At 41.6% G+C, this 40,856-nt stretch carries 32 protein-coding genes; 5 read left to right on the forward strand and 27 right to left on the reverse strand.

Annotation, left to right across the window (positions count from 1 at the left end; translation table 11 throughout):
* Positions 1-75 precede the first annotated feature (75 nt).
* From OCV99_RS15840 to rho, 18 genes are all read right to left on the reverse strand, one after another.
* A complete protein-coding gene (locus tag OCV99_RS15840) occupies positions 76-4,431 on the reverse strand; it encodes an alpha-L-arabinofuranosidase C-terminal domain-containing protein (RefSeq protein ID WP_262575931.1) in 4,356 nt (1,451 codons plus the stop codon).
* A 185-nt stretch (positions 4,432-4,616) separates the two neighbouring features.
* Positions 4,617-5,474: a LysR family transcriptional regulator gene (locus OCV99_RS15845; protein ID WP_158371770.1), complete on the reverse strand. Its 858-nt coding sequence runs from the start codon at positions 5,472-5,474 to the stop codon at positions 4,617-4,619.
* 25 nt (positions 5,475-5,499) lie between these two features.
* Entirely contained in the window at positions 5,500-6,426 is a 927-nt protein-coding gene (gene cysK, locus OCV99_RS15850) for a cysteine synthase A (protein ID WP_158371771.1), read from the reverse strand.
* Between the two features lie 40 nt (positions 6,427-6,466).
* On the reverse strand, positions 6,467-7,930 hold the full coding sequence (xylB, locus tag OCV99_RS15855) for a xylulokinase (protein ID WP_158371772.1): 1,464 nt from the start codon (positions 7,928-7,930) through the stop codon (positions 6,467-6,469).
* A gap of 60 nt (positions 7,931-7,990) precedes the next feature.
* Complete coding sequence (locus OCV99_RS15860; protein WP_158371773.1) at positions 7,991-9,475, reverse strand: L-fucose/L-arabinose isomerase family protein; 1,485 nt, start codon at positions 9,473-9,475, stop codon at positions 7,991-7,993.
* 52 nt (positions 9,476-9,527) lie between these two features.
* Positions 9,528-10,319 (reverse strand): type I 3-dehydroquinate dehydratase, encoded by a 792-nt coding sequence (gene aroD / locus OCV99_RS15865; RefSeq protein WP_158371774.1) that lies wholly within the window; start codon positions 10,317-10,319, stop codon positions 9,528-9,530.
* 91 nt (positions 10,320-10,410) lie between these two features.
* Positions 10,411-10,923 carry a COG2426 family protein gene (locus tag OCV99_RS15870; protein WP_158371775.1) on the reverse strand — a complete coding sequence of 171 codons (513 nt, stop codon included), beginning with the start codon at positions 10,921-10,923 and terminating at the stop codon, positions 10,411-10,413.
* 10 nt (positions 10,924-10,933) lie between these two features.
* Positions 10,934-11,992, reverse strand: coding sequence for a histidinol-phosphate transaminase (gene hisC, locus OCV99_RS15875; RefSeq protein WP_158371776.1), 1,059 nt, complete (start codon positions 11,990-11,992; stop codon positions 10,934-10,936).
* A complete protein-coding gene (locus OCV99_RS15880; protein ID WP_158371777.1) occupies positions 11,992-13,185 on the reverse strand; it encodes a pyridoxal phosphate-dependent aminotransferase in 1,194 nt (397 codons plus the stop codon). Before OCV99_RS15880 ends, hisC begins: the two co-directional genes overlap by 1 nt.
* A 32-nt stretch (positions 13,186-13,217) precedes the next feature.
* The gene (locus tag OCV99_RS15885) at positions 13,218-14,120 is read right to left on the reverse strand and encodes a DUF2156 domain-containing protein (RefSeq protein ID WP_158371779.1); all 903 of its coding nucleotides are present in this window, start codon (positions 14,118-14,120) and stop codon (positions 13,218-13,220) included.
* Positions 14,117-16,108 (reverse strand): bifunctional metallophosphatase/5'-nucleotidase, encoded by a 1,992-nt coding sequence (locus OCV99_RS15890; protein WP_158371780.1) that lies wholly within the window; start codon positions 16,106-16,108, stop codon positions 14,117-14,119. Before OCV99_RS15890 ends, OCV99_RS15885 begins: the two co-directional genes overlap by 4 nt.
* Complete coding sequence (locus tag OCV99_RS15895) at positions 16,105-17,844, reverse strand: ABC transporter ATP-binding protein (protein WP_158371781.1); 1,740 nt, start codon at positions 17,842-17,844, stop codon at positions 16,105-16,107. Before OCV99_RS15895 ends, OCV99_RS15890 begins: the two co-directional genes overlap by 4 nt.
* A 351-nt stretch (positions 17,845-18,195) precedes the next feature.
* Positions 18,196-19,047, reverse strand: a complete 852-nt coding sequence (locus tag OCV99_RS15900) for an Rpn family recombination-promoting nuclease/putative transposase (protein ID WP_158371782.1) — start codon at positions 19,045-19,047, stop codon at positions 18,196-18,198.
* A gap of 431 nt (positions 19,048-19,478) precedes the next feature.
* Positions 19,479-20,549: a peptide chain release factor 1 gene (prfA, locus tag OCV99_RS15905; RefSeq protein WP_158371783.1), complete on the reverse strand. Its 1,071-nt coding sequence runs from the start codon at positions 20,547-20,549 to the stop codon at positions 19,479-19,481.
* 228 nt (positions 20,550-20,777) lie between these two features.
* Positions 20,778-21,644, reverse strand: coding sequence for a peptide chain release factor N(5)-glutamine methyltransferase (gene prmC, locus OCV99_RS15910; RefSeq protein WP_158371784.1), 867 nt, complete (start codon positions 21,642-21,644; stop codon positions 20,778-20,780).
* A complete protein-coding gene (locus OCV99_RS15915; RefSeq protein WP_158371786.1) occupies positions 21,625-22,554 on the reverse strand; it encodes a DUF1385 domain-containing protein in 930 nt (309 codons plus the stop codon). Before OCV99_RS15915 ends, prmC begins: the two co-directional genes overlap by 20 nt.
* A 69-nt stretch (positions 22,555-22,623) precedes the next feature.
* Positions 22,624-22,827 (reverse strand): 50S ribosomal protein L31, encoded by a 204-nt coding sequence (gene rpmE / locus OCV99_RS15920; RefSeq protein ID WP_158371788.1) that lies wholly within the window; start codon positions 22,825-22,827, stop codon positions 22,624-22,626.
* Between the two features lie 96 nt (positions 22,828-22,923).
* Positions 22,924-24,240 carry a transcription termination factor Rho gene (gene rho, locus OCV99_RS15925; RefSeq protein ID WP_158371790.1) on the reverse strand — a complete coding sequence of 439 codons (1,317 nt, stop codon included), beginning with the start codon at positions 24,238-24,240 and terminating at the stop codon, positions 22,924-22,926.
* Between the two features lie 217 nt (positions 24,241-24,457).
* On the opposite strand from rho, the gene OCV99_RS15930 reads away from it, so the two are divergent.
* The 5 genes from OCV99_RS15930 to glgD all read left to right on the forward strand — a co-directional run bounded on the left by OCV99_RS15930 (position 24,458) and on the right by glgD (position 29,442).
* The gene (locus OCV99_RS15930; RefSeq protein WP_158371792.1) at positions 24,458-25,606 is read left to right on the forward strand and encodes an NAD(P)-dependent malic enzyme; all 1,149 of its coding nucleotides are present in this window, start codon (positions 24,458-24,460) and stop codon (positions 25,604-25,606) included.
* The gene (gene mnmL / locus OCV99_RS15935) at positions 25,606-26,550 is read left to right on the forward strand and encodes a tRNA modification radical SAM protein MnmL/YtqA (RefSeq protein ID WP_158371794.1); all 945 of its coding nucleotides are present in this window, start codon (positions 25,606-25,608) and stop codon (positions 26,548-26,550) included. Before OCV99_RS15930 ends, mnmL begins: the two co-directional genes overlap by 1 nt.
* Positions 26,525-27,037 (forward strand): DUF4364 family protein, encoded by a 513-nt coding sequence (locus tag OCV99_RS15940; RefSeq protein ID WP_158371796.1) that lies wholly within the window; start codon positions 26,525-26,527, stop codon positions 27,035-27,037. Before mnmL ends, OCV99_RS15940 begins: the two co-directional genes overlap by 26 nt.
* A gap of 148 nt (positions 27,038-27,185) precedes the next feature.
* Complete coding sequence (locus tag OCV99_RS15945; protein WP_158371798.1) at positions 27,186-28,325, forward strand: glucose-1-phosphate adenylyltransferase; 1,140 nt, start codon at positions 27,186-27,188, stop codon at positions 28,323-28,325.
* A gap of 1 nt (position 28,326) precedes the next feature.
* A complete protein-coding gene (gene glgD / locus OCV99_RS15950; protein ID WP_158371800.1) occupies positions 28,327-29,442 on the forward strand; it encodes a glucose-1-phosphate adenylyltransferase subunit GlgD in 1,116 nt (371 codons plus the stop codon).
* Positions 29,443-29,516: 74 nt separating this feature from the next.
* Here the strand turns inward: glgD and OCV99_RS15955 are convergent, their stop codons facing one another.
* The 9 genes from OCV99_RS15955 to OCV99_RS15995 all read right to left on the reverse strand — a co-directional run bounded on the left by OCV99_RS15955 (position 29,517) and on the right by OCV99_RS15995 (position 40,740).
* Positions 29,517-30,560 carry an FAD:protein FMN transferase gene (locus OCV99_RS15955; RefSeq protein ID WP_262575934.1) on the reverse strand — a complete coding sequence of 348 codons (1,044 nt, stop codon included), beginning with the start codon at positions 30,558-30,560 and terminating at the stop codon, positions 29,517-29,519.
* A gap of 122 nt (positions 30,561-30,682) precedes the next feature.
* Positions 30,683-30,949, reverse strand: a complete 267-nt coding sequence (locus OCV99_RS15960) for a flavodoxin (protein ID WP_262575935.1) — start codon at positions 30,947-30,949, stop codon at positions 30,683-30,685.
* 54 nt (positions 30,950-31,003) lie between these two features.
* Positions 31,004-32,812, reverse strand: a complete 1,809-nt coding sequence (locus tag OCV99_RS15965; protein ID WP_262575936.1) for a DUF6262 family protein — start codon at positions 32,810-32,812, stop codon at positions 31,004-31,006.
* Between the two features lie 20 nt (positions 32,813-32,832).
* Positions 32,833-34,167: an RNA-binding domain-containing protein gene (locus tag OCV99_RS15970; RefSeq protein WP_158371802.1), complete on the reverse strand. Its 1,335-nt coding sequence runs from the start codon at positions 34,165-34,167 to the stop codon at positions 32,833-32,835.
* A 58-nt stretch (positions 34,168-34,225) separates the two neighbouring features.
* Positions 34,226-36,622 carry an AAA family ATPase gene (locus OCV99_RS15975; RefSeq protein WP_158371804.1) on the reverse strand — a complete coding sequence of 799 codons (2,397 nt, stop codon included), beginning with the start codon at positions 36,620-36,622 and terminating at the stop codon, positions 34,226-34,228.
* Complete coding sequence (locus OCV99_RS15980; RefSeq protein ID WP_158371806.1) at positions 36,623-37,345, reverse strand: ABC-three component system middle component 1; 723 nt, start codon at positions 37,343-37,345, stop codon at positions 36,623-36,625.
* The gene (locus tag OCV99_RS15985) at positions 37,342-38,811 is read right to left on the reverse strand and encodes a hypothetical protein (RefSeq protein ID WP_158371808.1); all 1,470 of its coding nucleotides are present in this window, start codon (positions 38,809-38,811) and stop codon (positions 37,342-37,344) included. The genes OCV99_RS15980 and OCV99_RS15985 overlap by 4 nt, the downstream gene beginning before the upstream one ends.
* Positions 38,812-39,112: 301 nt before the next feature.
* Positions 39,113-39,583 carry an NADPH-dependent FMN reductase family protein gene (locus OCV99_RS15990; RefSeq protein ID WP_158371810.1) on the reverse strand — a complete coding sequence of 157 codons (471 nt, stop codon included), beginning with the start codon at positions 39,581-39,583 and terminating at the stop codon, positions 39,113-39,115.
* Between the two features lie 11 nt (positions 39,584-39,594).
* Complete coding sequence (locus OCV99_RS15995) at positions 39,595-40,740, reverse strand: iron-containing alcohol dehydrogenase (RefSeq protein ID WP_158371812.1); 1,146 nt, start codon at positions 40,738-40,740, stop codon at positions 39,595-39,597.
* Between the last annotated feature and the right edge of the window lie 116 nt (positions 40,741-40,856).

The raw sequence follows: 40,856 nt of genomic DNA on the forward strand, positions 1-40,856 counted from the left end.
ACTGCCAATCACTAACATATCTGCAATTTTCAAGGTTCATCTGAGCCTATTTTTTTAACTCAGTTTTTTCATAGATTACTTGACACTACCGATTTCGTTTCCTACTGCCCATTTCATTGCCTCTTCCGCAAATTCCGTTACCTTTCCGGCATCTGTAAATTTACTGATATCTGCCGGTTCTTTGGATTCATATTTCATGTAGTTCGCGTAACGGTACATCATCGTTACAATCTGCTCCCGGGTAATCGGATCATTCGTCCCAAAGTAACCGGAATCTGTATAACCGGTAACAATCTTTGCCTCGGCCGCCCAGATGACTGCTTCTGAATAGAACTGTCCGGCCGGCACATCCGGGAACTTCGCCTGATATGTCACATCCGGCTTACCGTTCATTCTGTAAAGAATGGTTGCAAACTGCGCACGCGGCAGAACTTCATATGGCGAGAAATGCGTAGGATCTGTACCCGTCATGGTTCCTGCAAAGTAGTTGTAGTACGCTCCATCGTAGAACCAGTCACTTTCTGCCACGTCTACATATGGTAGTTCTTTTTCTTTCAGCGCTTTTACTGCTTTGTCAAGCGCTTCAGCCGCATCATCAATTTCTTCCTGTGCTGCATCTTCGTCTGCCAATACTTCTTTTGCCTGATTCAACGCTTTTTCGTAAACTGTCCAGCTTTCTTCCGTATACTTAGCTTTCTCTGTATCCGGTACTGCTGCCTTAATCGCTGCTTCCAGTGCTGTCTTATCCGTTTCATCCGGTTTCGCCGCTTCTTTTACAGTTACCTTGAAGGTTGCTGTCTTTCCTTCATACGTTACCGTTACCGTCTGTTCACCGGTCTTAGTCTTGTCATAGCCACTTACTTCGCAGTCTGCTGCCGCAATGTCCTTTGTTGTACCATCACTATAGTTAGCCGTTACCTTCATTCCTGCAAGGTCAAGCTCTTCTCCGGCTGTATATTCGGTCTTTGCCGGAGCCATAACGGAGATAGACTCCAGAGTTGTTTCTGCATCTTCTGCCGGTATAACAAGAACCGTAATAGAATTTCTCATAAACGTATAGTTAAAGTCATTACTTACATTGGTTACAGGAATCGTAACAGGCGCAACATTTGTCGGATTCTCGAAGGAATTCTCATCATATTTGCTCTGGGAAGTCAGAATAGTCGCTTCTCCTTTTGAAGCAGTTGTACCGATACCTTCAAGCTTAATGTTTGTATTGTAATCGCTGTCTGCGGTATTAACCACCTTCAAAATAACATCCCCCGTTGTATTGTCTCTTTGAGAAACATAATACAATGGGCAGTCAGAAGAGCCATGATTGGTATAATCAAACAAAACTTCTCCATCAACAGATACTTTCACATTGTTCTTATCCACAACTACCTGAATCTTATAATCACGGTTTGCCTCAAAAGCACCCGGAACATATGCAGTAACTGCACTCTTAGAACCTTTGCTTGTTCTCTCAATTGCGCTCTGGGTATTATTCCATCCGCCAAGATTAATGTAATAGAAATTATCGGAATCCTTTTCACCTACAATAAGAAGGAAACCTTCATTACCACTGTTCTTTCTTGCCGTTACTTCATAGGTGTAATTTTTCCAATCTTTTCCGTCGAGCCAGATCCTGCAGTCAGCGGCAATTGCTGTCTGATTGACTGCGCCGTTAGAAACAGACCAGGAACCTGTTCCCTTCGTCCATGCACTGTCGTCTGCCTCATTCCCGTCAAACAATACGCTTCCATCTTCATTCGATGTAACCTTAATGTCGCTGTATGTTGCGTTTGTATTCCATGTTCCAAGGCCAACTCCACCGGAAATATCCGTTGAGAACGCTCCATCACTTGCCGTAAATCCGGTAGGAAGCACCACATCGCCTAAGCGTTCTCCAAACACCAACTGTGCATAATAAGACGGAGAACCATAAATTCTAGAACTGTCAAAGAATGCAGCGGTTGCATTCCAGTTCTGATGATTAAGGTTTACAAATAACTCCGAATAAGAGGTCATTGTAACGACATCACTGTTACGCTCCATGCCCGTCATAAATGCCGCCTCACCCAGAGCTGCCTCCAGATTCTGAAGTCCATGATAGGCATTTACTGCATATTCTCCTGCGTAAACCTTGTATCCATCCCGGTCATAACCATCATACTTATAAGCATTATCCATGAAGAATTGCGGTCTGTCGTAGTAATGCTCATCAACCATATCAATAGTCTTACCTGCAACATCGTAGTCGGCAATAATATTCATATCCGGATATTTTTCTTTAATGGCATCGTAAAAGTCCTGATACCGAGGTTCGTAAAGAGCCGGCTGATAAAAAGCTTCATTACCAATTTCAACATACTTCATATTAAACGGTTCCGGATGACCCATTTCGGCACGAACCGCTCCCCATTTTGTTGTGACATCCCCATTTGCAAATTCAATCGCATCCAGAACATCCTGAATCCAATACTGCCAATCCTCACTGTCTCTGTGCGCAATGCCTACGCCGCACACATACATCGGCTCTATATCCAGATCATCGCAGAGCTCAAGAAATTCATAATATCCCAGGCCGTCGGTTACACGATAGTTCCACAGGCTGGCATGTCCGGCTCTGTTTTCCTTACCATAAAGAGTATTTTTCCACCGGAAAGCATCTGCCATCGTATCTCCCTCAACGTAACATCCGCCGGGGAAACGAAGAAATGTTGGATTCAATGCTTCAAGGTATTCCACCATATCTTTTCTGAGCCCATGTCCTTTGTATGTATCCTCAGGGAACAAGGATACTACATCAAAATGTACGGAACCCGTACCGCCTTCACAATAAATCACAAGCTGTCCCTGTGCCGCATATTCATCCGGCGTAAGTGTAAGCGTATACTGTTTCCACTCAGATGTAATGGAATCTACCTTAACAGCCTCCGATATAGTTTCTCCTGTTACACTGAGGAATTTTGCGGAAATAGAACCGTTAAAATCATCTGTGCGGGCAAAGAAAGTAAGCTCATACTCGCTTCCTTCTTCTAATTTCATTCCGTTGTAGCCTTCATTTCGTATCCCAACGTAACCATTATCCGGCAATGTTGTAATATCAAGCTTAAGATGCTGGAATTGTACGTCATTTAAATTATTTTCCTTATCAAGACTCATACTGCCTTCTGCGCCATCAGAGGTATAAAGGTTCCAATAAGGAATGGTATTTTCATCATCATGAAAACAAGTATTTCTAAGAAGCTCCGCATACAGACCGCCGTCGCCTGCCAGACTAAGGTCTTCAAAGAACAGTCCGTACATGGTTGGACTCATCTCATGAAGGGGATTTTGGGTATCAACGGTCATGGTATACTCTGTATCCGTTTCCTCTTTCGGAAGAATCGTTACCTGATAATCCATACTTTCTGAATAGTCTCCATAAGAGAATTTACCGGTCAGCGTAGCTGTCACAGCCTCGTCTCCTGCTTCCGGACGATTGACAACACCGATATTTTCACTCGCCTCAAGAGCTGCACTATCCGAAGACCATTCAACCTTTACTCTGTCATTCACGGTAGTCGGCAGATAAAGGTTCTCTTTAACGGCCGAAAGTTCACCAAGTGCAACACTTTCCATTGCATAATGAACCTGAATCTCATCCGCCCATTCGCCTTCAGCCATGACATTGTTGATTTCATTTATGGAAAGGGAACGGTTATAAACCCGGAAATCCCGGATAGCCATACTTGCGTAAGGATCGGCTGCCCAATTGGATTTTCCTATATAAAACTTATAGTCCTCTCCTGTCCGCGGATTTACCGTTTCATAATCATTTGTATCCCATCTGATGCCGTTTATCCAAAGGGTTGAGGTATTACCTTCCCGGGTAATGGTAACATGCTGCCATCTCGGAGTACTATAACTTTCCGGCCAGAGGAAGCTCAATGGACAGCCTTGCCTGAATTGAGGAAGCGTTCCGTTTCTCGGCGGCTCCAGTGACTTGTTGTCATCATTATCCATTTTAAAATAATAGCTGTTAGCCGTCCAGAGCATAACATTGGATGCAGATGTTCCATAATCCAGAATCCTGCCCCATGTGGGACAATCTTCTACCTTAATCCATGTGCTGATTGTGAAATCCCCCGTAACATTCTCCATTACAGAAACCGGAATATCCACATACTTTCCATTCGTTTTCGTGTTATCAAGTTCCAGTGCGACGCCTTCTTTATCAGCAGTTGTTATCCATTCTCCACCGCCCATGACATTCGCATCGCGATTGTTCCCGGAAGAATCTTTTGCAACAGTACCACTTGTTTCATCAAACTTGTACCATACCTGAAGACCTTCCATGGCATCGCTTTCGTCAGCCTGCACTATGATACTGCTCATCATGGAACAAATCATAGATATGGCAAGAAACAAAGATATTATTTTCTTTTTTCCTGTTTTTACTGACATCATAAATCTCCTTTCTTTTCATCATTTTTTATTCTTTTTTCTTCCTTTTATGCATTATTTTACTATAAGATTTTGGCAAATATCCAATGCTTTTATTACATGCCTGGAAATGCAAAAATTGCATCTTTTTTATAATTTCTACAAAAAAACCGGCTCTGGGTTTTCCAGAACCGGTTCATCTTTTCTTATTCTCTGCATTGTTTAATAAATTGAGCCGTCAGCCGTAGATAATTCTGTTCTTTTTTCCATATAAGAACAGTACCGTTCGTCACCGGAGGGGAAAGCGGTATGAAACGCATACCTTCAACAGATATATCAAAATCATAACATATCGCCGTCCCAAGACCTTCTTTCACCATGGGTACCGCATTAAGAAATGTATTTCCCAATGCGGCCACTTCCATACTCTGTGCGTATTCACCAAACCAACTTTCTAATTCGCTTTTCATTCCCATCCGCACCGGAAGAAGTAATGGTTCTCCAATCAAATCTCTTGGATGGATAACCTCCTTTTTTGCCAAAGAAGAGTCGTTTCTTGTAAAGATGCCCCACCGGTCTTCTCCCGGAACCCGCAAATATTCATAATTTCCCATTTCTGCAGGTTCTTTCACTAAACCAAAATGTAATGTACCTTTTTCCAATTTATCTTTGACATCATCTGCAGTTGCAGTGTAAATTCTAAATGTAACATTTGGATATCTTTTTTGGTATTCTTTCATCTGTCTTGACAGGAAAAGCATGGATCTTGTTTCCGCACAGCCAATAGCAATTTCTCCTGATAGTGTTCCCTTTTCCCCAAACATTTCCTGCATATCTTTACAAAGCGCTACGATCTTCTTTGCATGGCTTTCCAATAGCTTCCCTTCCTCCGTAAGGACAATACCACGTCCAGACCTGTCAAACAATTTGACTCCCAGCTCTTCTTCCAGACTAATTAATCGTCTGGATAAAGCCGACTGTGTTATATGTAGAATATTAGCTGCTTTGGTAATATTTTTCTCTCTTGCCAGTGTCAGAAACTCCACCAAAATCCTGATTTCCAATATGCTCTCCTCCGTATTCTCTCATCTATTCAAACAATGGCGTAGAAAAATATCTCTCTGCAGTGTCAGGAAGAAGTGTTACGACCGTTTTCCCCTTTCCAAGTTTCTTCGCCAGCCTCAACGCAGCGGCAACATTCGTGCCGCTGGAAATACCGCACATCAGCCCTTCTTTCCTGGTAAGATCCTTGGCCGTCTGTAATGCTTCTTCATCTGTAATAATTACAATATCCTCATAAATATTCTGATTTAGCACTTTAGGTATAATTCCATCCCCAATCCCCATCTGGATATGGGTACCTACCGCTCCTCCGGCAAGAACCGCTGCATTTTCAGGCTCAACTGCCCAAATTGTAATGTCCGGATTCGCTGCCTTTAAAGCTTCTCCGATGCCCGTTATTGTACCACCTGTGCCGATACCGGAGCAGAACCCATGTATCGGTCCCGCCACCTGCTCTAAAATCTCGATTCCGGTCTGCTGACGGTGTATCATCGGGTTTGCTTCATTTTCAAACTGCTGCGGTACAAATACCTTGGGATTCTCTGCAGCCATACGATTCGCAAGCTCCACGCATTCATCAATACAATCGCCTATATTTCCTGCATCATGAATCAGGATAACCCTGGCTCCGTAATGTTCAACAAGAAGCCTTCTCTCCATACTTACAGAATCCGGCATAATAATCACCGTCTCATACCCTTTCACTGCTCCGACCAGTGCAAGCCCGATTCCCTGATTCCCGCTGGTTGGTTCTACAATGACAGAATCTGAATGAAGGATCCCCTTTTCTTCTGCTTTGCAAATCATATTGTAAGCCGTGCGGGTCTTAATGGATCCACCCACATTTACTCCTTCAAATTTTACAAGGATATCTGCCGAATCTTCCCCGACCATCCGATTCAAGCGTATCATAGGTGTATTTCCGATTGCTTCTAACACATTATTATATATCATAACTTTCTTTTCCTTCTTTTTATCATGACCTGTTTTTGCTCTATCCTTGATACAGGTCTTTTACTGTCGGATAGATTCTCTTGAATTTCTGGTATCTTTCTTCATATTTTGCCACCAGTCCCGGTTCCGGCTCCACCGTATCAATCACTTTAACAATCTTAGCCGCAGCCGTCTCCACATCCGGATACTCTCCGCAGCCCACCGCCGCCAGCATAGCGCCGCCAAGCGCCGGTCCTTCCTCACTCTCGATTACATCTACTTTCAAATTCATAATATTTGCAACCATTTTTTTCCACAGAGGACTTTTCGCACCGCCGCCGCAGATTCTTGTACGTTCAATGTTAATACCAAGTCCTCTTGCAACCTCCAGGGAATCCCGCAAACCAAATGTAACGCCTTCCAACACCGCCTGCGTCATATCCGCTCTGGTAGTATCCATCGACATTCCCATAAACATTGCTCTTACCTTCGGATCATTATGCGGAGAGCGCTCTCCCATCAGATACGGGAGATAAAATACGTTATTCTCCCCAAGTTTTGTAATGCCTGCCTGTTCCGCAGCAAAATCCTTTGTCTTTAAGATTTCTTCGTTCCACCATTTATTGCAGGACGCCGCGCTTAACATGCATCCCATCAGATGATAATTACCATCTGCATGAGCAAAAGAGTGAAGCGCGTTATTTTCATCTACGCCAAAATCTTTACTGGAAATAAAAATGGTTCCCGATGTTCCCAAAGATATGTTGCACATTCCATCACCTACCGTACCGGTTCCCACAGCCGCTGCAGCATTATCTCCTGCCCCTGCAATAATTTTCACCGTTGCAGGCAATCCCAGTTCTTTTGCTATATCTTCTTTCAGCGTTCCTACCACTTCGTAGCTCTCATAAAGCTTCGGAAGCATATCCTCTGTAATACCACAGATATCCAGCATCTCTTTAGACCAGCATCGATTCTTCACATCCATCAGAAGCATACCCGATGCATCAGATACATCTGTGCAAAAAGACCCGGAAAGCCTGTATGCCAAATAGTCCTTCGGCAGCATAATCTTTACAATTTTAGCAAAGTTCTCAGGTTCATTTTTCTTCATCCATAAAATCTTCGGCGCCGTAAACCCGGCAAATGCAATATTAGCAGTATATTCAGACAACTTTTCTTTGCCGATTACCTGATTCAGATAATCCGTCTCTTCCCCGGTTCTTCCGTCATTCCATAGAATTGCCGGACGAATCACACGATCTGCGCCGTCAAGAACTACCAGGCCATGCATTTGCCCGCCAAAACTAATGCCTGCCACCTGTGATTTATCACATCCGGCAGTCAGCTCTTGGATTCCCTCCACAGACTGCGTAAACCAATCCTCCGGTTTCTGCTCAGACCAGCCCGGATGTGGAAAAAACAGCGGATATTCTCTGGACACGATCTTTTTGATATCACCGGTCTCATCCATCAAAAGCAATTTTACTGCCGATGTGCCTAAATCTACTCCTATATATAACATATCTTCCCTCCTAAAAACAGGGGACGCTATTCGCGTCCCCCTTTTTCTTTCTTCGCTAAATTAGCCCCACGGATTCTCTGTTGGATATCTTACGCCCGCCGGCTGGTTATAGCCAATTTCATCAACCGGAACTCCGATATATTTGAATACTTCATACAATGCTTTTCCATAATGGCCGAATGCAACCGCTCCATGATGCGGGAAGCCTCCTTCAATCAGCACATGACGGTAGAATCTTCCCATCTCCGGAATTGCGAATACACCGATTCCTCCGAAGGAACGTGTTGCAACAGGAAGGATCTCACCATGCGCAATATAAGCACGAAGGATATTATCTGCTGTACTCTGCAAACGGAAGAATGTGATATCGCCAGGAACAATATCTCCTTCCAATGTTCCCTGTGTAACTTCTTCCGGAAGTGTTCTCGCCATAATTTTCTGATACTTCATCTCACAGCTTGTCAGCTTACCGGAAGCTGTATTTCCACAATGGAATCCCATGAAGGTATCTTTCTGTGTATAGTTATATTTTCCTTTGATCTCTGACTCATACATATCCTTCGGTACAGAGTTGTTAATGTCAAGAAGTGTTACTGCATCCTGACTTACAACCGTTCCGATAAACTCGCTGAGTGCTCCATAAATATCTACTTCACAGGATACCGGAATTCCCTGTGCTGTCAGACGGCTGTTAACAAAGCATGGTACGAAACCAAACTGTGTCTGGAATGCCGGCCAGCATTTTCCAGCGATTGCAACATATTTTCTGTATCCTCTGTGTTCCTCTACCCAATCCTTCAATGTCAGTTCATACTGAGCCAGCTTGGAGAGAATCTCTGGTTTCTTATTACCTGCTCCCAGCTCTTTTGCCATATCTTCAACAACAGCCGGAATTCTTTCATCTCCTGCATGCTTGTTGAACGCTTCAAACAGGTCTAATTCAGAGTTCTCTTCAATCTCTACTCCGATATTATAAAGCTGCTTGATCGGTGCATTACAAGCAAGGAAGTTCAGCGGACGCGGTCCGAAGCTGATAAGCTTCAAGTTGTTCAGTCCTTCGATGGCTCTTGCGATTGGAAGGAAATCATGAATCATATCTGCACACTCTTCTGCATCTCCAACCGGGTATTCCGGAATATATGCGCGAATGTTACGAAGCTTTAAATTGTAGCTTGCGTTAAGCATACCACAGTAAGCGTCTCCACGGCCATCAAGCAGGTTGTCGCCTGACTCTTCCGCTGCTGCAATGAACATCTTTGGTCCCTCGAAATGCTTTGCAAGCAGAGTCTCTGAAATCTCTGGTCCGAAATTTCCAAGATATACTACCAATGCATTACATCCTGCCTTCTTAATATCTTCCAAAGCCTGTACCATATGGATCTCACTCTCTACGATACAGATCGGACATTCATAGATTCCTTCTGAGCCGTATTTCTCTGTGTAAGCCTTCATCAGATTCTCTCTTCTTGTTACAGAAAGACTCTCCGGGAAACAGTCACGGCTTACCGCTACAACTCCAACTTTTACTTCTGGCATGTTACTCATAATAGTTGTCCTCCTTCATTTGAACATATACTTATAATTTAAATAATTTATATTACGCTTTAGATGAAAGCGTAGTATTCTCACCGGTGCTTTTATGTAAAATCTGAAGTACCTGCCTCAAATCCTCAACCCCCATCTGTCCGGGAGCAGAAGCTTTTTTAGCAGCGCCAAACGTCATTGCCGATCCGAATATCTCTCCGCTGAGACGGCTGATTACGCCATTTCCTGACATGGACATTGTAATAATCGGTCTGTCAGCATACTCTTCCGCCATCTCCCTGGTAGCGCTAAGCAGCGTCAGTACATCTTTCTTATTGCCCGGCATCACCGCAATTTTGGGAATATCCGCTCCCAACTCCTGCATCCTGCGCAGCCTTCCCACAATAACATCTTTCTCAGGCGTCCCGTTAAAATCATGGTTAGACGCTATCACCTTCACCCCACAGCCATGGGCCTGCTCAATCATCTCTTTTACAATAGAATCTCCGGTAAAAACCTCTATATCTATAATATCAATAAAACCTGTTTTTGTCACTAATTTGTTTAGTTTTACGTACTCATTTCTTTCAATTTCTTTCTCTCCGCCCTCTCCGGAAGTGCGAAAGGTAAAAAGAAGCGGAATCTCTCCAAGTGTCTTGCGAAGCTCTCTCAGAATCTTTTCTACCTCGTTAAAATCAAACACATTTTCAAACCAGTCTGCACGCCACTCCGCCACATCAGCCGGAATATTGTGAAGAGCTTTTGCCTCTTCGATAATATTTTCTCTCGTCACTCCTACGATTGGGACGCAGATTTTAGGAATTCCTTCCCCGATTTTCACATTTCTTACTATTACTGGTTCCATACATCCTCCTGCTATCTAACGGTTTCTGCGGAATTCGCCGGACACAACTCCGTATTTACTCTTAAAAAATCCTTACAGGCATGTTCCTGACTTACCCGATCAATTGAACTCCGCCCAACAGCACGTAAGATACAAACCACATAATCACCGTAGCCATACAGATTCCAATAACAACCGCCGGAAATGCCTTCTTAAATTTAATACCAAGCAGCGCCGCAATCAACGAACCAGTCCACGCTCCCGTTCCTGGAAGCGGAATTCCTACAAAAAGAACCAGCCCCCAGAATTCATACTTTTCAATTTTATCACTCTTGCTCATGGCCTTTGTCTCCAGCTTCGTTACAAGCGGTCTAAAAACCTTCGTTCCCTTCATCCAATTGAAAATCGGCGTAATCAAAAGTAAGATAAACGGAACAGGAATGATATTTCCGATAATACAAAGCGGAATCGCCGTCGATACAGGTACACCAAGAATCGGTCCCGCTACCAACAGCGCCCCCCTGAGCTCCAGAATCGGAATCATGGAAATAATAAATACGATTGCTTCTTTGCCAAAGCTCCCGCTTAAAGCATCAATTACACTCTGCACTAATGTTTCAGTCATAAGCCTCTCCTTACTTATTATTGATATACTCTCTCAGGAAATCAAACAATATCTGCATCTCTTCCTTCGTTCCGACAGTAATGCGCAAGTATTGCTCAATCCGCTCACTTCCCCAGAAACGCACATAAATATCATGCTTTTTCAATGCTTCAAATAACTCTTTTGCATCATAGTTCGGATGAGTTGCGAAAATGAAATTGGCTCTGGAATCCGGGAATTCAAATCCCAGCTTCGCAAGCTCCCCCTTCGCCCATTCTCTCGTATCCACAATTTTCTGCACCGTCTCTTCAAAATACTCTCTGTCCTTTACAGCTTCCACCCCGTATAAAAGAGACGTCTGATTCATGGTGTATGAATTAAAGGAATACTTTGCATCATTCAAATATTTGATAAGCTTCGGATTACTGATAGCATAACCAATGCGCATTCCCGCCATGGAGCGTGCCTTGGAAAATGTCTGTACTACGATCAGATTCTCATATTTATCAATCAGTTCCAGTGCAGACCGTCCCGCAAAATCAATATATGCCTCATCTACAATAACAATGACATCCTGATTATGCATAAGTATATCTTCTACAAAGTCCAAATCCTCGTAAATAGCTGTCGGTGCATTGGGATTTGGGAAAATGACTCCGCCATTTTCCCTATAGTAATCTTCTTTTACAATCTTAAAATCCTCATCTAGCTTCTGACACTCATAAGGAATCCGATAAAGTTCCGCCCAAACTTTATAAAAAGAATACGTAATGTCCGGGAAAAAAATTGGTTTTTCCGAATTAAAAAATGTCAGGAAACACATGGAAAGAACATCATCAGACCCAACTCCCACAAACACCTGATCCCTGCCTACCCCGTAGAATTCTGCCAGGGCATCTACCAGGCTTTCTGCCGTAGGATCCGGGTACAGGCGCAGTCTATCTGGATCCATCTCCTGCATCGCCTTCCACACGCCCGGTGCAGGCGGATAAGGATTTTCGTTCGTATTTAACTTAATTACCTTGCGCTGAGGCTGCTCCCCCGGCACATAAGGTTCTACTCTTCTGATATTTTTCTCAAATGCCTTCATTATTTCTGAAAATACTCCTTTGCAAGCTCTTTAAACTTCGGAAGCGAATTCACAATTGTCTCATAAGCCACACAATACGCAATACGTACATATCCCGGGCAGGCAAAAGAACTTCCCGGCACAATCAATATATTATATTTTTTGGCTGCCGCACAGAATGCTTTTTCATCCGCAATCGGAGCTTTCATAAACAGATAAAACGCCCCTTCCGGCTTAATACACTCAAATCCACATTCCGTCAATCCATTATAAAGAGTCTCTCTGTTTCTGTCATAATAAGAAATATCCGTCTTCTCATTCAGACACTTTGCAACCACCTTCTGCTGCAGTGTAGGCGCATTGACAAATCCAAGAATACGGGTCGCTACATTCGCTGCTGACAGTACGTCTTCACTGTCCTTCACTTCATCAGGAATTACCAGATAGCCAATACGCTCACCCGGAAGGGATAAGGATTTGCTGTAAGAGTATCCCACAATTGTATTATCATAATATTTCGTTAAATATGGAACTTCTACTCCACCATACACCAATTCACGGTACGGCTCATCGGAAATCAGATAAATGTCTGTCCCATATTCCTTCTGTTTCGCCTCCATGATTGCCGCCATTTTCCGGATTGTCTCTTCTGAATATACCACACCTGTCGGATTATTTGGAGTATTGACAACAACCGCTTTCGTCTTCGGGGTGATTTTCTCTTCAAATTCATCCAGTTTTGGCTGGAAATCCACAGTATTCGGTGATATTTCCACAAGAACACCATCATAATTATTGGTATAGGAACGGTATTCTCCAAAATAAGGAGCAAATGCAATTACTTCATCGCCGGGATTAATCAGCGTTTTCAAAATAACATTCAGACCACCGGCAGCTCCTACCGTCATAACAATATTTTTCCCTTCAAATGCCGTCCCAAACCGTTCATTCAAAGAATCAGCAACTGCCTTCCTTACATCCGCATAGCCACAGTTACTGTTGGTATACCCATGCAGCACCACCGGATCTTCTTCATCCAAAAGCTCTATAATCGCCTTCTTCACTGCCTGTGGCGCAGCCACATTCGGATTACCCAGGCTGAAATCATACACATTTTCGGCGCCATAAATCCCTGCCAGCCTATTTCCTTCTTCAAACATTGCACGGATAGCGGAACTATTTGCCACCATGCCTTTCATTTTCTCTGCTATCATCGCTTCTTCACTCCTATCTTTTTATCCTGTGTCTATCTCTCTGTAACCAAGCCTTTCTCTACCATAAATACCGGGCGGTAAGAACGCTTTGCCTTCCGCAGTCCCTCTTCACCGGTGTCCTCTTCCCGGTTCACGTACTTATAATCCTTACACTCATGTTCTACAAACTGCTGGTTAATCATAGTATAAGCTCCCGGTACATCCGCAAATGCCTTCTCAATATGGACAACAAAAGTATCCGAACAAATCGGTTCGCCAATAGAGAATGCGACAATCTTTCCGTCCACTCTCAAAAGACCTCCTGTAAGCTCCAGCTCTTCAAAAAGCCTGAGAGAATTGAGCGTCACACACATCTCCGCATTTTTCTCTATATCCTCTTCACAGCCGTTCTGATTCCGCCAGTTAAGCGCCATCTGAAAGCATTCTTCTACATTCTCCCTGGTAATCGTCTCATAACTCCATCTGTCCTCATAAAGTGACTTGAATTTATTGATATGGTTTCTTTTACCATGCAGCTTCTTCCCGGAAAGAGTTATAAGCTTCTCTGATTCATACACATAATCAGCAAGATCCTCATTATACTCTATCCGAAATCGCTGCGGATACCACTCCTCCAGCAGTTCAAAATTATCCGGCGTCACATTGTACATACAGAAAGGGACTCCCCTCTCTTCACTATACTGTCTGAGCACCTTAAGTGCCTTCTTTACATTTTCCGGTTCTCCCGCCGGAAAAGCAAATGCAAGCCTGTCTTCATCTTCGCTCTTAAATACCAGCGCATCCTCTACAATCGCAAACTGCACCTTGTAATGCCTGGACCAAAGATACACATTCACAAAGGTTCTCTCACAGCTTCTGCTGGTATGGTGTTTAAAATAATGAGAAATCAATTCCTTATCTTCTAATTCTGCTCTTTTAAAATTCAGTTCAATCATTTTCTACCTTCTCTTCTGATTTTTTTCTTAGCATAAATTTTAGTATAGCATAAACGAATCAGTAAAACAACCAACACCAGAATAAGAATCAACACCCCATATACTACAAGGGCAATCTTATTCGGATTTTTCAGAAGTTCTACAATATTTTTCGTATCCTGCATCTCTTTCCTGCCCTCCGGAGCCTCATAACGCTCAGGGACAACTGACACACCTTCTGCATTTTCCGTAAAGGAATCCAGATAACTTGCCAGCGCATACCACTCCTTCACCTCATTTCCCTTCTGGTCATGAATGATATACTGTTCAAAATCTGTAATCTTCTCTCCTTCTTTGTTCTTTGGAGTAATCTTAAGTATACCCTTTGACGTATCTTCTACCGCGCCAAGCATCTGTGCGGAATAAAGTCCTGACACTACCCGGTATAATTTATCATCCTCTAATTTTTCCATCTGATCCACATAAATCTTATCTTCCTGGCCTACGCTGTCCGCAGTAAGTCCGGCTGCCGTCACACGGTTCAGAATCAGTCGGTTCGGATTATAAATCCACTTCATACCGCTTGGATAAAGCTGCGCCGCCGTCATAAGCGGAGATACGGATGCATCAATTTCTGCCACCGTCTTTAATTCTGCCCCTGTCAGATACACACTGACCAGCGGATAGCCGGTAATCCGGTCTGCTCCAATCCCCAATGCACTGACATTAAAGGCATCCGACACCGTAATTTCTCCCTTTTGGAAAGTATCGCGGATAACACCGGACGCAACAACCGCCAATGCGATTGGTTCATAATCCTCTCCTTCTGCTTGTTTCACTGCATAAATGTAAGAATCCGAAATCAAATTTCCCAGATTGGACTCTTCCAGCTTTGCATAAAGGTCATCTACCTCTGAAAAGGTAATATCATTCTCAGCCAGAACCTGATCTGCCGTATAACCAAACCGGCTCAGGTATTCCTCATTGATAATCTCTTTATAATCAGAAAGATAGGCTGTGATTTCTGCATCCTGCTCCACACTGTCATCCATCGCCACAAGCGCATAATCCTCTACTTTCCAACGTCCGTCTTCTCCGGGGATAAGGTTCAATTCTCCCAGATTCTGCCCGTAACATCCTGCTGATACGATTACAGTATCCCCGTATACTAAAGGTTCCGGTAGCACCGTATGGCTGTGTCCGCTGATAATCACATCAATCTCCGGCACTTCTTTTGCAAGAATTTCATCTTCCGACTTATCAGCATCTTCCGACGTACCGCTGTGAGACAGGCACACAATCATATCCACATCTTCCTTCTGCAATTCCGCCACAACTTCCTTTGAAGTTTCTACAATATCTTCAAACTCCAGTCCGCTCTCCGGGGCACAGGCCTCTGCGTCTTCTCCCATCACGCCATATACACCCACACGCACTCCGGCACGCTCAATAACCGTATAAGGCGTACTTCCATAATCCGCCAGAGCTTTCTGAATCACCTGGTCATCCTCGTCATTATTTTTCTCCCAATCAATATTGGCAATCACAAACTGTGGCAACGTAAGCGTCTCATCTTCCGCCTCGTTTTCCAAGGCGCTGCGGAACATATTAGCAACTCCCTGCGCCCGGTAATCAAATTCATGGTTGCCAAACGTAGTCGCATCATATCCCATCCGTCCCAGCATAGTAAGCTCCGCCGCATCTGTCTCATAGATCGTCTGATATAGCGTCCCCATAGAAAAATCTCCGCCATCAAGTAAAAACGTCGCCGGATTTTCTTCTCTCTTCTCATCTATTTCCGTCTTCAAACGCCCAATGCCTCCAACCATTCCGGAGTCCGACTTAAATTCATCCAGCCTGGAATGCATATCATGGGTAAACAGAATCGTCACCCGGTCTTCCTGTGCTTCCTTTCTCTTATTATCCTCTGCCAATGTCGAAGTAACACACATAGAACAGGTCATTAAAACTGCCATTGCGGCAGACATCATTCTTTTCCTGAAAATCATTTCCTTTCCTCCCCTGAAAAATAAAGGGACTCGTAAATTCCCTTTTTTGCAAGCAGTTCTTCATGCGTGCCCTGCTCTGCAATCCCCTCTTCCGTAAGCACCAATATCTTCTGTGCATTACGTATCGTTGTAAGCCTGTGCGCAATCACAAAAGTTGTCCGATCCTTCGCCAGACTTTCCAGTGATTTCTGCACAACCTTTTCACTCTCATTATCTAACGCCGAAGTGGCCTCATCAAAGATTAAAATCGGCGGATTCTTTAAAAATACTCTTGCAATGGATAGCCTCTGCTTCTGGCCGCCTGATAGTTTTACACCTCTTTGTCCAATATCCGTATCATATCCGTCCGGAAAGCTCATAATGAATTCATGAGCATTGGCATTCTTCGCCGCCAGAACAACCTCCTCATCCGTTGCCTCCGATTTGCCATACCGGATATTTTCCATAATCGTCCCGGCAAACAAATACACATCCTGCTGCACAATCCCCACATTATTGCGCAAGTCATTTAACTTCATGTCTCGGACATCTACGCCATCAATCAAAAGCTCTCCCTCCGACACATCATAAAATCTGGGAATCAGACTGCATAGAGTGGTTTTTCCAACCCCTGAAGGTCCTACCAGCGCCATATATTCTCCGGCACGTACCTTCAGATTAATATGATTCAACACCTTCTCTTCATTATCTTCATAATGAAACGATACATTCTTAAACTCAATATCTCCCTGCATATTTTCCATAGAAACCGCATCTGGTTTATCTGAAATATCCGGCGCAATGGAGAGAATCTCCAAGAAACGCTCAAATCCTGTATATCCATTCTGGAATTGCTCAGCAGAGTTCACCAGCTTCTTTACCGGCTCTGTAAAATTATTAATATACAAAAGAAAAGTAATCAAATCCGGGGCATTCACCCCGCCTGTGGTAAGGAAAATCCCTCCTGCAATCAACACACCCACCGTGACAAGGGTAGTCAGCGCAGTCAGCCCGGAATTATACATTCCCATGTATTTATAACTGTCCTTTTTTGCCTCAAGGAAATTGTGATTGCCCTTGTTGAACTTCTTCAGTTCTTCCTTTTCGTTTGCAAAGGACTTCACTACACGGATTCCGGCAAGACTATCTTCTATCTGACTGTTAATATCTGCAATCCTAGCACGGTTTCTGGCAAACGCCTGCTTCATTTTCATATTATAATACACTGCGAAAGCCACCATCAACGGCACAAATGCAAACGCTGTCACCGTCAGCTTCGCATTAATATTCATAAGGATTACAAACGAACCCACAATTTTAATAACCGAAATCAGCACATCCTCCGGTCCATGATGAAGAAGCTCGCTGATGTCAAATAAATCGCTGGTAATCCTGGATAGCAGATGCCCCACCTTTTGATTATCGTAAAAGGCAAAAGTCAACTTCTGGTAATGCCCGAAAATATCACTTCTCATATCCGCTTCCATCTTTGCGCCCATTACATGTCCAAAATAGGAAATATAATAGTTACATCCAAATTCCACCAACACCAGAAAAATCAACAGCACTCCAAGATAAAAAATTACCCGTCTTGCATCCGCCGCCTCATAATATACAACCTCGCTGGTAATATAACGCACAATCAGTGGGATAACCAGCGTCACCGCTGCACCCATGACTGCAAAAAACATGTCACTATAAAACAAAAATCTATATGGCTTATAGTATGCAAATAGCTTCTTTAACTTATCCTTCACCCTTTATCCTTCTTTCATGGCTACATATACTAATACGGCAGAGAAAAACCTGCCGTATTTTATCATACATGATTTGAAAATGAATTCCAATACTTATTTGGAAGATTTTTGTGTATCAGTTCAGCCATAAGTCGGATTGTGGGTGAATCATGCTTGCATGAACGAACACACGATCCGGCTTATGAGCGGAGCGCCATTTTATGAGCAAAAATAGCTGCATAGCAGCGGAGAAGCATCGTAGATGCGTTTTGCGAATGGCGCGGGCTGAACTGCTACATTTTTGTACACCGTTTTTTGTGTATTTTGTATATGGCGTTCTGACATCAACGAAAATTTAGCCGCGCATGCGGCTTACTCCCACCGCTCTTCAACATACTTTCTTGCATCTTCTTCCGACAGATTGCACTTTTCCCGAATCTTAATAATTGTATCTTCTTTCGACACTCCAAGCTCCCTGCAAAATTCTAAAACCGTCTCCAGCTTTCCAGCTAATTCTCCTTCTTTTTTCCCTTCTTCTCTTCCCTTCTGCCTTTCCAGCGCTTTTTCTTCCCATGCCTGCATATATCTCACACCTACCTCTTCACTGGATTTGATCTCTTCTATACGCCTCTGCATCTCCTTAATCTTCTCACTTTTACAGCGACTGCTCACTTCCTCGGTTGTATTTTCCATGTAGTGAAGTAACTCTATAAGCTCCGGATCCACTTCTCCATCATTTGTACCGTGCGTATTAAGAAATATCCTTACCGCCTTATCTCCCAGTGCTATCCCTTCTCTTTCCTTGCACCGCATCTCAAAGGTATACTGATAAAGACCTTCTCCAAACAGATCAAAGGGCATAATCATAATAATAAAAACGGTGTTCATCTTATTGAAGTCTGTCTCTCCCGGCTTCAGCAGCTTAGCGTCTATCAGCGCCTGGTACAGCCTGCTGCGCTTAGGAAAGTTTTTCGTGTCTTCCTTCTGCACCTCAGCATCGTATAACACATCCTCCCGGTCCCACGCCCACACATCCAGCTTTACAAAGCGTTTTAATGGCGATGTTCTCTTCTCCCTTTCTGTCTGCGGAGGATATTTCAGGGTGATCTCTTTCCCCAGAATAATCTCCAGCATATACTGCACAATCACAGGGTCTTCCATTGCCTCTGCAAAGAGGAAGCGATCCAGAAGATTCAAATCCTTTAATGATTTTTTTGTTGTCATTTCTTCTCCTTTCATTATACGGAAAAATGTTTTCTTTTACAACATTCTCCTTTTAAAAATGTAAAAAAATAGATACATACGGGAGACACTCCCGGAAATCTGACCGGTTATCCGGCAGATTAGATAAAATCAGATGTCTGAAAGCCAATACCCGGAATTGATACGAAAAGCTTTCAGATTGATAGACATAATTATATCGCAGATTTTAATTTATGTCAAATTTTATTTCGCTGTCGTTTGCTTTCTTATAGAATATAATAAGGCTACTTTGTCCTGCTTAGCAGTCCACGTAGCCTCATACCTCCCACCGCGAACTCCACCTCACGACTTCCGTCGTTCGGTGTTCGTTTACACTCACATGGCAATAAAAAAAGACAGCCTCTTGCAAGCGAGCTTGCATTGGCTGTCTTTTTTTGTTGCCGCGTTCGCGGCTAGTCGTTCATATTTGCTAGTTTTGCGGCCTGGTCGGCGGCGATGCAGGCGTCGATGATTTCCTGGAGATCGCCGTTCATGATTTTGTCCAGTTTATATAATGTCAGGCCGATACGGTGATCTGTCACACGTCCCTGCGGGAAGTTATAAGTACGGATTTTCTCGGAGCGGTCTCCGGTTCCGATCTGGCTCTTTCTTGCTTCTGCTTCTGCATCGTGGCGCTTCTGGCATTCTAAATCATACAGCTTTGCGCGGAGCAGAGCGAATGCTTTTTCTTTGTTCTGCAGCTGCGACTTCTCTGTCTGGCTGTAGATAACGATTCCCGTCGGATAATGTGTCAGACGGACTGCGGAGTCTGTGGTATTGACACACTGTCCGCCGTTTCCTGATGCGCGCATGACATCTATACGGATATCTTTTTCATCAATCTGGATATCTACGTCTTCCGCTTCCGGCATGACTGCTACTGTTATGGTAGACGTATGGATACGCCCGCCGGATTCTGTCTCCGGGACGCGCTGTACACGGTGAACGCCGGACTCATATTTCATCACGGAATAAGCGCCTTTTCCATTAATCATAAAGGTTACATTCTTCATTCCGCCGATACCGATTTCCTCACATTCTACCAGCTCAATCTTCCAATGTCGGCTCTCTGCATAGTGTACATACATCCGGTAAATCTCCGCCGCAAAGAGCGCCGCCTCATCTCCGCCTGCTCCGGCGCGGATTTCTACAATAACATTTTTCTCGTCGTTTGGATCTTTCGGCAGAAGCAGGATTTTAAGTTCCTGCTCTAATTCTTCTACCCTTGCCTTGGCGCTATTCAACTCTTCCTTAGCAAGTTCCCGCATCTCCTCATCAGATTCTTCTTCCAGCATGGCGAGGCTGTCTTCAATCGCCTGCTTGCTTTCCTTATATTCTTTATATGCCTCAACAATCGGAGTCAGGTCATTCTGTTCTTTCATAAGCTTGCGAAAACGGTTCTGGTCATTTACCACATCCGGCTCCTGAAGCTCGCTCATAATCTCCTCATAACGAATGAGCAAATCCTCTAATTTGTCAAACATCTTCTTTTCCTCCCAACTTACTTCTTGTTACTATTCACAGCACCCCACCAGCATGCGCACTCGTCGTATCTTCGATACTCCAGTCCCGCTCCTGACGGAGCTAAGACTGCTTATATGGGTGGGGTGACTGCTCCGCAGTCCTGATTTGAAATCCAATATATCTTCTTACGTGCAAGCACGACGAATCCATATTGGATTTCAAATCGGCTGTGAATAGTAACTTACTTCTTATTTAATATACCTGCCGCCAACTACGCGGTCAAGTCCCGCAAGATCTTTTTTTGCAAATATTTCCACATACCCGGCAGCCTTCATCAACTCTTCAACCGATTCTTTCTGGTCGTATCCGATTTCAAATAAAAGCCAGCCTCTATCCGCCAAGTGTTCACGTGCGTCTGCTATTATCCTTCTATAAAAATACAATCCGTCTTCTTTTCCGTCCAATGCAATATAAGGATCATGGCAACGTACTTCTGCCTGCAGCCCTTCAATCGCTGCCGTCGGAATATACGGAGGATTAGAAAGAATCATATCATATCTGTCTTTTATATGTTCAAATAAATCGCTTTGTACTAATTTTACAGATGACTTATGCATCTGAACATTCTCCTGTGCTTTCACAAGAGCCTCACGGGAAATATCTGCCCCTGTAAACTGCGTCTGCTTTTTTAAATCCGCTTCTTTTCTCTGGAACCAGAGTTTCTCCAAGCTGATAATAATGCAGCCGGAACCAGTGCACATATCCAGCACATGCATCCCCGGCTTCATCTGTCCCAATCCGGCTTCCACTAAAATTTCCGTATCCTGCCTGGGAATCAGTACATGTTCATCCACTTTAAAGGTCAACCCCATAAATTCCTGCTCTCCGGTAATATGCTGGAGAGGGATGCGCCTGCTTCTTGCCTCAATACTTGCCCGATACTGCTTCTCCTGTGCATCGGTCAGTTCTTTTTCCGGATGGGCATAATACACCGCACGGGTTATTCCCGCCGCCCATTCCAGCAGATACCATGCATCCAGACTACAGTCTTCTATTCCCGCTTCCTGAAGAATTTTCTGTCCTTCTGCAAGTATATCAGAAATTCTCTTCTTCATATTTCCTCCAGTCAAACACAGCTTCCACCGCCTGAATTGCCACCTCAATCATGGAATCATCCGGTTCCTTCGTGGTAAGCTTTTGGATTGCGAGTCCCGGCTTGCTAAGCAGATTGACAAATTTATTCTCACTTCTTCCGGCAAGTTTGAGAACCTCATAGGAAATCCCTGCAATTACCGGGAGCAGGGCAATACGAATTACCACACGCATAAGAGGCGACTCTGCCCGCACAATAAAAAGCAGGATAATCCCAATTGCCAACACAAAGAACAGAAAACTGGTTCCGCAGCGCTTGTGCTGTCTGGAACTCTTTCTTACATTTTCCACAGTAAGCGGCAGCCCATGCTCAATACAGTTAATACATTTATGTTCTGCCCCGTGATACATAAATGTCCTTTGAATATCCTCCATCCTTGAAATCAGAAGAACATAAATTACAAAAATCCCTATTCTTACAAATCCTTCTATAATTGTCCTTATATTATAGGAAGAAATCAATGGCTTCAAAAGGCTTGATAAAAAATACGGCAATATCATAAAAATGCCGATTGCCAATACAAAAGAAAACACTACCGTTCCACCCATCAAAAGCTTCTCCTGTTTCTCCTGTTTGGCAGCTTCTGCATCTGTCAATGGTTTCTTACTTCCATTCTCTTCTTCCTCTTCAAAAAAACTCGCCGAATACATCAAAGTCTTAATACCAAGCACCATAGAATCAATAAAGTTAAACACGCCTCGTATAAAGGGAATCTTTGTCAGGCTTTTAAAATTACCGACAATGCTATGATAGGTTTCCACGGATACCACAATCTCCCCATCTGATTTTCTGACTGCCACGGCGTAGTCGTCGCCATTTTTCATCATAATCCCTTCCATCACTGCCTGACCGCCAATATTTGATGATTTCATATCCTTCTCCTATACCTTAATAACAGAAAGGGTTGAGATTTGTAAAACCTCAACCCGTTGCTTTCCATACTATTTGTTAAATCCGTATTTCTTGTTAAATTTATCAACACGGCCACGAGCCTGTGCAGCTTTCTGCTGTCCTGTATAGAACGGATGACATTTGGAACAGATTTCCACATGGATGTCTTCGCTTGTAGAACCTGTCACGAATGTGTTGCCACAGTTGCAGGTTACTGTTGCCTGATGATAATTTGGATGTATTCCTTCTTTCATTGTTTTCACCTCTTCTTTATTTACTTGTGCATAGCACTTAATTGAATTTCACTCTCTAAACAGCTCTGTCATTGTATCACAAAAACCTTCTCTTGTCTAGATGAATTTTGTCTTTTTTACTAATTGAACAAGTTCGTTGTTCGTCCTGGTTCTGGAGAACATATTTAAAATGTTATCTACTGCTTCATCTGCACGCATTCCGTTAAGCGCCCGCCGCATAGAATCTACTGCTTCCTGCTCTTCCTTTGATAAGAGCAGATCCTCTCTTCTGGTTCCTGATTTTGGAATATCAATAGCCGGGAACATCCTCTTTTCTGATAATTTCCTGTCTAATACCAATTCCATATTACCGGTACCCTTAAATTCTTCATAAACGACATCATCCATCTTACTTCCGGTGTCCACAAGCGCAGTCGCAAGTATAGTAAGACTTCCGCCCTCGCGCATATTTCTTGCCGCGCCAAAAAAACGCTTCGGCATATGAAGGGCTGCCGGGTCAAGACCACCGGACAAAGTTCTTCCTGAAGGCGGAACCGTCAGATTATACGCCCTTGCCAGGCGCGTAATGCTGTCAAGCAGTATCATAACATCCTTCCCATGCTCTACAAGACGCTTCGCACGTTCGATTACCATCTCAGATACCCTCTTATGATGTTCCGGCAATTCATCAAAAGTAGAATAAATAACTTCTACATTATTTCCTTCAATCGCTTCCTTGATATCTGTAACTTCCTCCGGACGTTCATCAATCAAAAGAATCAAAAGGTGTACCTCCGGATTATTTTTACGCACAGATAGAGCCACCTGCTTCAGAAGGGTTGTCTTACCTGCTTTCGGCGGCGATACGATCATCCCCCTCTGTCCTTTACCAATAGGGGATAAAAGATCCATAATACGCATAGAAGTACTGCTCTTTCCACATTCAAGAGAAAGTCTCTCATTAGGGAAAATCGGCGTCAGGTCTTCGAAATTCGGACGTTTCGCCGCAATTCCCGGATGAATGCCGTTAATCCGTGTCAAATATAAGAGCGCACTGAACTTCTCCTGCTGTGTTTTAATCCGGGTGTTTCCCTCTAAAATATCGCCCGTCTTCAAATTAAAACGTCGAATCTGCGACGGTGATACATACACATCATTCTCTCCCGGCAAATAATTCTCACACCGGATAAATCCATAACCATCCGGCAGTACTTCCAGAATACCATTTGCCGTAATTCCACTGTCCAGCTTGTCAATATCATGAAGTTCCTTGTCCCCGGTATTCGCTGAACGCTCCTTGTCCTTTACATCTTCTTCCAGCATACGCTCTATTAATTCCGCTTTCTTCATAGAAGATATACCCGTAATCTCCCTTGCTTTTGCAAGATCCCGAAGCGTTGCCAGCGGAAGAGATTCATATTTTTCTCTCATCATAAATTAAAATCCTTTCTATTTTTCACCATATCACTATATAGCGGGAATCTCAGTCTGACCTGACCAATTGAAATATATTTGTATTATACACTATCTTCCAATAATTTCAAAGCATTTTTTCCTTTCCTTTTTCGAAACTTTGTTGAATTGCATCTTTAAGAATGATATGATTATAAACGATGCGAAGATAGTGAATATAAAGAAAAGGTGAATTACAATGACAACGAATGAAAAAGCTCTTAAAATGCATGAAGAATGGAATGGAAAGATAGAAACAACAGCAAAAGCCCGTGTAGCTTCCAGAGAGGATCTGGCGATTGCCTACACTCCCGGTGTTGCTGAGCCATGCAAGGTCATCGCTCAGGATAAGGAAGCTGCATACAAATATACCATGAAATCCAATACCGTAGCGGTTATCTCTGATGGAAGCGCTGTTCTTGGCCTTGGAAATATCGGCGCTCTTGCCGCTATGCCGGTTATGGAAGGAAAGGCTGTATTATTTAAGGAATTTGGCGGTGTCAATGCCGTCCCTATCTGTCTGGATACGCAAGATACAGAGGAAATTATCAAAACGGTGGTTCATATTGCTCCTGCTTTTGGCGGTATTAACCTGGAAGACATCAGTGCTCCTCGTTGTTTCGAGATAGAAGAACGTCTGAAAAAGCTGCTTGACATCCCTGTTTTCCATGATGACCAGCACGGAACTGCCATCGTCGTATTGGCAGGGATCATGAACGCCATGAAGGTAACCGGAAAAGCCAAGGAATCTTCGAAGGTCGTAGTAAATGGAGCCGGTTCCGCGGGCGTAGCTATCACAAAGCTTCTCCTCACCTATGGCTTTAAAGATGTCACCATGTGCGACATCAACGGAATCCTCAGTAAAGATTCTCCGAATCTGAACTGGATGCAGGAAAAAATGGTGGAAGTCACCAACCTGGAGAATAAATCCGGCACTCTTGCCGATGCATTGAAGGGTGCAGATATATTTGTCGGCGTATCCGCTCCTAATATTGTAACAAAAGAAATGGTTGCTTCTATGAATAAAGATGCCATTCTTTTTGCTATGGCGAATCCGGTTCCGGAAATCATGCCGGATCTGGCAAAAGAGGCAGGAGCCAGAGTCGTAGGAACCGGACGGTCCGACTTCCCCAATCAGGTAAATAATGTAGTTGCGTTTCCCGGCATTTTCAAAGGCGCTTTAGAAGGGCGTGCCTCTCAGATTACAGAAGAAATGAAGCTTGCCGCCGCTCATGCCATTGCCGGACTGGTAGCAGAAGAAGATCTGAATGAAAATAATATTCTACCAGAAGCATTCGACCCACGTGTGGCAAAGGTAGTCAGTGAAGCAATTAAGGCACACATCTAATGCGCTGGGGAGAAAAACGCTACTACTCGCTGGATTATTATCTAAAGCAGACTTACGGCGAAAAACTTTACAAAATTGCATTGGACGGCGGTATGACCTGCCCCAACCGGGACGGCCGTCTGGGAACCCGGGGCTGCATTTTCTGCAGTGAAGGCGGCTCCGGTGATTTTGCTTCTGATCGGCATCTCTCCATTACTGCACAGATTGAAAGCGGGAAAAAGCTGGTTGCGAGAAAACACTCCGGCACCGGATACATTGCTTATTTTCAGGCATACACCAATACCTATGCCCCCACCTCTTATTTAAAGGAAATTTTTACAGAAGCTATCCGGCATCCCGACATCCGGATTTTGTCTATTGCCACCAGGCCAGACTGTTTAAACTCTGATGTAATAGAACTTCTTGCAGATCTGAACAAGATAAAGCCTGTATGGGTAGAGTTGGGGCTTCAGACAATCCACGAAGAAACTGCTGCACTGATCCGCCGCGGTTATTCTACAGACGTTTTCGATAAAACCGCGGCCAATCTCCGCCTGGCCGGTATAGAAGTTATCACTCATGTAATACTGGCATTGCCCGGGGAGACCAAAGAGATGATGCTCGACACCATCCACTATTTAAATCAGACGGATATACAGGGAATTAAACTGCAGCTTCTGCATATTCTCAAAAACACTGACCTTGCCGTTTACTATCAGGAACACCCTTTCTGGATTCCTGATATGGAAGAATATTTTGAACTGCTCGGTTCTTGTATTTGTGAATTACGTCCCGATATTGTCATCCATCGTCTCACCGGCGACGGTCCAAAACATCTTTTAATGGAACCTCTCTGGAGCAGAGACAAACGGAAGGTACTGAACCAAATGCAGGCTTATTTTAAACGCCAGGATATCTGGCAGGGAAGGAGTTGTTCTCATGGCAGAACCGTTTACACTTTATAAACTAATCGTGCTTTACATTCTGAACAAAGTGGATTTTCCATTAACCAACTCACAGATTTCAGAATTTATTCTGGATAAAGGATACACGAATTATTTTAAAATCCAGCAGGTTATCGCTGAACTAAAAGAATCAGGCTTCATCCGGGAAGAGGCTGCCCGAAACCGTACCCTCTACCATCTGACCGAGGAAGGTCACGAGACCCTGCAATACTTTAAAAATGACATTTCTCCCGCCATCCAGCAGGATATCGAACAATATTTATCTGAAAAACAATACGAACTGAAAAATGAAGTCTCTGTAAAAGCGGACTACTACCGTAATACAAACATGGAATACTCTGTCCGCTGCCAGGTCATTGAAAGCGGACTGCCTCTGATTGACCTGACAATAACTGTTCCCACCGAAGCCGAGGCAGAAAAAATAGCCGTCAACTGGGAGAAAAAGAACCAGGAAATTTATGCCTATATTATGGCGCATCTGCTATAACTTCCTATTTGTAATATATAAGATTCTTTTTACTTTAATTCAATAAATTTTTTTCGCAATATACCGTATTTTTTGCACAAAATTGTGGAAATAACATCAAAAAAATTGTACAATATATAGTAAGAAATATTGAAAGAGAGGGTTCATTATGAAACAGAACAATATGTTAGCGATGATACTGGCCGGCGGCCGTGGAAGTCGTTTACATGAGCTTACAAACAAAGTGGCAAAACCTGCCGTTTCATATGGTGGAAAGTACCGTATCATTGATTTCCCTATCAGTAACTGTGCAAACAGTGGCATTGATGTTGTGGGCGTCCTTACACAGTACGAATCCATCCTGTTGAACAGCTATGTAGCTGCAGGCGGACGCTGGGGTCTTGATGCAAAAGACAGCGGTGTCTTTGTACTTCCGCCACGCGAAAAAGCAGATGCCAATCTTGATGTTTATCGCGGAACGGCAGATGCAATTTCACAGAATATTGATTTTATCGACAGTTATTCTCCAGAATACCTGCTCGTTCTTTCCGGAGACCACATTTACAAAATGAACTATGCCAAAATGCTTGCTGAACACAAGGCTCAGAAGGCAGATGCAACAATCGCAGTTATTGAAGTTCCAATGAAAGAAGCAAGTCGTTTTGGTATTATGAATACAAACGAAAACGGACGCATTGTTGAATTTGAAGAGAAACCCGCTAATCCAAAGAGCAATCTTGCATCAATGGGTATTTATATTTTTGACTGGAAACTGCTGCGCCGGATGCTTATCGCAGATATGAAAAATCCTGATTCCAGCCACGATTTTGGCAAGGATATCATCCCGACTCTTCTGAATGACGGACGTAACCTGCTTGCATACAAATTTAAGGGATATTGGAAAGATGTGGGAACGATTGATTCCTTATGGGAAGCTAATATGGATCTGCTGGACAAGAATAATGAGCTTAACCTTGACGACTCTACCTGGAAAATCTATACCCAGGATGTTGCCGCACTTCCACAGTATATCGGGCCGGACGCATCCATTAAACGTGCTTTCATCACACAGGGCTGTGTCATCGAAGGCGAGGTAAGTAATTCCGTATTATTTACCGGCGCTAAAGTCAGACCGGGAGCTAAGGTTATTGACAGCGTACTAATGCCCGGAGTTGTTGTAGAAGAAGGTGCTGTTATCAACCGTGCACTGGTTGCAGATAATGTAAAGATTGGAAAGCAGGCCGTAGTGGGCGACGCCAAGAGCGAACACATTGAACTGGTATCAAAGCGTGTAAAGGGGGTAGAATAATATGTCTAAAGCATTTGGTATTGTAAATTTTGCCGGAAACCACATCCGGGTAGAAGGGCTTCAACCTTACCGCCCTATCGGTGCATTCTCCTTCCTTGGAAGATACCGCGTAATTGATTTTCCGATTTCAAATATGACAAATAGCGGAATAGACCATATTCAGGTATATATACGCAGAAAACCGCGTGCCCTGGTAGAACATCTTGGTACAGGACGCCATTATAATATCAATTCAAAAAGCGGAAGATTACATATTCTTTTTGGAGAAAATACTTCTTACGACAGCCTGTACAGCACAGACATTGCTGCTTACATGGACAATATGGAAGCTATTGAGGACGTACGCTATCCATATGTTGTCATCGCTCCAAGCTACATGGTTTACACCATGGATTATGATATGCTTCTTCAGAACCACATAGAATCCGGCGCTGACATCACGCTTCTTTATCATTCAGTAGACAATGCAAAGGACGCCTTTTTTGAATGTAACACCTTGAACTTGAATCGTCAAAAAGGTGTACTGTCGCTGGAGCAGAACCGTGGAAACGCGAAAAACAGGAACATTTTCATGGATACTTATGTGATGAAAAAAGAACTTTTCATCGAATTAATTTATAAAGCAAAGAAAATGTCTTCCATGTACACCCTGGCGGACATCGTAAATATTTCCTGCGAGGATTTGGATGTACGCGGCGTATCCCATCGTGGATTCTTCGCATCAATCACAGACTTCAAGAGCTATTACGATGCAAATATTTCCTTGATAGACCTAAAGGCTGCGCAGAACCTGTTTAGTGATGACTGGCCGATTTACACACGTACAAATGATTCCTGCCCGACACAGTATTTTGAGTCTGCAGATGTAAAAAATTCTATTGTGTCCAATGGCTGCCTTATTGAGGGAACCGTAGAAAATTCTATCATTGGACGTGGATGTATTATCAAAAAAGGAGCTGTTATTAAAAACAGTGTAATCCTGCCGACATCCGTTATCGGCGAAAATGTTCACCTGGAGAACCAGGTTGTAGATAAGCATGCAAGACTGACACATGTAAAAGAACTGATTTCTGATCCGGACAAACCGGGATACGTTCGCCGCGGCGATACATTATAACCAAAAAAGGAGCCTGAGATCCATACTGATTTCTGGCTCCTCATTTATTATAATGATTCGTGTCAATCATCAGTCTATCCTTTTATCACATATGTCTCCATATCTGAAAAACTCTCATTCAGAGTAAAATCGTCCTTAATTCCCTCTGTCAGATAAATCTCGTTTTCATCTGTTACCAGCAGCATCTCAAAACCGCCGTTTTCTTTCCAGTATTCTGTTGCCTCATCAAGCCCCATCACATAAATTGCCGTAGACAAGGAATCGCACAGTTTGCCTTCTTTTGCGATAATGGAAACGGAGGCTAAACCGCTTTCTGCCGGATAGCCAGTGGAAGGATCTATAATATGCCCATATTGCTTCCCATCCTCGCCTATAAAATACCTCTCATAGTTTCCAGAAGTTACCACGGCGCCGTCCTCGCTCTCCAGAATACCCAGGCTGCCTTCCCCAAACGGGTTCTGTATGCCAAGCCGCCACCTGCTGCCATCCGGTTTTCTGCCAACCATCTGGACATTTCCGCCTATATCCAATAGAGCCGAAGTAATTCCCTGCTCTTTTAGTAATTCTGCTACTATGTCGCCCGTATATCCTTTTCCCACCGCGCCGAGATCCAACTGCATCCCGTCCGGCAAGGTTACAAAATTTCCTTCTAAAAGCACTTTTTCATAGTCTACATTTCGTAACAAGTCTGTCAATTCATTCTCAGTAGGTATATAGTATTCTCCACTAATAAAGCCCCACGCGGTAACCACCGGGGAAATGGTCGGATCGAGGAAACCTCCCGTTTGTTCTGCCATATCAATCGCAAATTGCAAAATCTCTGCGGTTTCTTCGCTAACTTCTGTTCGTGCGCCGCCGCTTTGATTCACTTTATAAATATCGCTGTTCTCGTCAGTAGTTGACCAAAGAGCTTCCAGTTCTTTGATTCTATCCTCAGAAATCGTAAGCGCTGCCTCTGCTGACTCTCCATAGGCAGTCAAAGTCATGTATGTACCCATTGCAAACACACCAACCGTATGTTCCTCCTCCGCTTTTCCCTCTGTACCGCACCCTGAGAGCGGCAATACAAGCAAAAGGGAGATTAAACGGACAAAATATTTACTCCTTTTTCTCCACAAGTTTTTTCTCCTCCCGATCAACCTTTGAATTCCCCTGGAAACATAGTGTGCCAGAAAGCTGCCGCGCCATAAAAAACAGCAATAATACTGTCATTGCCATGCCAAGAGCCTGCCTGTTATTATTACTCAGTTGCTAAATTCAGCCCATTTACCCAATTTACAACCTCGTCCTCTGCTTCCGCGACACTGTTTCGGGAAATGGAAAGTCCATCAGTGATTACCGTTGCATCCGGCTGTAAATCAGAAATCGTCTGAACGGTCCTAGAAAAACCGCTGCCACCATGAGTAGTAAAGGGAATAATGGTCTTACCGCTGAAATCATATTCCTCAAGAAAGGTATACAACGGCATAGGAAGGTCTGCGTTCCAGTTCGGATAGTAAAATCTCACATCTAATAAAAAATCCTTATTTTATAGCCATTTTACACAATACACATTTTTTATTTAACTGTCCATCCGTTCTGTCAAACCTCTATTTTTGGACATCTTTTCCAGTTTTTTTGCCAGCTTTAGATTTTCTTTTTTCAATCGTTCGTTTTCTTCCAGCAATCTCTTCAATTCATTCTGATAAATCTCCACCTGTTTCTCCAGACTTTTCTCTCGCACTTCCCGCTTAATCTGCGCCATTTTGCTCTGATCGGCCTTTTCTCGTTCTTCATTCAGCACAGACTTTACTTCCTCATTCTTATAAAAGAATCCTCTGGACAGACCTGTATTTTGCGAAAGTTCAGCCACTGATAATGATTTTCCTTCCGATGCCGTTCTGCGGATTTCTTCAACAGCAAGTGCTATTTTTCTTCTGCTTTCCTGGCGGTTGACTTCATTCATCTTATCGTATTTCGCCATTAATAAATTCCCTCCCAGGTTGTTTTCCATCTTTTCATAATATTCCATGGATTTTTTAGCCAGTTCTTCATCAACCAGTCCAATATTTTTCTTTACAATTTCATCCGTTGAATAGCCCATATAATCACGGATTGTCTGAATCGAAGTACCGTTCCTATAAAATGCTTTACACAATTCTTTCTGATAGCCGTTTCCTTTAAACACATACTCATCTGTCAATATACCGGCCTTTCTGCACGCTTTCATGATTGCATTTTGGAAACCTTCAGCAGTAAACTTCTTACCATCATTTAGAAAAAGCAGATTTTCTATATGTATATGATTTCTATCCGAATATTTCAGGACAAGCCAATGCAGGATGTCAGGAACAGGGATACTTCTGGTAGTATCCGGCACCTTCATCCAGCTATGCTCATCTTTATAATAAAAATCCGCATTTCTTAAAAGGAATAATTGACCTTTTTTAATCCCTGTAAAAAGTAGAATCAGACTCATTATCCGCAGCTGTTCTGGAAATTCCCTGAGATGAACCGTTAACAAATCCAACTTTTGATCTAATTTGTCTATTTCATTTACGGTCGGATAATTCTTCTTATAATACAATGCAATCGGATTAGAAAACTCACTAATGCAACCAGTCACTTGCAGGTAGCGTAAAAATGCCGAAATAACCTGCAGTTTGTTGTTATAACTTTGAGCTTTAATATTTTGCATAGCCAATCGATTAAAATATTCTTTTATAATAGTAGAATCAATATCCAATATGTTCTTCTGAGATTCTTCTAAAAATTTCAGGAAGGCTCTGATATAAGTATGATGAATACAAATGGTTCCCAAATTCAAAGAAGTAACCGTCAAAAGATATTTTAAGTATTTCTGCAAGCCCTGTCGATTTTCAGCACACTCAATATCCAAAAAGGAAAAACTATCGATCGTATTACTGCGGCTATATCTTTCTGGCAAAATATTCAACCGCTCAACAAACCAAACATTGGCTTCCCAATCAATTTCCGTAGACTCCAGAAATAATATTTTCCGGCAAAACAGCATAAATTTCTTTGGGCTTGGACAAATATTGTCATATTCTCTTTTCAACATAGAATAATATTCCTGCTCCTGATCTTGCTCCATTTTCATAATATCTTTTAGACCACTTTTTTCAGCATAACAAAACAGGCACTTTAACGGAAGCAAGTACCTGTTTCGTCTATCTTCTCTGTTTTTTATTGTTCTTACGATTTCATTCAGAAGTATTTCTATCTGTATCTTTATCTTTTCATCAAGATCGTTATCAAAATCCCAGTACAATAATCTCTGGTCAGACTCTTTTTGAAATGATTGGGCCACATTACCTTTAAAATATTCCGGCAGATAGATTTTCTGTTTAAGTGGAACCTTTTTCTTCATATGTCTTGTCAAAGTAAACTTTATTTTTCAATCCATTGTCCTAATTTCCGACCGCCGACACGTTCAATAATGCCCTCTTCCTGCATTGCTTTCATAAGGCGTTTTACTTTTCGTTCAGAACAATCAATCTCCAGCGCAATCTGTTGCTGCGTTGCATGAGGATTTTTCTTTATCGTCAATAATATCTTTTCTTCCAAAGTGCCATTTAAAGTGCCACTTAAAGTGCCATTTTGTTCTTTTGGCACTTTAGCGCTCAATAAAGGCGTAAATTTCACCATAATATCTTCTAAATGAATTTTATATTCAGGCAAAGGAACACCATGCTTTTTGCAAGCTTCACATATCTTCTCTATCCCACGTCCCCATGTTTCTACATATCCTGCCCTGAAAAATCCATTGGCAATATTCGGATTATAAGGTTGCGAACGATGGCGCTCCATCAATGTTTCCACTGTCCAGCCTACCGGAAATACACAGTCATTACTGATATACACTGCATCTTCATGAATCCGAATCTGTATCGGAACTAATGCTGCATAATTAGAATGAATAATCGCATTATATACCGCCTCCCTGACAGCCGCTTTCGGAAGCGGATATGTTTCAATTCTGGTAACATTGTCATAAGATATCATTGCCTTCATATACTTCAGGTAAATCAATTCTATAACCCTGTCTGCCTGTATAAATAATGAACCATGAATCTCGTCCTGATAACGCAGATCAGAGCCTTCTCCAAAATATCCGATTTTGATATACGCACCTGTAACCCATTTCTCCGGATTGCGATGAAACAGAAGAATTGCCGCACGTTTCAGCCTGCCTTGCTCAAAAAGACCAAGGCTGTCCAAAAGCTGTTCATTGCTCATATTCAGATCTTCTTCTGTCATTCGGCCGCTCCGCAAGGCCTCCCGCCTAAAAATATCAAAACTTTCTTTATCCAAATCTTCAACAGTAACACCATCTACCGGAACGGCATCCCATTTATATCCTGTTTTAGACAATAGAAACTCTGTCAAAGCTGCTCCTCTGAGAAGCTGCTTTGTACTGCCGCTCCGATAATGATATTCTCCTTTGTAATTGACCGGATAACTGCTCGGATTGACACAGATTTCAATATACTCTTTCCCATCTTGTGTCAGTAGATTCACATCCACAATAATGCCAAGAATATCCCTCACCTTATTGGGAATATCTTCAAGTAGCTTTTTGCTGTCCGGTACACCAATGACAGTACCATTATCATCGGTGCCAATATATATCTTGCCGCCTTGAGCATTTGCGAAACCACAGATCCATTTCAAATACTCATCGCGCCAAGATTCTTTCCATTCAATGTTTTGGTTTTCTGCCATATTTTTCCTCCATCTCCAAAAGAAATAAATTATCGCCTGAAAACTAGACATAATTCAATTAATTTTGAACATCATAAAGTCTATTATGTACATTAAACATAATAATTTCTTTTCCTATTTTATCAATCTTATACTTGAAATAGCTTGCTATTTTATCCTCGTGCGTAGATAAAATAATCTGCGTCTTAGTAAACTCATTTTTTATAATTTCAACAAATGATGCTATATTTAACTCATCCAATGATTGACAAGGATCATCTATCATAAAAACATCCAAATTAGTTGCTGCTATTTTTTTCAATGCCAGCATCAACGCTATATTAGCTACATTTTTCTGTCCCGTACTAAATTTATTACTTACATCCAGTTTTTTACTAATCTCTTTCTTATCAGTTGTCATCTTAAACTCTGTAAGTGCATTTTCTTTTGAACCTGTAAAACAAAATATGCCAAGACCATTTTGATGTGTTTGTATAAGTTTGCCACTATAAATATATAAAGGAATCTCCAAATATTTCATAATATCATTTAAATATTTCTTTCTTGCCGTTTCCTGGCATTCTAATACTTTATTTAATTTTGCTTCCTTTTCATATAATTTCTTGATTTCAATCAAATTTTCTTCATATAATGCCTTATTAGACGAATATTCTAAAGCATTTTTTTTCTTTTTCAGCCATTGAAGTTGACTAATTTTTTGTTTCAAAGAATCTATCCGTCCATTTTCCCCAGATAAAAGTGCGATCTTTTCTCTATTTTCAGCGTATGCCAATTCATCAATCTCGTATTCTGAGTAGTCTTTCCTATTGGCTGTTGCTTCCATTTTTTGAAGAATTAATTCAATTGATTTCTTTAAATCTGACACCGCCTTTTCATATTCGTCTATGTTTTTATAGTGCTGTCTAAATTCTGTCTTATCTGTGAAAATTGTTAAAGTATCCTCCCCTACTAAATCACTTAATTCATTCAATATCTTCTCTAAGGTATTGATATGAGTTAAATGATCCCCCAGATTTTGTATATCATTATATGCAAAATCATTTTTAACTTCTTCTCCAATCCATTGCGTTATTTGCTCTGTTATTTTCATTATTTCCGTTTTCCAAGATTCAGCCTGTTCCTCTAGTACAGTATCTAGAACTTTTTGTGTCTCTATAAAAATATTATCAGCCTGACGAACTGCCTGCCCAAAAGAAATATTTCCCCCCTCAAAGTTGCTACCGCATAAAGGACAATGCTCATTAAAAATATCTCCGATGATTTCTTCTTTCCCCTTAAAAATATTTCTGAACGCCCCTATCTGTTGATACAAACGTTGTTTATCATCCAGATTGTTAAGATACTTTTGATGTTCTTGTCTAATTTGGTGGATTTTTGAACTAAAATCTTTACCCAAATATTTTTCATTCAAATCTAACGTCCATATCGAATCTTCTTCTGTCAATTTTTTCAGGTAATGCTTTTTAGCAAAGGAATTTGTGTATGCATTTCTTTTATCTAGTTCATAAAGAGTTAAAATATAAAATTTATAAATTGATTCACTATTATGTAATTGCTCTATCAAATCAAGTTTTCTCTTATGCTCATATTTAGAGGAATGACTTACTATTTCCAATACTCGCCTTGCTTTTTCTTCATATTCGCGAAAAGGCTCTGACTCTTCATATCTTTCTCTGTCCCAGAAATAATCCAATTTAGGATATACTTGTGGACAAACTGGTTCCTCCCCCTGAACCTCCTCAACTCCAACATTGACTTTCTGTATCAAACTTTTTATTTCATTTTGCAAAGATGATATATTTTGTTGAACTAAATCTCTCCTCTGTTTAACCTGTAAAAAATATTTATCAGTCTCCATATCTATAAGATTATTCAAAAAATTAACTCGTTCTTTATCAGATTTAAGAACTATATCACTCTCATGTTCCTGCTGAATATAGTTTCTATTAATCCAATCCAAGATATTCTTTTCTCCAATCCTATCCTCAATATCTTTTCTTGTTTTCTTTTCACATTTTCCCATCATAAAATCTTGAAAAGAAAATTTTCCTTCTGCAAAATATAACTGAAAATCAGCCGCTTCTTTTTCCGTCTTTTTGGCCGTACCGGGTACGCCTTCCTTTGTATATCTAATAAATGTAAAGCACTCACCCACTTTATCTATAAATTCTATTGCAACAAAACAAGGCTTCGATAAATCGTTAATTATAATATGCTCCACACTCTTCTTTCTTCCATCTACATATTCTCCTGGATCTATAATTCCTGACAGCAAAAAATAAATCGCTTGGAAAATAGAAGTTTTTCCATAACCATTAGGACCCGATAGAATCATAGACTGTATATTATTATCTCCATTACTAAAGTCAATAGTTACATAGGGCTTTTCCGTTTTTTCTTCATATACAAATGGTTTAAAATTGCATATATACAACTTGTTAATATAGTATTCCATCTATTTTTTCTCCTTGATTAACGCTGCCACTTTTTTGTCTATACTTTTCTGTTCTCTTTCGGACAATATAATATCAGATTCTATATTTTCTAATTCCCCTGTTTCTAATTTCTCCGCTAGTCCCTTACTAATATCATTTAATTCTTTCTCAATGTAATCTAAAATTGTTTTATCGGTAGTTCTTAAATCAGTTAAATTTAAAAAAGGAAGTTTAACAAAAATTCTGCTCAGGCAATCATATCCTTTGTCTTCCGAGTTTTTAAACTTGCTAAAATTACTATAACTTTCAATAATACTGTTTATATTGGAAGTAGAATAATCACTTTCACATAGTTTCTCTAATTCCTCTTTTTCTTCAGCTGTATACCACATTACATATTTTCTACAAAAATATTTATTTTCTTCTATAAACAACACACGTTTTCTCTGATTCCACGACAACTCAGCCTCAATTGATGTAAGCAAAACTAATACCCAATTTGATTTATAATTCTTACTTATTTCTACATTTTTTTCTGATTCTAAACAAATTTCTAAAATTTCATCTAAAATGTTTTTACTTAGGTTTCCTTCTACTACAAAATACATTTCATCAAATTTGTTTATATAAATTTTCTTTAATGCTACTTTCCCACTCACATCTTCGATCTGATTCTCAAGTTCCGATTGTTTCATAAGCGTAAAACCATTATTGCGAAAAATTTGATCTATTATATTTATCATATTTCTACTTCCTCATAATCTATAAATACTGTCTTTCTTATTTCATTAAATGTAGGCAATCTCTTTTCTTCCTCATCTATCCCCACTTTTAAAATACTAAGATCTTTCTCTGATAAGCAATAGTTATATTTCTGTGTCAGGATACCTTTATAATCTCTATATATCTTTGAATGCTCCCAATAATTGTTCAATATACCCTTTAAATTATTCTCATCACGTCGATTAGTCCCTCCTGTTAGAGCTGATAAAGCATACTGATGACTCAATGCCAAAATATCATTACTTTCTAAATTGATTTGATGCTTAAAATATTCCATTATATCTATTATCAAATCATGTTTAATATCAGATATTTTATTTTTAAGAGATTCATCTGCTTTTCCCGGCGAAAATAATGCATACTCTAAATTGATATTATCAATAATCTTTCGCATATCCCACTTTTTAATCGTAGCTAATATACAATACGAACATTTTTTTCCTTTGTCATTACATTTTGAACAAATTGTGTCATCGATATCCTCAAGCAACTTTTCTCTTTCTCTATATAATGTAGCCATCCAAAAAGATATCGCATTTTCCTCATCTAAGAAAACTTTACTAATGTCTGCAAATTTGTATTCAAAATTTTCTTGTTTTTTTTTGCTCTCCAAACTCATCATTTTCTGATATATATCTGCATACAGGTTATTTAATATATCTTGTTCCGTAAGTAAGGTATTTCTTTCTGTAACATACGAAAATAATGAATTTATTTCTATTTTACATCTGTCATCCAACCCTTGATTTGTGATTTTCTGAAATTCAAAACAATTTTTAAATTTTTCAAAATCCGTGTCCTTATAAGTCAACTTATCCTTTAATGGTTGTAAATAATTTTTACATATACTTTCACGTTCGACCTTTGTCGTATATTTTTGATCATCCTTTTCCAACCGCTTTCTTAAATATGCTCGGACTTCCTTACATGATGAATACTTATTATTTAAATTCAAATTCTTTTTCCAATAATCCTCTTCTCTATAATGACTTTCTAGTAAAGCAATTTGTTTCAACCATTTTTCTTTTATATGTACTTTGTAGCATTGATCGAACTCATCTCTGGTCAATGACAAATCCCCTAATTTCGTCTCGTCATATGCTAGTACCCACTTTGCTTCTTTATCAAAAAGCTTAAATTGGATAATAAAATTATTTAAAACCTCTTTACGGTTCTCATCAGTCAATGTCTTTTTAACCTGATAGATTTCTTTTATTTCATTATTTTCAAATAAAATAAAATCCTCTATCCATTCTATTTTCATTTTCAATGTATCTGCTTCAACACTGTGGCCAGCATATTGGAATTTCTTGACCAATTCTTCCAGAAAACGTAGTAATGCCACCATGCCCTGATAATGATATCCTTGCCAACTTGATATAGCATTTCTCCGTTCATTGTATAGTGCTTCAAATCCATTATCCATTTGTTACTATATTTCCCCTTTGTAATTTCAAAATATAACATTATCATCGTCTCAAATTTACTTTAATTATATCCCACAACTACAAAATTTTCCATTACTATTACTGGAAAAATAGCTATTCACACAAACCACTAAGATTTCTCTGGTGTGATCGTGCATTCTACCCAACAAAAAAACTGGCATATGGAGTTCCTTTTCTCCTTGCCAGTCATTATATATTTCCCACTTACTGCATACACATTTTTTCCTATGCTTTGTGTATTGTGTGGCTATATTCAGTTGTATTTTAACGTGGTAGACGCTATACACAGCTAAAAGCTTGCTCCATTTTAGGATAACCTAAGAAAATCACATCGTAACTGCCTGGGTTTTCAATCTGTGCCGCAAGCTTTGGTCTGGCATTATCAGCCTTCTCATTGTAGGCAAATTCCAGAAGACGTTCGTGGGTTGTAGGGTAATCCTGCTCTGTTTCAATAGGGAACAGATCGCCGCCCGTCTCACGCTGAATAATCTGGGCAATATACTCGTTATTCCCCAAGACCTCACCGTTCACTGCTACGCGGCTCGCACCGGCCACGGTATCCACGCCATCCGTTTCCATAACGGAGAAATATGTGATCAAAACATTTTCACCATTCGCATCTATCTCCACAGTTTCTGGTTCCGTTGTTTCCGGTTCTTCTGCGGAAGGGTTGCTGCTGCCACAGGCCGACAATACAAAACTGAGAGTCAATGCCAACACAACTAATAAAAGATTTTTTCTTATTTTCATCATATTACTCCTTACATACATTCCATCAGAATCTGATAGATTTCTTCCCGGTCAAGCTCGCGTGGATTACATTTGATAATGTTGCAGGTATCCGCTACCTGCCGCAGTACCTCCGGTGTAATCTCTACTGTGGACTTCAACTGGCTCATTTTCGTGGGTAGTCCGCATTCTCTGATGAAATCCTCCAGGGCATCCACACCAGCCTCTGCGCTGTCCACTCTAAATACCTCTTTTGCAAACCGGGTAAATTTCTCCGGTGCATCTTTCACAATGTGACGGTAATAGACAGGATGGATCACCGCAAGTCCCTGCCCATGATTGCAGTCTGTATAGGCTCCAAGCTGGTGCTCAATCTGATGTGCCTGAAAATCCGTCAGGCGGCCGCATTTCAAAATCCCGTTTTCTGCCATAGCCGAATCCCACATCAGATTGCTTCGGGCCTGCTTATCGTTGATGTTTTTCAGCAAGTGGCGCATATTTACAACCGTATTGCGCATGATTGCCAATGCCACATCATCTGACACATTATCCTCATCGGAAGTGCCGAAATAAGTTTCCATCGCATGGCTCAGGGTATCGAAAGCCCCGGAAAGCACTTGCATGGGCGGCACCGACATTGTATATGCCGGATCAAGAACAGCAAAGGAAGCTGCGGTTCCAAAAACCGGTCCTTTCCATTTTTTCTCCTCATAAGTAATGACCGCACCTGCGTTCATTTCCGCGCCGGTACCGGAAGCCGTTACGACCGCACCCATGGGAATCCCGGCTGTTGGGAATTTTCCTTTCCCGTACTCCATGTTCCAAATATCTTCATCCAGCACAGCCTGCGCAGAAATTACCTTACAGCAGTCAATCACGCTGCCGCCGCCTACTGCCAGAATAAAGTCCACGCCACGCTCACGGGCCAGCGCCGCTCCTTCCTGCACTTTGGTATAGGTAGGATTCGACATAATCCCTGAAAAATCCACTACTTTTTTGCCCGCCTGTGTAAGCAGAGCTTTCATTTCATCATAAACACCGTTCTTTTTTACGGAGCCGCCGCCATAAGCCAGCATCACCGTTTCACCAACCTCACCAAGCTCCGCGCCGAAAGCCTGCATGGCGCTCCCTTCTCCAAAATAAACTCCTGTGGGATAAGAAAATGTAAATTTGTTCATCGTAAATACCTCCTATGCTTTTAAGGTAGTGTCAAAAACTACCTGTTTTTTTGTACTAAAATCTAATAAAAACCTTGATTTTTAGGGAAATCTGCAATAAAAAGAGCATTGACCTC

Origin of the sequence: Dorea acetigenes, assembly GCF_025567385.1 — a bacterium.
Classification (GTDB): domain Bacteria; phylum Bacillota; class Clostridia; order Lachnospirales; family Lachnospiraceae; genus Claveliimonas; species Claveliimonas acetigenes.

What these genes read in the sequence shown, in the direction of transcription:
- OCV99_RS15945 (WP_158371798.1), top strand. Translation starts at nt 27,186, where the DNA reads ATGAAACAGAACAATATGTTAGCGATGATACTGGCCGGCGGCCGTGGA.
- rho (WP_158371790.1), bottom strand. Translation starts at nt 24,240, where the DNA reads ATGATGAGAGAAAAATATGAATCTCTTCCGCTGGCAACGCTTCGGGAT.
- OCV99_RS15930 (WP_158371792.1), top strand. Translation starts at nt 24,458, where the DNA reads ATGACAACGAATGAAAAAGCTCTTAAAATGCATGAAGAATGGAATGGA.
- OCV99_RS15840 (WP_262575931.1), bottom strand. Translation starts at nt 4,431, where the DNA reads ATGTCAGTAAAAACAGGAAAAAAGAAAATAATATCTTTGTTTCTTGCC.
- OCV99_RS15965 (WP_262575936.1), bottom strand. Translation starts at nt 32,812, where the DNA reads ATGAAGAAAAAGGTTCCACTTAAACAGAAAATCTATCTGCCGGAATAT.
- OCV99_RS15880 (WP_158371777.1), bottom strand. Translation starts at nt 13,185, where the DNA reads ATGATAGCAGAGAAAATGAAAGGCATGGTGGCAAATAGTTCCGCTATC.
- hisC (WP_158371776.1), bottom strand. Translation starts at nt 11,992, where the DNA reads ATGAAGGCATTTGAGAAAAATATCAGAAGAGTAGAACCTTATGTGCCG.
- OCV99_RS15940 (WP_158371796.1), top strand. Translation starts at nt 26,525, where the DNA reads ATGGCAGAACCGTTTACACTTTATAAACTAATCGTGCTTTACATTCTG.
- OCV99_RS15975 (WP_158371804.1), bottom strand. Translation starts at nt 36,622, where the DNA reads ATGGAATACTATATTAACAAGTTGTATATATGCAATTTTAAACCATTT.
- OCV99_RS15915 (WP_158371786.1), bottom strand. Translation starts at nt 22,554, where the DNA reads ATGAAATCATCAAATATTGGCGGTCAGGCAGTGATGGAAGGGATTATG.
- glgD (WP_158371800.1), top strand. Translation starts at nt 28,327, where the DNA reads ATGTCTAAAGCATTTGGTATTGTAAATTTTGCCGGAAACCACATCCGG.
- OCV99_RS15990 (WP_158371810.1), bottom strand. Translation starts at nt 39,583, where the DNA reads ATGAAAATAAGAAAAAATCTTTTATTAGTTGTGTTGGCATTGACTCTC.
- OCV99_RS15985 (WP_158371808.1), bottom strand. Translation starts at nt 38,811, where the DNA reads ATGGATAATGGATTTGAAGCACTATACAATGAACGGAGAAATGCTATA.
- OCV99_RS15980 (WP_158371806.1), bottom strand. Translation starts at nt 37,345, where the DNA reads ATGATAAATATAATAGATCAAATTTTTCGCAATAATGGTTTTACGCTT.
- xylB (WP_158371772.1), bottom strand. Translation starts at nt 7,930, where the DNA reads ATGTTATATATAGGAGTAGATTTAGGCACATCGGCAGTAAAATTGCTT.
- OCV99_RS15890 (WP_158371780.1), bottom strand. Translation starts at nt 16,108, where the DNA reads ATGATTTTCAGGAAAAGAATGATGTCTGCCGCAATGGCAGTTTTAATG.
- OCV99_RS15970 (WP_158371802.1), bottom strand. Translation starts at nt 34,167, where the DNA reads ATGGCAGAAAACCAAAACATTGAATGGAAAGAATCTTGGCGCGATGAG.
- mnmL (WP_158371794.1), top strand. Translation starts at nt 25,606, where the DNA reads ATGCGCTGGGGAGAAAAACGCTACTACTCGCTGGATTATTATCTAAAG.
- OCV99_RS15870 (WP_158371775.1), bottom strand. Translation starts at nt 10,923, where the DNA reads ATGACTGAAACATTAGTGCAGAGTGTAATTGATGCTTTAAGCGGGAGC.
- OCV99_RS15900 (WP_158371782.1), bottom strand. Translation starts at nt 19,047, where the DNA reads ATGACAACAAAAAAATCATTAAAGGATTTGAATCTTCTGGATCGCTTC.
- prmC (WP_158371784.1), bottom strand. Translation starts at nt 21,644, where the DNA reads ATGAAGAAGAGAATTTCTGATATACTTGCAGAAGGACAGAAAATTCTT.
- rpmE (WP_158371788.1), bottom strand. Translation starts at nt 22,827, where the DNA reads ATGAAAGAAGGAATACATCCAAATTATCATCAGGCAACAGTAACCTGC.
- OCV99_RS15860 (WP_158371773.1), bottom strand. Translation starts at nt 9,475, where the DNA reads ATGAGTAACATGCCAGAAGTAAAAGTTGGAGTTGTAGCGGTAAGCCGT.
- aroD (WP_158371774.1), bottom strand. Translation starts at nt 10,319, where the DNA reads ATGGAACCAGTAATAGTAAGAAATGTGAAAATCGGGGAAGGAATTCCT.
- OCV99_RS15995 (WP_158371812.1), bottom strand. Translation starts at nt 40,740, where the DNA reads ATGAACAAATTTACATTTTCTTATCCCACAGGAGTTTATTTTGGAGAA.
- cysK (WP_158371771.1), bottom strand. Translation starts at nt 6,426, where the DNA reads ATGATATATAATAATGTGTTAGAAGCAATCGGAAATACACCTATGATA.
- prfA (WP_158371783.1), bottom strand. Translation starts at nt 20,549, where the DNA reads ATGTTTGACAAATTAGAGGATTTGCTCATTCGTTATGAGGAGATTATG.
- OCV99_RS15885 (WP_158371779.1), bottom strand. Translation starts at nt 14,120, where the DNA reads ATGATTGAACTGAATTTTAAAAGAGCAGAATTAGAAGATAAGGAATTG.